This is a genomic window from Streptomyces sp. NPDC002176 (assembly GCF_044903645.1).
GTDB lineage: Bacteria > Actinomycetota > Actinomycetes > Streptomycetales > Streptomycetaceae > Streptomyces.
This window is the reverse complement of the sequence record NZ_JBJDQW010000007.1, coordinates 278762-335342: the sequence shown is the minus strand read 5'-3', so window position 1 is coordinate 335342 and position 56581 is coordinate 278762. Positions and strand designations below refer to the sequence as shown.

The following is a 56581-nucleotide window of genomic DNA, read 5'->3' as shown; positions in this document are numbered from 1 at the left end:
TGCAGCGATTATTCCAGCAATCCCGGAGTGTCCGGGACTCCGGTCCGGGCAGCGCCCGGACTCAGGAGCCGGTGCTGCCGAACTCACGCTCCAGGGAAGCGATCTGGTTGGAACCGAGGCCGCGGACACGGCGGCTCTCGGAGATGCCCAGACGCTCCATGATCTGCTTGGCGCGGACCTTGCCCACGCCCGGCAGGGACTCCAGCAGGGCCGAGACCTTCATCTTGCCGATGACCTCGTTCTCCTGGCCCTGCTTGATGACCTCGTGCAGCGAGGCGCCGGAGTGCTTGAGTCGATTCTTGACCTCGGCCCGCTCCCGGCGAGCCGCGGCGGCCTTTTCGAGCGCGGCTGCGCGCTGTTCAGGGGTAAGGGGCGGAAGAGCCACGCCTACGTCACCTCGGATGTCGAACTGTCGGATACGGACCGGTGAGGAACCTAGTCGCCCCACACCTGGGGAGCGACGAGCAACACGCTCGCCCGCTCTCACTGCTCGGAGACTAGCGGGCAAGTTCGCCGGAGTCAGCGAGAACAGCGGAAAAGTCCTGGTCAGCCTCCGTGAGGTCGGACTTTTCCGGCATACTGCCCATGATTCGGGGATGTATTCGCCTCTCGGACCCCCGGTCGAGGCCGTCCGCCGTGTTCAGGAGCCCGCGACCGCGGCCCGGATCTCGCCCGCGAAGGCCGCGGTGGCCGCCCGCAGCGCCTCGATGTCGGGACCGTGCCGCAGCACACCCCGGCTGACGTTCGGCACCACGTCGCCCACGGCCCGCCCGAACACCGCCGGGAGGTCGGCCGGGGTCGCGCCCTGCGCGCCGACGCCGGGGGCGAGCAGCGGGCCGTTGATGGCGAGGTCGTAGGAGGACAGGTCGCCCACGGTGGCGCCGACGACCGCGCCGAAGGAGCCCAGCGGCTCGGCACCCGCGTTCTCGGCGGCGAGGTGGCCCAGCACGGTCGCGGCGACCGTACGGCCGTCCGCGCGGACCGCGTGCTGCACCTCGGGGCCCTCCGGGTTGGAGGTCAGCGCGAGCACGAACAGCCCGGTGCCGTTCTCCCGGGCCAGCTCGAACGCCGGGGCGAGCGAGCCGAAGCCGAGGTAGGGCGAGACGGTGAGCGCGTCCGAGAACAGCGGGGCGTCCTTGCGCAGGAACGCCTCCGCGTATCCGGCCATGGTGGAGCCGATGTCGCCGCGCTTGGCGTCCATCACGACCAGGGCGCCCGCCGCGCGGGCCTCGGCCACCGTGCGCTCCAGGACGGCGACACCGCGCGAGCCGAACCGCTCGAAGAACGCGCTCTGCGGCTTGATGACGGCGACCCGGTCGGCGATCGCCTCCACGACGGTGCGGCTGAACCGCTCCAGGCCGCCCACGTCGTCGTTCAGGCCCCAGTCGGCGAGCAGCGAGGCGTGCGGGTCGATGCCGACGCACAGCGGGCCGCGCTCGTCCATGGCGCGGCGCAGCCGGGTGCCGAAGGGCTCGCTCATGCGGAGTTCCTCACGTCGGCGCCGACCGCGTCGGCGAGGGTGGCGTAGGAGCTGGCGGCCAGCCGGGCGGCGAGGCCCTGGTGGACGGCGCGGGTCCAGAAGGGGCCCTCGTAGACGAAGGCGCTGTAGCCCTGGACCAGGGTGGCGCCCGCCAGGATGCGCTGCCAGGCGTCCTCGGCGCTCTCCACGCCGCCGACGCCCACCAGGGTGAGGCGGTCGCCCACGCGCGCGTACAGGCGGCGCAGCACCTCCAGCGAGCGTGCCTTCAGCGGGGCGCCGGACAGGCCGCCCGCTTCCTTCACCAGCGAGGGCGCGGAGCGCAGGCCGAGGCCCTCGCGGGCGATGGTGGTGTTGGTGGCGATGATGCCGTCCAGGCCGAGTTCCACGGCGAGGTCGGCGACGGCGTCCACGTCCTCGTCCGCGAGGTCGGGGGCGATCTTCACCAGGAGCGGGACGCGGCGGTCACCGGTGGCGCGGTCGGCGGCCTCGCGCACGGCGCTCAGCAGCGGGCGCAGCGCCTCGGTGGCCTGGAGGTTCCTGAGGCCCGGGGTGTTCGGGGAGGAGACGTTGACCACGAGGTAGTCGGCGTGCGGGGCGAGCCGCTCGGCGGACTTCACGTAGTCGGCGACGGCGTCCGCCTCGGCGACGGCCTTGGTCTTGCCGATGTTGACGCCGACGACCGTGCGGAACGCCGGGCGCCGGGCGGCGAGCCGGGCGGCGACGGCGAGGGAGCCCTCGTTGTTGAAGCCCATGCGGTTGATCAGGGCGCGGTCGGCGACCAGCCGGAACAGCCGCTTCTGGGGGTTGCCGGGCTGGGCCTCGCCGGTGACGGTGCCGATCTCGACGTGGTCGAAGCCGAGCATGGAGAGCCCGTCGATGCCGACGGCGTTCTTGTCGAAGCCCGCGGCGAGTCCGAAGGGGCCGTGCATGCGCAGGCCGAGGGCCTCGGTGCGCAGTTCCTTGTGGCGGGGGGCGAGCACGGCGGCGGCGAAGGTGCGCAGGACGGGGACGCGGGCGAGCAGCCTGATCCAGCGGAAGGCGAGGTGGTGGGCCTGTTCCGGGTCCATCCGTTTGAAGACGAGGTCGAAGAAGAACTTGTACATGGCTGTCCTCATGAAGAGGGGGACACCGTTTCCGGTGTCCCCCTCGGGTGGCTAGTCGCGGGCGGCGTTCAGGTGTTCCGCGTGTTCCTGCAGCGACCGGACGCCCACGTCCCCGCGGCCGAGGGCGTCGATGCCCTGGACGGCGGCGGCGAGCGCCTGGACGGTGGTCAGGCAGGGCACCGAGCGGGCCACGGCCGCCGTACGGATGTCGTAGCCGTCGAGGCGGCCGCCGGTGCCGTAGGGCGTGTTGACGATGAGGTCGACCTCGCCGTCGTGGATGAGCTGGACGATGGTCCGCTCGCCGTCGGGGCCGGTGCCCTCGGACTGCTTGCGCACGACGGTGGCGTTGATGCCGTTGCGCCTCAGGACCTCGGCGGTGCCGGAGGTGGCCAGCAGCTCGAAGCCGTGGGCGACCAACTCGCGGGCCGGGAAGATCATCGAGCGCTTGTCGCGGTTGGCGACCGAGATGAACGCGCGGCCCTTGGTGGGCAGCGGGCCGTACGCGCCCGCCTGCGACTTGGCGTAGGCCGTGCCGAAGACGGAGTCGATGCCCATGACCTCGCCGGTGGAGCGCATCTCCGGGCCGAGCACGGTGTCCACGCCGCGGCCCTGGATGTCCCGGAAGCGGGACCAGGGCATCACGGCCTCCTTGACGGAGATCGGCGCGTCCAGCGGGAGTTCGCCGCCGTCGCCGGTGGCGGGCAGCAGGCCCTCGGCGCGCAGCTCGGCGACGGTCGCGCCGAGCGAGATGCGGGCGGCGGCCTTGGCGAGCGGGACGGCGGTCGCCTTGGAGGTGAAGGGGACCGTGCGCGACGCGCGCGGGTTGGCCTCCAGGACGTAGAGGATGTCGCCCGACATGGCGAACTGGATGTTGATCAGTCCGCGCACGCCGACGCCCTTGGCGATGGCCTCGGTGGAGGCGCGCAGCCGCTTGATGTCGAAGCCGCCGAGGGTGATCGGGGGCAGGGCGCACGCCGAGTCGCCGGAGTGGATACCGGCCTCCTCGATGTGCTCCATGACGCCGCCGAGGTACAGCTCCTCGCCGTCGTAGAGGGCGTCGACGTCGATCTCGATGGCGTCGTCCAGGAAGCGGTCCACGAGGACCGGCCGGGACGGGCTGATCTCGGTGGACTCCTCGATGTACGCGGAGAGGCGCTCCTCCTCGTACACGATCTCCATGCCGCGTCCGCCGAGGACGTAGGAGGGGCGGACCAGGATCGGGTAGCCGATCTCGTCCGCGATGGCCTTGGCCTCGGCGAAGGTGGTGGCGGTGCCGTGCTTGGGCGCGGGCAGCCCGGCCTCGGCGAGGACGCGGCCGAAGGCGCCGCGGTCCTCGGCGGCGTGGATGGCCTCGGGCGGGGTGCCGACGACCGGCACGCCGTTGTCCTTCAGCGCCTGCGCGAGGCCCAGCGGGGTCTGGCCGCCGAGCTGCACGACCACACCGGCGATCGGGCCCGCGAGGGACTCCGCGTGCACGATCTCCAGCACGTCCTCCAGGGTGAGCGGCTCGAAGTAGAGCCGGTCGGAGGTGTCGTAGTCGGTGGAGACGGTCTCCGGGTTGCAGTTGACCATCACGGTCTCGTACCCGGCGTCGGAGAGCGCGAAGGAGGCGTGGACGCAGGAGTAGTCGAACTCGATGCCCTGGCCGATGCGGTTGGGCCCGGAGCCCAGGATGATCACGGCGGGCTTCTCGCGCGGCGCGACCTCGCTCTCCTCGTCGTAGGAGGAGTAGAAGTACGGCGTCTTCGCGGCGAACTCGGCGGCGCAGGTGTCGACCGTCTTGTAGACCGGGCGGATGCCGAGGACGTGCCGGACCTCGCGGACGACGTCCTCGCGCAGGCCCCGGATCTCGGCGATCTGGAGGTCGGAGAAGCCGTGCCGCTTGGCCTCGGTGAGCAGTTCGGCGGTCAGCTCGGGCGCCTCGGCCAGCTCGTCCGCGGTCTCCTTGATCAGGAAGAGCTGGTCCACGAACCAGGGGTCGATCTTCGTGTAATCGAAGATCTCCTCGGGCGTGGCGCCCGCGCGGATCGCCTGCATGACGGTGTTGATCCGGCCGTCGGTGGGGCGTACCGCCTCTTCGAGGAGGGCGGTCTTGTCGCCGGGGTCACCGATGAAGGTGAACTGGCTGCCCTTCTTCTCCAGCGAGCGCAGCGCCTTCTGGAACGCTTCGGTGAAGTTGCGGCCGATGGCCATGGCCTCGCCGACCGACTTCATGGTGGTGGTCAGCGTGGAGTCGGCCTGCGGGAACTTCTCGAAGGCGAACCGGGGGGCCTTGACGACGACGTAGTCGAGCGTGGGCTCGAAGGAGGACGGGGTCTCCTGGGTGATGTCGTTGGGGATCTCGTCCAGGGTGTAGCCGACGGCCAGCTTGGCGGCGATCTTGGCGATCGGGAAGCCGGTGGCCTTGGAGGCGAGCGCGGAGGACCGGGAGACACGCGGGTTCATCTCGATGACGATGACCCGGCCGTCCTCGGGGTTCACCGCGAACTGGATGTTGCAGCCGCCGGTGTCCACGCCGACCTCGCGGATGATCGCGATGCCGACGTCACGCAGGAGCTGGTACTCGCGGTCGGTGAGCGTCATCGAGGGCGCGACGGTGATGGAGTCGCCGGTGTGCACGCCCATCGGGTCGAAGTTCTCGATGGAGCAGACGACCACGACGTTGTCGTTCTTGTCGCGCATCAGCTCCAGCTCGTACTCCTTCCAGCCGAGGATGGACTCCTCCAGGAGCACCTCGGTGGTCGGGGAGAGCGTGAGGCCCTGGCCGGCGATGCGGCGCAGCTCGTCCTCGTCGTGGGCGAAGCCGGAACCGGCGCCGCCCATGGTGAAGGAGGGGCGGACGACGACGGGGTAGCCGCCGAGCGTGTCGACGCCCGCGAGGACGTCGTCCATGGTGTGGCAGATGACCGAGCGGGCGGACTCGCCGTGGCCGGTCTTCTTGCGGACCTCTTCCACGACGCCCTTGAAGAGGTCGCGGTCCTCGCCCTTGTGGATCGCCTCGGGCTTGGCGCCGATCAGCTCGACGCCGTACTTCTCCAGCACACCGCTGTCGTGCAGCGAGATGGCGGTGTTCAGGGCGGTCTGGCCGCCGAGGGTGGGCAGGAGGGCGTCGGGGCGCTCCTTGGCGATGATCTTCTCGACGAACTCGGGGGTGATCGGCTCGACGTAGGTGGCGTCGGCGATCTCCGGGTCGGTCATGATCGTCGCGGGGTTGGAGTTGACGAGGACCACGCGCAGGCCCTCGGCCTTGAGCACGCGGCACGCCTGGGTGCCGGAGTAGTCGAACTCGGCGGCCTGACCGATGACGATCGGACCGGAGCCGATGACCAGGACGGACTGGATATCGGAGCGCTTAGGCACGCTGGCCCTCCCGGACGGTGCTCATCAAAGACGTGAAGCGGTCGAACAGGTAGGCGGCGTCGTGCGGACCGGCCGCCGCCTCGGGGTGGTACTGCACGGAGAAGGCCGGCTGGTCGAGCAGCTGGAGGCCCTCCACCACGTCGTCGTTCAGGCAGACGTGGGAGACCTCGGCGCGGCCGAACTTCGTGTCGCTGACCTGGTCCAGCGGCGCGTCGACGGCGAAGCCGTGGTTGTGCGCGGTGACCTCCACCTTGCCGGTGGTGCGGTCCTGGACCGGCTGGTTGATGCCGCGGTGGCCGTACTTCAGCTTGTAGGTGCCGAAGCCGAGGGCGCGGCCGAGGATCTGGTTGCCGAAGCAGATGCCGAACAGCGGGGTCCTGCGCTCCAGCACGGCGGTCATCAGGGCCACCGGGCCGTCGGCCGTGGCCGGGTCGCCGGGGCCGTTGGAGAAGAACACGCCGTCGGGCTCCACGGCGTAGACGTCCTCGGCCGTGGCGGTCGCCGGGAGCACGTGCACCTCTATGCCGCGCTCGGCCATCCGCTGCGGGGTCATGCCCTTGATGCCGAGGTCGATCGCGGCGACGGTGAACTTCTTCTCGCCGACCGCGGGGACGACGTACGCCTCCTTGGTGGCGACCTCCTCGTAGAGGCTCGCGCCCTTCATGTGCGGCTGGGCCTGGACCCGCTCCACCAGTTCGGCGTCGGGGGCCAGCGTCTCGCCGGAGAAGATCCCGGCGCGCATGGAGCCGCGCTCGCGCAGGTGGCGGGTGAGGGCGCGGGTGTCGATGCCGCTGATGCCGACGACGCCCTGGGCGGTCAGCTCGTCGTCCAGGGAGCGCCGGGAGCGCCAGTTGGACGGCACGCGCGCGGGGTCGCGCACGACGTAGCCGGAGACCCAGATGCGGCCCGACTCGTCGTCCTCGTCGTTCCAGCCGGTGTTGCCGATCTGGGGGGCGGTGGCGACGACGATCTGGCGGTCGTAGGAGGGGTCGGTCAGGGTCTCCTGGTAGCCGGTCATGCCGGTGGAGAACACGGCCTCGCCGAAGGTCTCCCCCACGGCCCCATAGGCGCGGCCGCGGAAGGTGCGGCCGTCCTCCAGGACGAGTACGGCGGGAGTCCTGGCGGCTCCCCTGGTGGAGGTCGTCATCGTGCGCCTTCCGTGTGGTTGGTCATCTGGTTCAGGGTCTCGACCCAGGTGGTGTGTTCGGCGGCGTGGTCGGAGCGGAAGCCGGAGTCGATCAGCTTCTCGCCGTGCGCCCAGGTCACCACGAGCAGTCCGCCCTCGGTGAGGACCTTGCCCGCGATGCCCTTGTCGAGCCGGGCGCCGCGCAGGGCGTCGGCGGGGATGAAGAAGTCGGTGGCGCCGGGGCGCTCGACGGCCAGCCCCGCTTCGGTGAGGGTCAGCTCGGCCCGGCTGCGGGAGCCCAGGCCGTGGGCCACGATCCGGTCCAGCCACTGCCCGGCGGTGGTGGAGCCGTGGTAGCGGCCGCTCATGGTCAGTTTCTCGGGGCCGAGGGTGTCCGGCACCTCGGGGAGTTCGGGCAGGTCGCTCTGGAGGGTGCCGCGCCACTTCCAGCCCTCGCGCATCAGCCAGTAGACGAGGGCGACGAAGAGGGCCAGTCCGACGAGCCAGCCCAGGCGGGCGGCCCAGTCGGTCACCGCGGCCGACTTCTTGTCGTCCGCCAGTGTCGTGGCGAGCGATGCGGCGAGCTGAGTTGCAGGTGTCACGTGAGCTTCCCGTCCATGAGCGTGGCCTTGCCCCGCAGCCAGGTGTGGGTGACACGGCCCGGCAGCTCGCGGCCCTCGTACGGGGTGTTGCGGCTGCGCGAGGCGAAGCGCGCGGGGTCCACCTGTCCACGGTAGGCCGTGTCCACGAGGGTGAGGTTGGCGGGCTCGCCCGCGGCGACGGGGCGGCCGTGGCCGGTGGCATCGCCGATCCGGGCCGGGGTGAAGGACATCCGGTCGGCGACCGCGGCCCAGTCCAGCAGGCCGGTCTCCACCATGGTCTCCTGCACCACGGACAGCGCGGTCTCCAGGCCGACCATGCCCATGGCGGCCGCGGCCCACTCGCAGTCCTTGTCCTCGTGCGGGTGCGGGGCGTGGTCGGTGGCGACGATGTCGATCGTGCCGTCGGCCAGCGCCTCGCGCAGGGCGCGGACATCGCGCTCGGTGCGCAGCGGCGGGTTGACCTTGTAGGCCGGGTTGTAGGTGCGCACCATCTCCTCGGTCAGGAGCAGGTGGTGCGGGCACACCTCGGCGGTGACCTGGATGCCGCGCGACTTGGCCCAGCGGATGATCTCCACCGAGCCTGCCGTGGACAGGTGGCAGATGTGCAGCCGGGAGCCGACGTGCTCGGCGAGCAGCACGTCCCGCGCGATGATCGACTCCTCGGCGACGGCGGGCCAGCCGCCGAGGCCCAGCTCGGCGGAGACGACACCCTCGTTCATCTGGGCGCCCTCGGTGAGCCGGGGCTCCTGGGCGTGCTGGGCGACGACCCCGCCGAACGCCTTCACGTACTCCAGGGCGCGGCGCATGATGACCGCGTCGTCCACGCACTTGCCGTCGTCGGAGAAGACGCTGACCTCGGCGGCCGAGTCGTGCATGGCGCCCAGCTCGGCGAGCTTCTTGCCCTCCAGGCCCACGGTGACGGCGCCGATGGGGCGTACGTCGCAGTAGCCGGACTCCTTGCCGAGCCGCCAGACCTGCTCGACCACGCCCGCGGTGTCGGCGACGGGGAAGGTGTTGGCCATGGCGAAGACGGCGGTGAAGCCGCCGGAGGCGGCGGCGCGGGTGCCGGTGAGCACGGTCTCGGAGTCCTCGCGGCCCGGCTCGCGCAGATGGGTGTGCAGGTCGACCAGGCCCGGCAGCAGCACCTTGCCGTCGGCCTCGATCACCTCCGCGCCCTCGGCGCTCAGCCCGGTGCCGACCGCCGCGATCAGCTCGCCGTCGATCAGCACGTCCTGCGGCTCGCCCCCGAGCACCTTCGCACCACGGATCAGGATCTTGCTCATGGGTCTTACTTCTCCTCGGTACGAAGGTGGGCGGTGGCGGGCTGGGTGGTGGCGGGCTCGTTGCCGCCGAGCAGCAGGTAGAGGACGGCCATGCGGATGGAGACGCCGTTGGCGACCTGCTCCACGACCGTGCAGCGGTCGGAGTCGGCGACCTCGGCGGTGATCTCCATGCCCCGGACCATCGGGCCGGGGTGCATGACGATGGCGTGCTCCGGCAGCCGGGCCATGCGGTCCCCGTCGAGGCCGTAGCGGCGGGAGTACTCGCGCTCGGTGGGGAAGAACGCGGCGTTCATCCGCTCGCGCTGGACGCGGAGCATCATCACCGCGTCGGACTTGGGCAGCGTCGAGTCGAGGTCGTAGGAGACCTCGCAGGGCCAGGTCTCCACGCCCACGGGGAGCAGGGTGGGCGGGGCGACCAGGGTGACGTCGGCGCCGAGGGTGTGCAGCAGGTCCACATTGGAGCGGGCGACCCGGCTGTGCAGGACGTCGCCGACGAGGGTGACGCGCTTGCCCGCGAGGTCCTGGCCGAGCCCGGCGTCGGGGCCGATCAGGCGGCGGCGCATGGTGAAGGCGTCCAGCAGGGCCTGGGTGGGGTGCTGGTGGGTGCCGTCGCCCGCGTTGATGACCGGGGCGTCGATCCAGCCGGAGTTGGCGAGGCGGTAGGGGGCGCCGGAGGCGCTGTGCCGGATGACGACGGCGTCCACGCCCATCGCCTCCAGGGTCTGGGCGGTGTCCTTCAGGGACTCGCCCTTGGAGACGCTGGAGCCCTTGGCCGCGAAGTTGATGACGTCGGCGGAGAGGCGCTTCTCGGCGGCCTCGAAGGAGATCCGGGTGCGGGTCGAGTCCTCGAAGAAGAGGTTGCAGACCGTGCGGCCGCGCAGGGTCGGCAGTTTCTTGATCGGCCGGTCCGCGACCCTGGCCATCTCCTCGGCGGTGTCGAGGATCAGGACGGCGTCGTCGCGGGTGAGGTCGGCGGCCGAGATGAGATGACGCTGCATCTGTCAGGCTCCGTAAGGCAGTTAATACGGGAGGTTTCGGGCGGACCGGGGTGCGTCGGGGCACGCCGAAGCGGCCGGACGCCCGGAAGCGCTACTGGTCGGCAGCCTTGGCACCGAGCAGCACGGTGTCGCGACCGTCCTCCTCGGCGAGCTGGACCTTGACCGTCTCCCGCAGCGACGTGGGGAGGTTCTTGCCGACGTAGTCGGCGCGGATCGGCAGTTCCCGGTGTCCGCGGTCGACGAGGACGGCGAGCTGGACCGCGCGGGGGCGCCCGATGTCGTTCAGGGCGTCGAGGGCGGCCCGGATGGTGCGGCCGGAGAAGAGCACGTCGTCCACGAGCACCACCAGGCGGCCGTCCACGCCGTCACCGGGGATCTCGGTGCGGGCGAGGGCGCGCGGGGGGTGCATGCGCAGGTCGTCGCGGTACATGGTGATGTCGAGCGAGCCGACCGGGATCTTGCGGTCGGTGACCTGCTCCAGCTTGACGGCGAGCCGCTGGGCGAGGAAGACGCCTCGCGTGGGGATGCCGAGGAGCACCACGTCGTCGGCGCCCTTGGCGCGTTCGACGATCTCGTGGGCGATGCGGGTCAGGACGCGGGCGATGTCGGGGCCCTCGAGCACGGGCCGGGCATCGGACGTCAGGGGATTGGCGTGCGAGTCCATACGAAACGGACCTCCTTCTCCGCCTCACGGGACGGACTTTAAAGGACGTCGGATTTGCGCCAACCACCCTAGCAGGTCGCCAGGAGGGCCCGTTCACCCGCTTGGCGCAACCGGCGGCCACTACCACGGAAGAGTCGGTGTGGACCATTCGGCTTGACGCAGGAGAATCACGCTGCGTAACCTCACAGTGAGTTACCAGCCGCGCGGTGGGAACACCTGCCGACCGCGTCTACACAGTGTCCGGGGAGCTATATGTCCAGCGAATACGCCAAACAGCTCGGGGCCAAGCTCCGGGCCATCCGCACCCAGCAGGGCCTTTCCCTCCACGGCGTCGAGGAGAAGTCCCAGGGGCGCTGGAAGGCCGTGGTGGTCGGTTCCTACGAGCGCGGCGACCGTGCCGTGACCGTGCAGCGCCTGGCCGAGCTGGCCGATTTCTACGGCGTTCCGGTGCAGGAGCTGCTGCCGGGCACCACGCCGGGCGGGGCCGCCGAGCCGCCGCCGAAGCTCGTCCTGGACCTGGAGCGGCTCTCCACGGTGCCGGCCGAGAAGGCGGGCCCCCTCCAGCGGTACGCGGCGACGATCCAGTCCCAGCGCGGTGACTACAACGGCAAGGTGCTGTCGATCCGCCAGGACGACCTGCGCACCCTCGCCGTCATCTACGACCAGTCCCCCTCGGTCCTCACCGAGCAGCTGATCAGCTGGGGCGTCCTGGACGCGGACGCGCGCCGCGCGGTGGCCCACGAGGACAACTAGCCGTCGGGCTCAGCAGCAGAAACGTGCCGCCGGGGTGGCAGGGGGAACTCTCCCTGCCACCCCGGCGGCTTCTGTGTGCCTCACAGGACGCCCAAGGGCCCGCAGCAGGCGTGCTGCGGGCCCTTGGGCGTCTTGTCGTACCGGTTACGCCTCGTCCCGGCGCAGGCTGGGCTTGAGCTCCTTGAAGCGGCCCAGGAGGCCATTCACGAAGGCGGGCGACTCGTCCGTCGAGAACTCCTTGGCGAGCTGCACCATCTCGTCGAGGACGACCGCGTCCGGGGTCTCGTCCTCCCAGATCAGCTCGTACGCGCCGAGGCGCAGCAGGTTGCGGTCGACGACCGGCATCCGGTCGAGCGTCCACCCCACCGCGTACTGGGCGATCAGGTCGTCGATACGGCGGGCGCGCTCGGCGTACCCCTCGACGAGCTGCATCGTGTACTCGCTGACGGGCGGCTGCCGGGTGTCGCTCCGGGAGAGCCGGACCCAGTCGGCGAGGACCGTGATGACGTCGGTGCCGCGCTGGTCACCCTCGAAGAGGATCTGGAAGGCGCGCTTGCGGGCCGTATTGCGGGCGGCCACGGTTAGCTGTTCACCCGGCCGAGGTAGTCGCTCGTGCGAGTGTCGACCTTGATCTTCTCGCCGGTCGTGATGAAGAGCGGGACCTGGATCTGGTGGCCGGTCTCCAGCGTGGCGGGCTTGGTGCCACCGGTGGAACGGTCGCCCTGGACGCCCGGCTCGGTCTCCTGGATGACCAGCTCGACGGCGGCCGGCAGCTCCACGAAGAGCACCTCGCCCTCGTGCTGGGCGACGACGGCGGTGAAGCCCTCGATCAGGAAGTTCGCGGCGTCGCCGACGGCCTTCGGGTCGATGTGCAGCTGGTCGTACGTCTCCATGTCCATGAAGACGAAGTACTCGCCGTCCTTGTACGAGAACTGCATGTCGCGCTTGTCGACAGTGGCCGTCTCGACCTTGACACCGGCGTTGAAGGTCTTGTCGACCACCTTGCCGGAGAGGACGTTCTTGAGCTTGGTGCGCACGAAGGCCGGGCCCTTACCGGGCTTGACGTGCTGGAACTCGACGACGGACCACAGCTGGCCCCCGTCGAGCTTGAGCACCATGCCGTTCTTGAGGTCGTTCGTGGAAGCCACGGTTGCGGAATCTCCTGGACTGACGTACGACCCCGGCGCTCGCGCCTGGCTACAGGGCGAGCAGTTCCTTGGTCGTGATGGTGAGTAGCTCGGGTCCGCCGTCCGCCTCGGGGCGGACGACGAGCGTGTCATCGATCCGGACTCCGCCCCGGCCCGGAAGGTGGACCCCCGGCTCGACGGTGACCGGCACGCAAGCGTCAAGTTTACCCATGGCCGCGGGGGCGAGCTGCGGGTCCTCGTCTATTTCGAGTCCGACACCGTGTCCGGTGACCGGCTGGAGGGCGGCACCGTATCCGGCGGAGTCCAGCACCTGGCGCGCGGCGCGGTCCACGTCACGGCAGGCGGCGCCGGGCACGAGGGCCTCGCGACCGGCCCGTTGGGCGGCGAAGACCAGGTCGTACAGCTCGATCTGCCAGTCGGCGGGCGAGGTGCCGATGACGAAGGTCCGGCCGATCTCACAGCGGTAGCCGCGGTAGGCGGCACCGAGGCAGACGGAGAGGAAGTCGCCCTCCTCCACCCGGCGGTCGGTGGGACGGTGGCCGCAGCGGCCGGAGTTGGGGCCGGTGGCGACCGAGGTCGGGAAGGCGGGGCCCTCGGCGCCGTGGTCGACCAGGCGGCGCTCCAGCTCCAGCGCGAGATGCCGCTCGGTCCGGCCGACCAGGATGGACTCCAGCAGCTCGCCGAGGGCCTGGTCGGCGATCTCGGCACCGATGCGCAGACAGGAGATCTCCTCCTCGTCCTTGACCAGCCTCAGCTGCTCCACGGCCGTCCCCAGCCCGGCGAGACGCAGTCCGGGCGCGACCGCGTCGAGGGCGCGGTAGCGGGCCACGGTGAGGTGGTGCTCCTCCACCGCGAGGGCGTCGCTGCCCTGGCTCCCGGCGAGGTCGGCGGCCGCCACGGCCGGATCGCGGCCGGGGCTGGACAGCACATGCAGGACCAGGGACTCGTCCGGGCGCCCGTCCACCGGCCGGTCCTCCGGCGGGACGGGGCACACCAGCTGGTCCTGATGCCTGCCGAGCAGCAGGACGGCGCCCTGGGGCGCGGCTCCCGCCAGGTAGCGCACATTGGCGGGGCGGGAGATGAGCGCTGCCGCGGTACCGGCCGCGTTGCAGCGTTCCCTCAGCCGGGATCGACGGGTCGCGTACACCTCTGACATGAGACGAGCGTAGAAGTTATGCCCGGTTTCTGCCGGTTGGCGGGGGCCGAGTGGGGTGCGGCCGGTGTCCCTACCAGCTCGGCGGGCTGGCGATCGCGCGGGCCAGCACCTCGTCCAGCACCCGTGCGGTGCCGGGGACGTCCAGCTGGGAGTTGTCGATGATGGGCAGCCCGGAGCCGTACCAGCCGGCCATGCGGCCGTGGATACGGGCCACCTCCTCGTCGGTGAGGCGGCGGTTTCCGGACCGCTCGGCGTTGCGCTCCAGGACGATGTCCAGGCCCGGCAACAGGACCACCGGGAGCAGACCGGGGCCGACATGGCGCTTCCAGCCGCCGAGCCCCACGACCGGGCGGTCCGGGAAGACGGCGTCGTCGAGGATGCAGGAGATCCCGTTGGCCAGGAAGTTGCGGGCGGCGAAGCCGCAGGTGCGGCGGGCCAGGCGGTACTGGGCCTCGGAGTGGTCGTTCCACCCGGTCTGCGGGTCGGCGAAGCCGGAGCGGACCCACTCGCGGACGTCGTCCAGGCTGATGTGGGCGGTGGCGGCCCGGCGGTGGTCGGCCCAGTACTTGGCCACGCTGGTCTTGCCCGCGCCCGCCGGGCCGATCAGCAGCACGGCGAGCGTGGTGGCCGACGGGTCGGGGGCGGTCGCCGCGGGGACACCGACGGGACCGCCGGGCGGCAGCGACACATGCCCGGAGACATCGGGCGCGGACGGCGGGACCAGGGGGTGCTGCGGGGCCGGAGCCTGCGCGGGCGGGGTGGGCGGCGCCGGTGGTACGGGGACCGCGCCGGAGAACCCCGGTGGCGGGACGCTCGGACCCTGTGGCGACCCCGCGGCCCAGTTGGCGTGCGGCCCGTGCCCCGGCTGGTGGGGCGGCGGCAGCGGAGATCCCACTGCGTGCTGCATCCGTTGCCACTCCATCTCGTACACACACTCGGCGCCGGAAGGCGGGTACGGAGCCCGCACCCTACCGAACGGTACCGCCCCCGGCCGTCGATTGGTGAAACGGCCGGGGGCGGTGCGAAGTGCCCGCTCCGGGTGGGGAATCGGGCACACCGGGCGGTACGGGACCTACTGGCCGACCTCGCCGTAGGCGGCGAGGAGGACGGCCGGGTCGGGGCCCTCCAGCACAGTGGGCCGGGCGAGGCCGTCCAGGACGATGAAGCGCAGCATGTCGCCGCGGGACTTCTTGTCGACCTTCATCGCCTCCACCAGCTTGGGCCACTGGTCGTAGCGGTAGTGCAGGGGCAGGCCGACGGATTCTAGGATCGCGCGGTGCCGGTCGGCCGTGGCGTCGTCCAACCGGCCCGCCAGGCGGCCGAGTTCGGCGGCGAAGTGCATGCCGACGGCGACGGCCGCGCCGTGCCGCCACTTGTACCGCTCGTTCTTCTCGATGGCGTGGCCGAGGGTGTGGCCGTAGTTGAGGATCTCCCGGCGGCCGGACTCCTTGAGGTCGGAGGAGACAACGTCCGCCTTGACCCGGATCGAGCGCTCGATCAGCTCGGCGGTGTGCGGTCCTGCCGGGGTGCGGGCGGCCTCGGGGTCGGACTCGATTCTGTCGAGGATCACCGGGTCGGCGATGAAACCGGCCTTGATGACCTCCGCGAGCCCGGAGACGTAGTCGTGCACCGGCAGGGAGTCCAGCGCGGCCAGGTCGCACAGGACCCCGGCCGGGGGGTGGAAGGCGCCCACGAGGTTCTTGCCCTCGGCGGTGTTGATGCCGGTCTTGCCGCCGACCGCCGCGTCCACCATGGCCAGCACGGTGGTCGGGACGGCGATCCAGCGCACCCCGCGCAGCCAGGTGGCGGCGACGAACCCGGCGAGGTCGGTGCTGGCGCCGCCGCCGACACCCACGACCACATCGGTGCGGGTGAAGCCGGACTGGCCGAGCGCCTTCCAGCAGTAGGCGGCGACCTCGGCGGTCTTCGCCTCCTCGGCGTTCGGCACCTGGATGGCGACCGCCTCGTACCCCTGCTCGGCCAGGTCGGCGCGGAGCGCGTCACCTGTCTCGGCGAGCGCCTCGGGGTGGATGACGGCGACCCGCTTGGCCTTCGGGCCGATCAGCGCGCCCAGCTCGCCCAGCAACTGGCGGCCCACCAGGACCTCGTACGGGTCGGTGCCCGCCGTCCCGGCGATCTGGATGCGGGTGACTGCCTCGCTCATGCTTCCTTCAACTCCAGTGCGTCCAGGACGGCTCGGGCGACGTCCTCGGGACCGCGGCCGTCGGTCGTCACGACGACGGTGGCGACCTCCTCGTACAGATGGCGGCGGGCCTCCATCAGCGTGCGCCACTGCTGGCGCGGGTTGACCGCGAGCAGCGGCCGGGCGGCGTTCAGCCCGGTGCGGCGCACGGCCTCCTCGACGTCCATCGAGAGGTAGACCACCCGGTGCGCCGTCAGCAGCGCCCGGGTGTCCGCGTCCAGGACGGCGCCGCCGCCCAGCGCGAGCACACCCGCGTGCCCGGCGACCGCCTCGGCCACCGCGCGCTTCTCCAGCGCGCGGAACGCGTCCTCGCCGTCGTCCACGAAGATCTCGGCGATCGCGCGGCCCTCGGCGGCCACGATGTCGTCGTCGGTGTCCCGGAACGCGGCGCCCAGCCGGTCGGCCAGCAGCCGCCCCACGGTGGACTTGCCCACGCCCATCGGCCCCACCAGGACCACCACGGGCACGGCGCTCATCCGATCGCCAGGTTCTCGAGGTAGGAGCGGACGTTGCGGCGGGTCTCGGCGACGCTGTCGCCGCCGAACTTCTCCGCGACCGCGTCCGCGAGGACCAGGGCCACCATCGCCTCGGCCACGATGCCCGCGGCCGGGACGGCGCACACGTCGGAGCGCTGGTGGTGGGCCTGCGCGGCCTCGCCGGTGGCGACGTCGACCGTGGCCAGCGCGCGCGGCACGGTGGCGATCGGCTTCATGGCCGCGCGCACCCGCAGCAGCTCACCGGTGGTCAGGCCGCCCTCGGTGCCGCCGGAGCGGCCGGTGGCGCGCTTGATGCCCTCGGGGGTGGTGAGGATCTCGTCGTGCGCCTTCGAGCCGGGCACGCGGGCCAGCTCGAAGCCGTCGCCGACCTCGACGCCCTTGATGGCCTGGATGCCCATGAGGGCGGCCGCGAGCCGGGCGTCCAGCCTGCGGTCCCAGTGCACGTGCGAGCCGAGGCCGACCGGGACGCCGTACGCCAGCACCTCGACCACGCCGCCGAGGGTGTCGCCGTCCTTGTGGGCCTGGTCGATCTCCGCGACCATCGCCTTCGACGCGTCCGCGTCCAGGCAGCGCACCGGGTCCTCGTCGAGCCGCTCGACGTCCGCCGGGGTGGGGTACACGCCGTACGGCGCCTTCGCGGCGGCCAGCTCCACGACGTGGCTGACGATCTCGATCCCGGTGGTCTCCTTCAGGTACGACCGCGCCACCGCGCCGAGCGCGACCCGTGCCGCCGTCTCCCGCGCGGAGGCCCGCTCCAGGATCGGCCGGGCCTCGTCGAAGCCGTACTTCTGCATACCGGCGAGGTCCGCGTGGCCGGGGCGCGGGCGGGTCAGCGGGGCGTTGCGCGCGAGGCCGGCCAGCACCTCCTCGTCCACCGGGTCGGCCGACATGACCTGCTCCCACTTCGGCCACTCGGTGTTGCCCACCATGACCGCGACCGGGGAGCCCATCGTGAGCCCGTGCCGCACACCGCCGAGGAACGTGACCTCGTCACGCTCGAACTTCATCCGCGCGCCACGCCCATAGCCGAGCCGCCGCCGCGCGAGATGGTCCGCCACCATCTCCGTGGTGATCGGCACGCCGGCGGGAAGTCCCTCCAGCGTCGCGACGAGTGCGGGACCGTGGGACTCCCCCGCGGTCAGCCAACGCAGCCTGCTCAACGGTGCTCCTCAGTATTCGCGCCCACCACTGCCCCGCGCACGCGTCCTGGCGCCCGCGGCGGCGGCCCGGCCGGGTGCGCGATCCCGGCCCGCCACCTCCGATCCTCCCATGCCGTACCCGGTATCCGGGCCTCGGTCCGGATACCGGGACCCGGGCGGTGGGCGGTCAGCGGGCGGCGAGGGCCCGTTCGCCCGCGTGCCGCATGGCCTCCAGCGGGGCGGGGGCGCGGCCGGTCATCCGCTCCACCTGGAGCACGGCCTGGTGGACGAGCAGGTCGAGGCCGCCGACCACGGCACCGCCGAACATGGACCAGCGGGCGGCCAGCTCGGTGGGCCAGGGGTCGTACAGCACGTCGAAGAGGGTGGCCGGGCGCTCGGGTACGGCGGTGGCGAGGGCGTCCGCGGTCCCGGCGGGCGTGGTGGCGATCACCAGGGGCGCCCGCAGGGCCTCGGCCGCGTCCGCCCAGTCGGCGGTACGGACCCGCACGTCAAGCCGTTCGCCCCACTCCCGCATCTCGGCGGCGCGGGCGGCGCTGCGGACGTACACCACGACCTCACCGGCGCAGACGCGGGACAGCGCGGCGAGCGCGGAGGAGGCGGTGGCACCGGCGCCGAGGATCGCGGCGGACTCCACCTCCTCGATGCCGTGCTCGCGCAGGGCGGCCACCATGCCGGGGATGTCGGTGTTGTCGCCGACCTTGCGCCCGTCCTCGGTGAACACGACCGTGTTGACCGCGTCGACGGAGGCGGCCGTCTCACCGACCTCGTCCAGCAGCGGCATGACCGCCCGCTTCAGCGGCATGGTCAGCGACAGCCCCGCCCACTCGGGTCCCAGCCCCTCGAGGAACCCGGGCAGCCCGGCCTCGTCGACCTCGAACCGGTCGTACGACCAGTCGTGCAGGCCGAGTTCGGCGTAGGCGGCCCGGTGCAGCACCGGGGAGAGCGAGTGCGCGATGGGCTTGCCGAGCACGGCGGCCCTAGTTGGCATTGAACTTGTCCTTGAGCGCCTCGAACTCCGCGTAGGTCTTGGCGAACTCGGTTTTGTTCATGCCGTCCGTCGCCACGAAGTACATCCAGCCCTCCTGCGTCGGGGACAGCGCTGCGTTGAGCGCCTCGTCGCCCGGGTTCCCGATCGGGCCGGGCGGCAGACCCTTGTTGGTGTACGTGTTGTACGGGTTCCGGTCGCCGTTGATCTCCTTCTCGGAGATGTGGATGTTGCTGGCGCCCTTGAGGTAGTTGTACGTCGAGTCGAACTGGAGGAGGCGGTTCGTCTCGGTGTTGTCCGGCTTGAGGCGGTTGTAGATGACCTCGGCCATCTTGCGGAAGTCGTCGTGCGTCTTGCCCTCCGCCTGGACCAGGCTCGCGGCGGTCAGGAGCTGCCAGGGCGATTCGAGCCCGACGTCGGACGCCTTCTTGTCCAGGCCCAGGGCTGTGTACTTTTCGTTGGCCCGGCCGACCATCGCCTTCAGGACGTCCTTGGGCTTCTGGTCCTTGCCGACCGGGTAGCTGGACGGGAAGAGGAAGCCCTCCAGCGGGTCCTTGAGGCCGGGGTGGTTGAGCGCCCAGGAGGGCAGGCCGAGGGACTTGTACTCCTTCGCGGCCACCTTCTGGGTGGTGCCGTTCGCCAGCTTCAGCCGCTTGTCGATCAGCGCGTAGACGGCCGCGTTGCGGGAGCCCTCGGCGATGATCAGGTTGTTGCGGCTCTTGGGGCTGAGCATCAGTTCCACCGCGCTGGCGGCGGACATGTGCTTCTGGAGGGCGTAGACGCCGTCCTGGAGAGACTTGCCCTTGGGGTTGGCGAGCTGGGCCGAGACGAAGGCGTCGACGCTCTCGACGACGCCGGCCTCCTTCAGTTTGCGGCCGATGTCGGCGCCGACCGCGCCCTTCGGAATCTCGACCGTCACCGCTTCGCCGTTGCCGCTGCCCGCGTAGTCCGGGGCGGGGGCGAAACGATTTTTGTAGAACTGGTAGCCGAAGTACGCGACACCGCCGAGGCCGCCGCCGAAGACCACGACGACCACCATCAGGGCGCAACCGGTGCGCCCCTTCTTGCTCTTGACGGGCTTGCGGCCCTTGCCGCGCCGCTCGGTGCGCGCCTCGCGGCCGTCGGCCTCGGGGTCGCCGTCGTCGTCACCGGCGGGCAGGGGGTGCTCGTCGGGGGCCGTCTGGGGGTCCCAGCCGCCCTCGTGGTCCGGCTCGGGGTGCTGCCGGTGGCCGGGGGGCTGCGGCGGCGGGTAGGCGTCCTCGGTGACGTAGTGGTCGGGCTGCTCGGCGCCGTAGGCCGCGGGGTGCTGCCCGTAGGGGTCGCCCGGATCGGCCGCGTAGGGCACATGGCCGTGCGTACCCGTGGCGTCCCAGCCGCCCTGGTGCTGCTGGGGGTGCGGGTGCTGCCCGGTCTGCTGGGGATCGAAGTGCTGGCCGTGACCGTCGTACTGCGGGTACTGCTGGCCGCCGTAGCCCTGCTGGTCCTGGGACCAGCCGTCGTACTGCTGGTGCTGCGGATGCTGCGGCTGGCCGCCGTACGGGTGCTCCTGGCCCGGGTGGGCCTGCTGCGCTCCCCATCCGCCGTCCCCGTACAACGGGTCCTCCGGATGCCACGGTTCGGTGCCTGGGCCCCGGCCATACTCAGTCATCGATCCCCTAGAGCCGCGAGGTCGAAGGTCGTCCGGCTCCAGGACCGGCTTCCGTTCCGCCTCTTGCTGTGCGGCGGCTGTTCGAACACCGCCGCATCGCGCGGAACGTTACCGCACCGCGATCAGATGACCACTTCGACGCCCTCACCGGGTGGTGCACCTGACACCCGTTCGGATTCCAGGGCCTGCTGCAGGATGACGACCGCCGCCGCCTGGTCGATGACGGAGCGCCCCTTCTTGGACTTCACGCCCGAGGCGCGCAGTCCCTGGCTGGCCGTCACCGTGGTCATCCGCTCGTCCACCAGCCTGACCGGCACCGGCTTGATGCCCCGTGCCAGCTCCTGGGTGAACGCGCGCACCTTGACCGCCGCCGGGCCCTCGCCCCCCTTGAGGGAGCGAGGGAGGCCGACGACGACCTCGATCGGCTCGTACTCCTCGACCAGCTGCCGCAGTCGGCGGTGCGCGGCCGGGATGTCACGTCCGGGAACCGTCTCCACCGGGGTGGCGAGGATACCGTCGGGGTCGCACGAGGCGACCCCGATCCGGGCGTCCCCGACGTCGATGGCGAGTCGGCGTCCTCTGCGCATGGTGTCCGGCCTACTTCGCGGTGTCGGCGACGAGGCGCTCGACGGCGTCGGCGGCCTCGCCGACGGCGGCCGGGTTCTGGCCGCCGCCCTGGGCGACGTCCGGCTTGCCGCCACCGCCGCCGCCGAGGGTCTTGGCGGCGGTACGGACCAGCTCACCGGCCTTCAGACCGCGCTCGCGGGCCGCCTCGTTGGTGGCGATGACGGTGAGCGGCTTGCCGTTGTTCACCGTGAACAGGGCGACCACGGCGGCCCGGCCGCCCTGGATGCGCCCGCGCACGTCCAGGACCAGCTTGCGCAGGTCGTCCGGGGCGGTGCCGTCCGGGACCTGACCGGTGACCAGGGCCACGCCGCGCACGTCCTTGGCGGACTCGGCGAGACCGGCGGCGGCCTGGAGCACCTTCTCCGCGCGGAACTTCTCGATCTCCTTCTCGGCGTCCTTCAGCTTGCCGAGCATCGCGGAGACCTTCTCCGGCAGCTCCTCCGAGCGTCCCTTGATCAGCTCGCTGAGCTGGTTGACGACCGTGTGCTCCCGGGCGAGGAAGTTGTAGGCGTCCATGCCGACCAGCGCCTCGATCCGGCGTACGCCGGAGCCGATGGAGGACTCGCCGAGCAGCTTCACCAGGCCCAGCTGGGCGGTGTTGTGGACGTGCGTGCCGCCGCACAGCTCCTTGGAGAAGTCGCCGATGGTGACGACGCGGACCCGCTCGCCGTACTTCTCGCCGAACTCGGCGATGGCGCCCTGCTTCTTGGCCTCGTCGATGCCCATGACCTCGGCGTGCACGTCCAGGTCGTGGGAGAGCACCTCGTTGATCTTCTGCTCGACGTCGGTCATCACGGCCGTGGGAACGGCGGACGGGGAGCCGAAGTCGAAGCGGAAGCGGCCGGGCTGGTTCTCCGAACCGGCCTGGGCGGCCGTCGGGCCGAGGGCGTCGCGCAGCGCCTGGTGGGTGAGGTGGGTGGCCGAGTGGGCGCGAGCGATGGCCTTGCGGCGGCGGGCGTCGATGGACGCCTGGGCCTTGGCACCGACCGTGACCTCGCCGACATGGACGACGCCCTTGTGGACGTAGACGCCCGGCACCGGCTTCTGGGTGTCGCGGATCTCGATGACGGCGCCGGTGTCGACCTTGATGCGGCCGGTGTCACCGATCTGGCCGCCGCCCTCGGCGTAGAACGGGGTGCGGTCGAGGACGATCTCGACCTCGTCGCCCTCGGTGGCGGCCGGGGAGGAGACACCGTCGACGAGGATGCCGACGATGGTGGTCTCGCTCTGGGTGTCGCTGTAGCCGACGAAGTCGGTGGCGCCGGAGGCGTCCGCGATCTCCCGGTAGGCGCCGAGGTCGGCGTGGCCGGTCTTCTTGGCGCGGGCGTCGGCCTTGGCGCGCTCCCGCTGCTCCTTCATCAGGCGGCGGAAACCGGCCTCGTCCACGGCGAGGCCCTGCTCGGCGGCCATCTCCAGGGTGAGGTCGATCGGGAAGCCCCAGGTGTCGTGGAGCAGGAACGCCTTGTCGCCGGAGAGGACGCTGCCGCCGGACTGCCGGGTCTCGGTGACGGCGGTGTCGAGGATGTTGGTGCCGGCCTTGAGCGTCTTGAGGAAGGCGTTCTCCTCGGCGACGGCGACCTTCTCGATGCGCTCGCGGTCGGTGATCAGCTCGGGGTACTGCTGGCCCATCATGGCGATCACGACGTCGATCAGGTCCTTGACGACCGGACCGGTGGCGCCCAGCAGGCGCATGTTGCGGATGGCGCGGCGCATGATGCGGCGCAGCACATAGCCGCGGCCCTCGTTGCCGGGGGTGACGCCGTCGCCGATCAGCATGACGGCGGTGCGCATGTGGTCGGTGACCACGCGCAGCGAGACGTCGGACGCCTGGGCGTCGCCGTAGGCCACGCCGGTCAGCTCGGTGGCCTTCTCGATGACGGCCATGGAGGTGTCGATCTCGTACATGTTCCGCACGCCCTGCAGAATCATGGCGAGGCGCTCCAGGCCGAGGCCCGTGTCGATGTTCTGGCTCGGCAGGTCCCCGAGGATCTCGAAGTCGTCCTTGCCGATGCCCTCGCCCCGCTCGTACTGCATGAAGACGAGGTTCCAGATCTCGACGTACCGCTCGTCGTTGACGGCGGGGCCGCCCTCGACGCCGAACTCGGGGCCGCGGTCGTAGTTGATCTCGGAGCAGGGGCCGCAGGGGCCGGGGACGCCCATGGACCAGTAGTTGTCCTTCATGCCCAGGCGCTGGATGCGCTCCTTGGGCACGCCCACGACGTCGTGCCAGATGCGCTCGGCCTCGTCGTCGTCCTTGTAGACGGTGATCCACAGGCGCTCGGGGTCGAGGCCGTAACCGCCCTTGTCCTGGGGGCTGGTGAGCAGCTCCCAGGCGAACTTGATGGCGCCTTCCTTGAAGTAGTCGCCGAAGGAGAAGTTGCCGCACATCTGGAAGAAGGTGCCGTGGCGGGTGGTCTTGCCGACCTCTTCGATGTCGGGGGTGCGCACGCACTTCTGCACGCTGGTGGCGCGCGCGAAGGGGGGCTTGACCTCACCCAGGAAGTAGGGCTTGAAGGGCACCATGCCGGCCGGGACGAGGAGCAGAGTCGGGTCGTCCGCGATGAGCGACGCCGAAGGGACGACGGTGTGCCCGCGCTCCTCGAAGAAGCTCAGCCAGCGGCGGCGAATCTCGGCCGACTCCATCAGTGGTCCTCATTCCGGTTGTACGAGTACGTCGTGTTCTCGATGTACTTCACTGTGCTGCTGTTGTTCTCGATGGCGGTGATCCGCCGGGGCTCCGGCAGGGCGGGGCTCTCGTGGATGCCGAGCGCCTCCTGAAGCTCCTCTTCCCGCTGGACCATGTTGTCGCGGACGTCGAGCGCGAAGCCGACCGCCGCGTCCTTGAGCCGGTGGCCGGTCTCCAGTGCCTTGTTGGCCGCGGAGACGGCGAGGCTCTCGGGAGTCAGCTGCTTCAGCTTGCGGTTGACCTTGGTGGTGGCCCACACACCGGCGGCGACGCCCGTGCTGAACCAGAACGTACGGCGGAACATCGCGGTTCTCAGTCCTTCTTTCGCTTGCCCCGCCGTGCGGTCGGGACCGTCCGGCCCACGATCACCGTGCGGCGCGGCGTCTTCGCGGGCTTGGCCTCGTCGCGGCCGCCGAGCGCGCGGCGGACGCCGTAGCCGAAGGCGGCCACCTTGACCAGGGGGCCGCCGAAGGTGGAGGCGACGGTGGAGGAGAGCGCGGAGGCGTTCGACGTCACCTCCTGCACGTCGGAGGCGATGGCGTCGACCCGCTCGATCTGGGTCTGCGCCGAGCGCACCGCCGTGGACGCGTCGGCCAGCAGCGGGACGGCCTGGTCGGTCACGTCCGCCACGAGCTTGGTGGTCGCCTTGAGCGTCTGGGCCAGCCTCGCCAGCGCTACGGCGAGGAAGGAGACCAGGATCGCCCAGAAGACGGCCACCAGGAGACCGGCAACCTCTCCACCGGACACTGTGCGCACCAGCTCCCTGAAACGTGCTTGAGCATCGAAAAAGTCGTGCACCGAGCCTATCGCGCCGCGGGCGGGACTCCGTACCCGATTACCCGGCTGCCCGGAGGCGGCCGGTTTCCGGGAACGCGCGAGCCCGCCGCCCCGCCCGCCGGAGGGCGGGGGGACGACGGGCCGTGGTGCTGCGCCGGGGCTGGGATCAGCGGGCGTAGTACTCGACGACGAGCTGCTCGTCGCAGATCACCGGGATCTCCTTGCGGTTCGGCTCACGGTCCAGGCGGAACGCCAGGGCCTTGAGGTTCACCTGCAGGTAGCGGGGGGTCTCGCCGTCGGCGGCGAAGCCACCCTCGCGGGAGACCTGGAACAGCGTCTTGTCCTTGGAGCGGTCGCGGACCTGCACGACGTCGTCCGGACGGACACGGAAGGACGGCTTGTCGACCTTCTGGCCGTTGACCTGGATGTGGCCGTGGACGACCATCTGGCGGGCCTGGTAGATCGTGCGGGCGATGCCCGAACGCAGGACCAGCGCGTCGAGGCGGCGCTCGAGCTCGATGATCAGGGCCTCACCGGTCTTGCCCTGGACCTTGGCGGCACGCTCGTAGGCGCGGACGAGCTGACGCTCGGACACGTCGTACTGCGCGCGCAGACGCTGCTTCTCGAGCAGACGGACCTTGTAGTCCGAGTTCTGCTTGCGGCCGCGGCCGTGCTCGCCCGGCGGGTAGGGGCGGGCCTCGAAGTACTTGACGGCCTTCGGGGTCAGCGCGATGCCGAGGGCACGCGACTTCTTGACCTTGGGGCGGGACTGGTTCGCCATGAACCAAACACCTCGTTTTATCTGTGCGAATACGGCTTCACCAGGGTTAGGGGAGGTCGCATCCGCAGCCGGGGAGACCCTGCTTGTCCTTATCGGACGGGCTGGGCAGCCGTTCCCCGAACTGGGCACATACGTGCAGCACGCGAGTGGCCCACCGGCCCGGTCCGGCTGCTGCCGGAGGGTGGTGGGCTGCCCGCGACACCTTCGACGGTGCGCGACGCTCCTGGAGAACCCCGCCCGAGGGCCGGACTCTCCGGCTGGATGTCCCGCTCTGGTGAGCCGTTCCCTCTCGTCGAGGGCCCGGACACGGGACTCAGCACTTCGAGGCAGTCTACAGGGCGCTCAGGACCGCTTTCGACCGAGGTGCTTCCTGGTCCACTCGACCGCGTCCGCGTACCGCGCCTCGGCGCCGTGCCGGGTCGGGGTGTAGTACTCGCGGTCCTTGAGGGCGTCCGGGGCGTACTGCTGGGCGGCGATGCCGTCGGGCTGGTTGTGCGGGTAGATGTAGCCCTTGGCGTGGCCGAGCTTCTTGGCGCCCTGGTAGTGCCCGTCCCGCAGGTGGGACGGGACCGGGCCCGCGTGGCCCTTGCGGACGTCGGCCATGGCCTCGCCGATCGCGGTGGTCGCGGAGTTGGACTTGGGGGCGAGCGCGAGCGCGATGGTGGCGTGGCTGAGGGTGAGGGACGCCTCGGGGAAGCCGATCATGGCGACGGCCTGGGCCGCGGCCACGGCTATGGGCAGGGCGTTGGGGTCGGCGACGCCGATGTCCTCGCTGGCGGAGATCATCAGGCGCCGGGCGATGAACCGGGGGTCCTCACCGGCCTCGATCATCCGGGCCAGGTAGTGCAGGGCGGCGTCCACGTCGGAGCCCCGGATGGACTTGATCAGGGCGCTGGCCACGTCGTAGTGCTGGTCGCCGTCGCGGTCGTACTTCACCGCCGCGCGGTCGACGGTCTCCTCCAGCGTGGTCAGGGCGATCTCGCCGTCGCCCTTGTCGAGGGAGGCGCCCGCCGCGGCCTCCAGCACGGTGAGGGCGCGGCGGGCGTCTCCGCCCGCCACCCGCAGGATGTGCTCCTCGGCGTCCTCGGGAAGGGTGAGCGCGCCGCCGAGGCCCCGCTCGTCGGCGAGGCTGCGGCGCACCAGGTCGCGGACGTCGTCGTCGGTGAGGGGTTCGAGGGTGAGGAGCAGGGAGCGGGAGAGCAGCGGGGAGATGACCGAGAAGTACGGGTTCTCGGTGGTGGCCGCGATCAGGGTGACCCAGCGGTTCTCCACGGCCGGGAGCAGGGAGTCCTGCTGGGCCTTGCTGAAGCGGTGGATCTCGTCGAGGAAGAGGACGGTCTCCTTGCCGAAGCCGCCGGTGGCGCGGCGGGCCCCGTCGATGACCGCGCGGACCTCCTTGACTCCTGCGCTGATGGCGCTCAGCTCCACGAAGCGCTGGTCGGTGGCGCGGGAGACGACATGGGCGAGGGTGGTCTTGCCGGTGCCGGGCGGGCCCCAGAGGATCACCGAGGAGGGTCCGGCGGGGCCGCCGCCGCCCTCGCCGACCAGTCTGCGCAGCGGTGAGCCCGGCTTGAGCAGATGGCGCTGGCCCACCACCTCGTCGAGGGTGCGCGGGCGCATGCGCGCCGCCAGGGGGCTGCCCGCGGGCTCCTTCTCCTGGCGTTCTTCGGCTGCGGCGGTGAACAGGTCGGCTTCCACACCGAAAACCCTAAATCACGCCACTGACAACGGCCCCGGACACCGGTGCGGCCCGGCCGGTCAGCTGGTCCAGAAGCTCCACCAGCGGGTCAGGATCAGCATGCCGATGATCCCGATGTGCAGCACGGGCAGGACCCAGGTGAACTCGCCGAAGAAGGACCGCAGCGGGCGCGGGGCGGGCAGGAAGCCCTGGCGCACGTTGAACGAGGTCACGTACCAGAACATGATGATCGTGGCGACCCAGGCCAGCGAGCACCACAGGCACAGGGCGTTGATCCGGTACAGGGACTGGAACTGGAGCCAGGTGCAGAAGGCGACCCCGAAGAGGGTGCCCGCGTTGAAGGTCAGCCAGTACCAGCGGGGGTAGCGGGCGCGGGCGAGCAGGCTCACACCGACGCAGATCACGATGCCGTAGGCGACCAGGCCCAGCATGGGGTTGGGGAAGCCGAAGGCGGCGGCCTGCTTGCTCTCCATGACGCTGCCGCAGGAGACGACCGGGTTGAGGCTGCAGCCGGGGACGAAGGTCTTGCCCTCGACCTTGGCCTGAAGCAGCTTGAACTTGTCGAGCGTGATGACCCAGGCGGCGAGCAGTCCGGCCGCGCCGGTGATCATCAGCATCAGGGCGAAGGCGCGGCTGCCGCCCTCGACACGGGCCGTGCCGCGAGCACGCTCGGACCCGGCCTCCGTGGAGACGTCGTTGACTGTCGTCTTGCTCATCACGCCGATTCCGTCACTCGCTAGATCGGACCTGCTTCGGGCATCGGTCATTGTGCCGCACCGGCGCCCCCGCGCACCGTTCGCTGTGCATAAGTTCGAAGCGGGAGGGGCCCGCTGCCTCCATTTTCGGCCGGTTCGGCCCGGACGGCAGCACAGGCGATCGAACGGTGACGGGCCGGACGGCTGTCCGTCCGGCCCGTCACCCGCCCTCGACGATTCAGAGCCGGGACTCCAGCTCCGCGACGACCTCGTTGATGCCGACGGCGGTCTGCTCGCCGGACTCCATGTCCTTGACCTGGACGAGGCCCTCGGCGATGTCGCGCTCGCCGAGCACCAGCGTGTAGCGGGCGCCGGAGCGGTTGGCAGCCTTCATCGCGGCCTTCAGACCCTTGCCGCCGAAGGCGAAGTCGGCGGCGATGCCGACCTTGCGCAACTCGGTGACCTTGGCGAACAGCACCCGCCGGGCCTCCTCGCCGAGGGGGACGGCGAAGACGCTGGTGGTGGACGGCAGGTCCAGCTCCACGCCCTCGGCCTCCAGGGCGAGGACGGTGCGGTCGACGCCGAGCGCCCAGCCGACGGAGGGCAGCGCGGGGCCGCCGATCATCTCGGAGAGGCCGTCGTAGCGTCCGCCGCCGCCGACGGCGGACTGGGAGCCGAGTCCGTCGTGGACGAACTCGAAGGTGGTGCGGGTGTAGTAGTCCAGACCGCGCACCAGCCGCGGGTCGTCCTCGAAGACGACACCGGCCGCGGTGATCAGCTCGCGGACCTCCTCGTGGTACGCCTTGCAGGCGTCGCACAGGTAGTCGCGCAGCAGGGGGGCGCCGGTGAGCTGCTTCTGCACCGCCTCGCGCTTGTCGTCCAGGACACGCAGCGGGTTGATCTCGGCGCGGCGCAGGGTGTCCTCGTCGAGGTCGAGTCCGCGCAGGAAGTCCTGGAGCGCGGCCCGGTACACCGGACGGCACTCCTTGTCGCCCAGGCTGTTGAGCAGGATGCGGAACTCGCGCAGGCCCAGCGAGCGGTACGCCTGGTCGGCCAGGATGATCAGCTCGGCGTCGAGCGCGGGGTCCTCGGCACCGATCGCCTCGGCGCCGACCTGGGAGAAGTGGCGGTAACGGCCCTTCTGTGGGCGCTCGTAGCGGTAGTAGGAGCCGGAGTACCAGAGCTTGACCGGGAGGTTGCCCGCCTTGTGCAGGTTGGCCTCCAGGGCGGCGCGGAGCACGGAGGCGGTGCCTTCGGGGCGCAGGGCGAGCCGGTCGCCGCCCTTGGTCTCGAAGGCGTACATCTCCTTGGTGACGATGTCGGTGGACTCGCCGACCCCGCGCGCGAACAGCTCGACGTTCTCGAAGCCGGGGGTCTCGATGTAGCCGTACCCGGAGTCGCGCAGGGGGGCGGCGATGGCCTCGCGCACCGCGAGGTACTGGGCGGACTGCGGCGGGATCAGGTCGTACGTGCCCTTGGGGGCCTTGAAGGTGCTCACGGAAGTTCTCTCGTCACATTCCTCGTCGGGGAGCCGGGTCGGTTCCCTGGCCGGCCGCCACCTGCCGCAGATAGGGGTTGGTGGCGCGCTCCTGGCCGATGGTGGTCTGGGGGCCGTGGCCGGACAGCACCACGGTGGAGTCGTCGAGCGGCAGGCACACGCGGGCCAGCGACGCGAGCATGTCGTCCGCCGATCCGCCCGGCAGGTCGGTGCGTCCCACGGAGCCGGCGAACAGCAGATCCCCGGAGAAGAAGACCGACGGGATGTCGGCGCTCTCGGGCATCCGGAAGGTCACCGACCCCTTGGTATGGCCCGGCGCGTGCGCGACGGAGAAGTCCATCCCGGCGAGCTGGAGCCTCGCCCCGTCGGTCAGCTCCCGGACGTCGTCCGGCTCCCCCACGGTCAGCTCGCCCATGAGCGGCATGCCGATGGACCGGCCGAGCGCCTTCTCGGGATCGCTCAGCATGTACCGGTCGTCGGGATGAATCCAGGCGGGCACGTCGTGCGCGCCGCACACCGGGACGACGGAGGCGACATGGTCGATGTGGCCGTGGGTGAGGACGACGGCGGTGGGCTTGAGGCGATGCTTCTTCAGCGCTTCCTCGACGCCGGGGGCGGCCTGATGGCCGGGGTCGATGATCACGCACTCCTCACCGGCGGCGGGGGCGACGAGATAACAGTTCGTCCCCCAGGCCCCGGCGGGGAACCCGGCAATGAGCACGATCGTCCTTCGTTGTGTCGGTACGGGAGGGCTCGCGCGCGGGCGGCCCGTGGTGGGAAAAGCCCCTAGAGCCTACCGGCGCTGCCGTTTCCTCAGCGAACCCATATACGGTACGGGGCTACACGCGCCTGTCGGATCACAGGACGCACGCGTACCGGTCGGTATACGACACGCATGAGGAGAGAACCCGGTGGTCAGCCAGGAGCAGCGACGGCGTCAGCTCGCACGGGAGAAGTTCTTGCGGCAGCAGCAGCGGCGCACGGACTCGCGACGCAAGGCGCGCATGCGCAACTCGGTGATCGCGTCGGTGCTCGGCGTGATCGTGATCGGCAGCGTGGCGCTGTACACGACGGGCGTGATGAAGGACGACGGCGACAAGAAGGTGGACGCCGCCGGGTCCTCGCCGAGCGCGGCCGCGAGCCCCAGCAAGGTGCCGGACCCGTGCGAGAAGCCGGCCAAGGGCGCGGTGAAGAAGCAGTCCTGGAAGAAGGAGCCGGCGATGTCGATCGACACGTCGGCCGACTACACCATGAAGCTGGCCACCACCTGCGGTGACGTCGGGATCGCGCTGAAGGCGTCGGCGGCCCCGCACACGGTGAACTCCTTCTCCTACCTCGCGGACAAGGGCTTCTTCGACCACACCAAGTGCCACCGGCTCACCACGAACCAGATCTACGTCCTGCAGTGCGGCGACCCGACGGGTACCGGCACCGGCGGGCCGGGCTACACGATCCCGGACGAGAATCTGAAGGACAAGAGCCTCGCGAAGAACACGTACCCGGCGGGCACGGTGGCGATGGCCAACACCGGGCAGCCGCACACCGGGGGCAGCCAGTTCTTCCTGGTCTTCAAGGACAGCCCGCTGCCGCCGTCGTACACCCCCTTCGGCACGATCGACAAGGCCGGGCTGAAGGTGCTCGACAAGATCGCCAAGGCGGGCGAGAACACCGGCCAGGGCGACGGCGCCCCGAACGCGACCGTCGTGATCGACAAGGCGACGGTCACCAAGTCCTGACGCCGCCGCGGCGTTCCGGTCCGCGCTCGCGGGCCGGTCGCCTGCGGAATTGGCTGCCGCCGGATGCGGACAGGCACCTTGCCGGTCGCCTATGTTGGCGATGACGAAACTGTGGACGATGCCAGGGGGCCGGGAGGCTTCCCGCAGGCATCATGTGGAGGAGGCGCTGTGAGCAGCGACCCGTGGGGCCGCGTCGACGAGACGGGGACCGTGTACGTGCGTACGGCCGAGGGCGAGCAGGTCGTCGGATCGTGGGCGGCAGGCTCCCCCGAGGAGGCGCTTGCCTACTTCGAGCGCAAGTACGAGGGCCTGGTGGTCGAGATCGGCCTCCTCGAAAAGCGTGTGCAGACCACCGATCTGTCCACGAAGGACGCCCAGACCGCGATCGGTCACATCCGCGAACAGGTCGACGCGCACCACGCGGTGGGCGACCTGGAGGCGCTGCGGACCCGCCTGGACAAGCTCGTCCAGAAGGTCGAGTCGCGCCGCGAGGAGCGCAAGGCGCAGCGGGCCAAGCAGTCCGACGAGGCCCGCAAGGCCAAGGAGGAGCTGGTCACGGAGGCGGAGCAGCTGGCGGCGTCCGACCAGTGGCGGGTGGCCGGTGAGCGGCTGCGGGCCCTGGTGGACACCTGGAAGGGGCTGCCCCGGCTGGACCGCAAGTCCGACGACGAGCTGTGGCACCGTTTCTCGCACGCCCGGTCGGCGTTCTCCAAGCGCCGCAAGGCGCACTTCGCGCAGCTGGACTCGCAGCGCGAGGACGCCCGGCGCGTCAAGGAGCGGCTGGTCGCGGAGGCGGAGGCGCTGTCCGGTTCGACGGACTGGGGCACCACGGCGGCCCGGTACCGCGAGCTGATGGCGGACTGGAAGGCCGCGGGCCGCGCCCAGCGCGAGAACGAGGACGACCTGTGGAACCGCTTCCGGGGCGCGCAGGACGTGTTCTTCGCCGCGCGCAGCTCGGTGTTCGCCGAGCGGGACGCGGAGCAGGGCGAGAACCTGAAGCTGAAGGAGGCGCTGGCCGACGAGGCCGAGCAGATCCTTCCGGTCCGGGACCTGAAGTCCGCGCGTGCCGCCTTCCGTTCGGTCAACGAGCGGTGGGAGGCCGTCGGTCATGTGCCGCGGGACGCGCGGGGCAAGGTCGAGGGCCGGATGCACGCCGTCGAGCGGGCGATCCAGGAGGCCGAGGAGACCGAGTGGCGCCGGACCAACCCGGAGGCGCGTGCGCGTGCCGCGGGGCTGACCGGTCAGCTGCAGGCCGCCGTGGACAAGCTCCGCGGCCAGGTCGAGCAGGCGCGCGCCCAGGGCAACAACTCCCGCGCCGACAAGCTGGAGCGTGAGCTGGAGGGCCGCCAGGCGCTGCTGGACCAGGCGCTGAAGGGCCTCGAGGAGTTCGGGGGCTGACTTCCCCCACCGCATACGCCGAGGGCCCCGTACACCGCGTACGGGGCCCTCGGCGTATGCGCGCCCTAGGTGCGGTTGCGGGCCGAGGTGACGCGGTAGACGTCGTAGACGCCCTCCACGCCGCGGACGGCCTTCAGGACGTGGCCGAGGTGCTTGGGGTCGCCCATCTCGAAGGTGAAGCGGGAGGTGGCGACCCGGTCGCGGGAGGTCTGCACGGCCGCGGACAGGATGTTGACGTGCTGGTCGGACAGGACGCGGGTGACGTCCGAGAGCAGCCGGGAGCGGTCCAGCGCCTCGACCTGGATGGCGACCAGGAACACCGAGGACTGGGTGGGCGCCCATTCGACGTCGAGGATGCGCTCGGGCTCCCGCGACAGGGACTCCACGTTGACGCAGTCGCTGCGGTGCACCGAGACGCCGCTGCCCCGGGTGACGAAGCCGATGATCGGGTCGCCGGGCACCGGGGTGCAGCAGCGGGCCAGCTTCACCCACACGTCGTCGACGCCCTTGACGACGACACCGGGGTCGGAGCTGGAGCGGCGCTTGCGGCTGCGGCGGGTCGGCGGGACCGGGTCCTCGATCTCCTCGGTGGCCGCCTCCTCGCCGCCGAGCGCCTGGACCAGCTTCTGCACGATGTTCTGCGCGGAGACATGGCCCTCGCCGATCGCCGCGTACAGCGCGGAGATGTCGGAGTAGCGCATCTCGTGGGCGAGGGTGACCAGGGAGTCGCCGGTCAGGATGCGCTGGATGGGCAGGTTCTGCTTGCGCATCGCGCGGACGATCGCGTCCTTGCCCTGCTCGATCGCCTCGTCCCGGCGCTCCTTGGAGAACCAGGCGCGGATCTTGTTGCGGGCGCGGGGCGACTTGACGAAGCCCAGCCAGTCGCGGGACGGCCCGGCGCCGGGCGCCTTGGAGGTGAAGACCTCCACCAGGTCGCCGTTGTCCAGGGTGGACTCCAGCGGGACCAGGCGTCCGTTGACGCGTGCTCCTATGGTCCGGTGGCCGACCTCGGTGTGCACCGCGTAGGCGAAGTCGACCGGGGTGGCCCCGGCCGGGAGCGCTATCACGTCGCCCTTGGGCGTGAAGACGAAGACCTCGTTGCGGGACAGGTCGAAGCGCAGGGACTCCAGGAACTCGCCCGGGTCCTCGGTCTCCTTCTGCCAGTCCAGCAGCTGGCGCAGCCACGCCATGTCGTTGAGGTGGTCGTCCTTGCCCTTGCCGGACGACTTCGGCGCGTCGGTGCGCACCTTGGAAGCCCCGGCGACGGCCTCCTGCTTGTACTTCCAGTGCGCGGCGATGCCGTACTCGGCGCGGCGGTGCATGTCGAAGGTGCGGATCTGCAGCTCGACCGGCTTGCCGTTGGGTCCGATGACCGTCGTGTGCAGCGACTGGTACATGTTGAACTTCGGCATCGCGATGTAGTCCTTGAACCGGCCGGGGACCGGGTTCCATCGCGCGTGGATCGTGCCGAGCGCCGCGTAGCAGTCCCGGACGGTTTCCACCAGGACGCGGATGCCGACCAGGTCGTAGATCTCCGCGAAGTCACGGCCGCGGACGATCATCTTCTGGTAGACGCTGTAGTAGTGCTTGGGGCGGCCGGTGACGGTGGCCTTGATGCGGGCGGCGCGCAGGTCGGCCTGGACCTCGTCGGTGACTATGGCCAGGTACTCGTCGCGCTTGGGGGCGCGCTCGGCCACCAGCCGCACGATCTCGTCGTACATCTTGGGGTAGAGGATGGCGAAGGCCAGGTCCTCCAGCTCCCACTTGATGGTGTTCATGCCCAGGCGGTGGGCGAGCGGCGCGTAGATCTCCAGGGTCTCGCGCGCCTTCTTCTCCTGCTTCTCGCGCTTGAGGTAGCGCATGGTGCGCATGTTGTGCAGGCGGTCGGCGAGCTTGATGACCAGGACGCGGGGGTCCTTGGCCATGGCGACGACCATCTTGCGCACGGTCTCGGCCTGCGCGGCCTCGCCGAACTTGACCTTGTCCAGCTTGGTGACGCCGTCCACGAGCAGCGCGACCACGTCACCGAAGTCCCGGCGCAGGTCGTCCAGGCCGTACTCGGTGTCCTCGACGGTGTCGTGCAGCAGCCCGGCCATCAGGGTCGCCGGGTCCATGCCCAGCTCGGCCAGGATGGTGGTGACGGCGAGCGGGTGCGTGATGTACGGGTCGCCGCTCTTGCGCTTCTGACCGCGGTGCCAGCGCTCGGCGACCTGGTAGGCGCGCTCGATCTGGCGGAGCGTCGCGTTCTCGATCTTGGGGTCGTTGCTGCGCACTATCCGCAGCAGCGGCTCCAGCACCGGGTTGTACGGGTTGGCCCGCTGCACGCCGAGCCGGGCCAGGCGGGCGCGGACACGGTTGGAGGAGCCGGAGCGGGGCGCGGTCTGACCTGCCGCCGGGCGCACGGGGTTCGGCTTGGGGCGCACGGTGTCGGCGCTCTTCTCCACCGGCGCGGACTGGGCGTGCTCGACCGAGCCGCGCGCGTCGTTCTTCGCTTCGGACGCGTGCGACGCGGGCTTCACCGCGGGCGCCGGAGCGGGCTCCGGCTTGGCGGCGGTCAGTGGCTGGGCCTCGTCTGGCAAGAGGACTCCTAGTGCGCGGTCCGGGTCCCCCGGTCAGGCTCCGGAAACCCCATGGTAGCGATCCCGCGCCTCGCCATCGCCTTCAGCCTGACGGGAGAGCGGTCCACCAGTGGAACACGTGGGATGGGTGGGGGATTCCGCCGGGCCCGGCCCCGGTACGCGGAACGGCCGCGAGCGCGGGGCCGGGGAAGACCCGGTGGGTGCGCTCGCGGCCGCTCACGGTCCGCTCGGATCGGTCAGACCTGGAGCAGTGCCTCCAGGGGCGCGCCGTTCAGGGCGGGCTCCAGGCGGGCGCGGCCTTCGAGGAAGCCCAGCTCCATGAGGACGGCGACGCCGCAGACCTGCGCGCCGGCGCGCTCGATCAGCTTGATCGCGGCCTCGGCGGTGCCGCCGGTGGCGAGCACGTCGTCGACGATGAAGACGCGGTCACCGTCGGACAGGTCCTCGGCGTGCACCTCGATCTCGGCCGAGCCGTACTCCAGGTCGTACGCCTGGCGCAGGGTCGCGCCGGGGAGCTTGCCCGCCTTGCGGACGGGGATGAAGCCGAGGCCCGCGCGGACGGCGACCGGCGCGCCCAGGATGAAGCCCCGCGCCTCCAGGCCGACGATCTTGGTCGCCCCGGTGTTCGTGGCCAGCTCGGCCAGCGTGTCGGTGAGGGCCGTGAACGCGGCGGGGTCGGCCAGGAGCGGGGTGATGTCCTTGAACATCACGCCCGGCTCCGGGTAGTCGGCCACGTCGCGGATACGGCTGAGCAGCAGCTCCTGGATGGAGGTCATCGGCGCTTTCCAGAGGGTCGGCCGCGGCCCCGGTTGCGGGTCGCGGACTGGTCGCGCGGGCCCACCACGGCGGGCGACGCGTCGTCGGACGGTTCTCCGGCGGCGGACCGGGACTCCCCCTGCGCCTCTCCGGCCGCGGCCTGGGCACGCTTGGCCAGGACCCGCTTCCTGAGGGCCTTCATCGCGGGCTCGCGCTCCTTGAGGTCGGCGACGAGCGGTGTGGCGATGAAGATCGAGGAGTACGCGCCGGCCGCGAGGCCGACGAACAGCGACAGGGAGATGTCGTTGAGGGTGCCCGCTCCGAGGAAACCGCCGCCGATGAACAGCAGGCCCGCCACCGGGAGCAGTGCGACCACCGTGGTGTTGATGGAGCGCACCAGGGTGCTGTTGATCGAGTGGTTGGCGACGTCGCTGTAGGTGAAGCGGGTCTGCTTGGTGATGCTCTTGGTCTGCTCCTTGAGGCTGTCGAAGACGACGACCGTGTCGTAGAGCGAGTAACCGAGGATGGTCAGCAGACCGATCACCGTGCCGGGCGTGACCTCGAAGCCGACGAGGGCGTAGATGCCGACGGTGATGGTGATGTCGTGGATCAGCGCGACGAGGGCCGCGATGGCCATGCGCCACTCGAAGGCGATCGCCAGGTAGATCACCACGAGCACCATGAAGATCGCCAGGCCCTGCCACGCCTTGTTGGCGATCTGCTCGCCCCAGCTCGGGCCGACCAGGTCGGCGTTGAGGCGCTCGGGGTCGATCTTCAGGTCCTTGGCGAGCGTGTCCTTGATCTGGTCGGACTTGCCCGTGTCGATGCCCGCGATCTGGATGCGCAGGCTGCCGTTGCCGAGCTTCTGCACCACCGCTTCGTGACCGGAGGCGTCGTGGGCGTACTCCTCGACCTGGGCGACCGAGGCGCTCATCTTGGTCGGGGTGGTGAAGACGGCGCCGCCCTGGAAGTCGATGCCCATGTTCAGGCCGCGCACCGCCAGGCCGAGGATGGCCGTGATGGTGATCAGGATGGAGACGCCGTACCAGATCTTGCGCTTGCCGATGAAGTCGTAGCTGACCTCACCGCGGTGCAGCCGCGCGCCGAGGTTACCGAGTTTCGACATCGCTCACGCCCCCTTGGGGTCGACGGGGCCCGCGGAGGGACCGGAGGGACGGCGGGTGCGGCGCAGCGGCGGCTTGGCACCCAGGCTCTGCGGGTCGAGCCCGGACCACTTGTGACCGTCCGCGAAGAACTTGCGGCGGGCGAGCAGGGTCATGAGCGGCTTGGTGAAGAGGAAGACCACCACGACGTCGAGGACGGTGGTCAGACCGAGGGTGAACGCGAAGCCCTGGACCTTGCCGACGGTGACGATGAAGAGCACCGCGGCGGCGAGGAACGACACGAAGTCGGAGACCAGGATGGTGCGCCGGGCACGCGGCCAGGCCCGCTCGACGGCGGGACGCAGCGTACGGCCCTCGCGGATCTCGTCCCGGATGCGTTCGAAGTACACGATGAACGAGTCCGCGGTGATGCCGATGGCGACGATGGCACCGCAGACGGCGGGCAGGTTCAGCGCGAAGCCGATGGCCGGGCCGAGCAGCGACATGATCACGTAGGTGAGGATCGCGGAGACCAGCAGGGAGGCCATGGCCACCAGCGACAGACCGCGGTAGTAGGCCACCAGGTAGATCACGACCAGCACGAGGCCGATGGCGCCCGCGAGGAGGCCCGCCTTGAGCTGCTCGCCACCGAGGGCGGCGGTGACCGTGGTGACGGTCTCCTCCTGGAAGGACAGCGGGAGCGCGCCGTAGGACAGCATGTTGGAGAGGCTCTGGGCCTCTTCCTGCGTGAAGCGGCCGGAGATCTCGGCCTGGCCGCCGGTGATGGCCTGCTGCACGTACGGGCTGGAGACGACCTCGCCGTCGAGGACGATGCCGAACTCGTTCTGCGGCTGCTGGTTCTTGGCCAGCTCGCCGGTGATGTCGGCGAACTTCTTGGCGCCGGAGGAGGTGAAGTTCATCTGCACCTGCCAGCCGGAGGCGCCCTGGGTGTCGAAGACCGCCTGGGCCTTCTTCACCTCGGTGCCGTCCACGGCGGCGGGGCCGAGCACGTACTTGTACCAGACCTTGTCGATCTCACCGCAGGCCACGGTGGGCTCACCGGGCTTGCCGGCCTGGCCGACCTTGGCGCGTTCGGCGGGCTTGGCGCAGTCCAGGGCCGCGTACTGGGCCTGGAGCTTCGCGGTGTTGGCGTCGGCGCTGGGCGCCGGGGAGGGGCTCGCCGGGGCGCCGGAGGACTTGGCGCTCGGGGAGCCGGTGGGCGACGGGGTGGCGTCGGCCTTCAGCGCGTCGCTGACGGCGCGGCCCTGCGAGGTGGCCGAGGCGTTCGGCGAGGGGGCGCCGGAGGGCGAGGTCGCCTTCTGGTCGCCGGAGGGGCTGGCGGCCGGGCTCGGGGAGCCGCTGGCGCCGGAGGAGGTGCTCGGCGACGGCTTGGGGGTCGCGCCGCCGCTGGGCTCGCTGGCCAGGACCGGGCGGAAGTACAGCTTGGCGGTGGTGCCGACCTGCTGCTGGGCCTCCTTGGAGTTGGTGCCCTTGGGGATGTTGACGATGATGTGATCGTCGCCCTGGGTCTGCACCTCGGCCTCGGAGACACCAAGGCCGTTGACACGGCGGTTCATGATGTCGACCGCGGTGTCCATGTTGGCCTTGTTGATCGCCGACCCCTGGTCGGCCTTCGCCTTGAGCGTGATGCTCGTACCGCCGGCAAGGTCGATGCCGAGACGCGGGGTGGTGTGCCCGGCGAGGAACATTCCGCCGGTCATCGCCACGATGGCGATCAGGATGAGGACCAGCGAGCGCCCTGGCTTGCTCTGGGCACTCGCGCCCCGGCCCTTCTTAGGTGCTGCCACCTTCTCGTACTCCCTCTCGGGCCGCCCGGTGCGCCGTGGGCGCCGGTGGCCATGACATGGTGTCGGGTTTCCGTGCGGGAATCAGAGGCGTCCGGGGCGTGCCGCGCGCCCGGTGAGAGGCGCCGGGACGCCCCGGAGACGTGACTACTTCGCGTCGGTGTCGCCGTCGGTCTTCTTCGGCGTCTCGGCCTGCTCGGCCTTGTCCGCGACGGTGTCGTCCTGGGCGGCGGGCTCGACGGTCTCGGCCTTGTCGGCGAGCGTCTTGTCCTCGGCCGGGGCGACGTCCGCGTCGGCGTCCTTCTTGCCGAAGTCGACGGCCTTGTGCTCGGCGTCGGCGTCGGCGAGGGCGGAGGCGTCGTCCGGGACGATGCCGGGCTCCGACTTAAGGTCGTGCTCGACGCCGTGGATGATGCGGTTGTACTCGTCGTCGGAGAGGACGGCGCCGATCGCGTTCTTGGCGAAGATCAGCTCGACGCCCGGCCCGGCGTCGAGGAGGACGGTGTCCTCCGTGACCTCCTTGACCGTCGCGTACATCCCCCCGATCGTGCGGACACCCGAACCGGGCTGCATCTCGTTCCGCATGTTGGCGGCCTGCTGCTGCTTCTTCTTGGCCGAGCGCGTCATCAGGAACATGACCGCGATGAGCACGATGAAGGGGAGAAGGGTATAGACATTCACGGGACGGAATTTCCTTCGCGTGACCGCGCGGTGAGCGGCCTGTTGGAGGGGGCTGGTCGGCGTCGCCCACAAGGGCGGCATCGGCGGAGTCTAAGCGAGTCCGCGTGCAGGGAACAACGCTCAGCATGGCACCTGGGTTCCTCCTGGGGCCAATGCGCCGGTCTCACGCCCCGAACAGGTCCTGTTGTCCGTTTCCCGTGGCCCGTCCCTGCGGCGGGGTGAGGCCGAGATGCGTCCAGGCGGCCGGGGTGGCGACGCGCCCGCGCGGGGTGCGGGCGAGCAGGCCCTCGCGCACCAGGAACGGTTCGGCGACCTCCTCCACCGTCTCCCGCTCCTCCCCCACCGCGACGGCCAGGGTCGACAGGCCGACCGGGCCGCCGCCGAACAGTTTCAGCAGCGCCTCCAGCACGCCCCGGTCGAGCCGGTCGAGGCCGCGCGCGTCCACCTCGTAGACGGCGAGGGCGGCGGCCGCGATGTCCTCGGTGATCAGGCCGTCCGCCTTGACCTGGGCGTAGTCGCGCACCCGGCGCAGCAGCCGGTTGGCGATCCGGGGCGTGCCGCGGGAGCGGCCGGCGATCTCGGCGGCGCCGGACGGGTCGATCTCGACGTCCAGCAGGGCGGCCGAGCGGTGCACGACCCGCTGCAGCTCGTGCGGCTCGTAGAACTCCATGTGCGCGGTGAAGCCGAAGCGGTCGCGCAGCGGGGGCGGCAGCAGGCCCGCGCGGGTGGTGGCGCCGACCAGGGTGAACGGGGGCAGCTCCAGCGGGATGGCGGTGGCGCCGGGGCCCTTGCCGACGATGACGTCGACCCGGAAGTCCTCCATCGCCATGTACAGCATCTCCTCGGCGGGCCGGGACATGCGGTGGATCTCGTCCAGGAAGAGGACCTCGCCCTCCTGGAGGGAGGAGAGGATCGCGGCGAGGTCACCGGCGTGCTGGATGGCGGGGCCGGAGGTGATGCGGATGGGGGCGCCCATCTCGGCCGCGATGATCATCGACAGGGTGGTCTTGCCGAGGCCGGGGGCGCCGGAGAGCAGGACGTGGTCGGCGGTGGCGCCGCGCGCGCGGGCGGCGCGCAGCACGAGGTCGAGCTGTTCGCGGACCTTCTCCTGGCCGATGAACTCGCCGAGGTCCTTGGGGCGCAGGGCGGCTTCGACGGCCTGGTCCTCCCGGTCGGCGGTGGTGTCCACCAGCCGGTCCGCGGCGGCACCGTCCGTCGTGTCGTCCCAGTTCACTTCAGGTGCTCCTAGCGGTGGCGCGCGGGTCAGCGGGCGCGGTTCAGGGTCTGGAGGGCGGCCTTGAGCAGCTGGCCGACCTGGGGGGTGCCGCCCGCCGCCTCGGCCTGGGGTGCCACCGCGGACACGGCCTCGTCGGCCTCGCGGGTGGCGTAGCCCAGGCCGATGAGGGCCGCGTGCAGCTGGTCGCGCCAGCCTTGGCTGACCGGGGCGCCGACGGCGGGGGTGCCGAGGGGGGCGCCGAGCCGGTCCTTCAGCTCCAGCAGCAGCTTCTGCGCGCCCTTCTTGCCGATGCCGGGCACGGCGGTGAGGGCCTTCTCGTCGGCCGTGGCGACGGCACGGCGCAGCGCGTCCGGGCGGTGCGTGGCGAGCATGGCCTGGGCGAGGCGGGGGCCGACGCCGCTGGCGGTCTGGAGCAGTTCGAAGACCTGGCGCTCGTCGTCGTCGGCGAAGCCGTACAGGGTGAGGGAGTCCTCGCGGACGACGAGGGAGGTGTGCAGCCGGGCGTCCTGGCCGACGCGGAGCTTCGCCAGGGTGTCGGGCGTGCACTGGACGGCCATGCCGACCCCGCCGACCTCGACGACCGCCGAGTCGGGGGCGAGGGCGGCGACGGTGCCGCTGACGAAGGCGATCATGCCGTTCGGCCTTTCGTTGCCTGAGGGGCCTGTGGTGTGCGACGGGCCGTGTGCTCGGCGACCGCCTGCTGGAGCCGGTTCTGCGCGGGGGCGCGCCAGATGTGGCAGATGGCGAGGGCGAGGGCGTCGGCGGCGTCGGCGGGCTTGGGGGGCGCGCTGAGCCGGAGCAGCCGGGTGACCATGGCGCCGACCTGGGCCTTGTCGGCGCGGCCGGTGCCGGTGACGGCGGCCTTGACCTCGCTGGGCGTGTGCAGGGCGACCGGGATGCCGCGCCGGGCCGCGCACAGCATGGCGACGGCGCTGGCCTGGGCGGTGCCCATGACGGTGCTGACGTTGTGCTGGCTGAAGACCCGCTCCACGGCGACGAACTCGGGCTGGTGCTCGTCCAGCCACTGTTCGAGGCCCTGCTCCACGGCGAGCAGACGGTGGCTCAGCTCGGCGTCGGGGGGCGTACGGACGACCCCGACGCCGACCATGGTGAGCGGCCGCCCCGCGACCCCGTCGACCACGCCCACCCCGCACCGCGTCAGTCCGGGGTCCACCCCGAGCACTCGCACCTGTCGCCCCCTGGGCTCGATCATTTGTTTGTGCAGGCTATCGGGTGCCACCGACAACGCCCCGCAACCGGGCCCCGGCAACGCGACGGGCCGACGGGAGAACCCGTCGGCCCATACGCACCGCTCAGCCCGCGGCGGCGTTACGCGTCGACCTTCTCCATGACCTCGTCGCTGACGTCGAAGTTGGCGAAGACGTTCTGGACGTCGTCGCTGTCCTCGAGGGCGTCGATCAGCTTGAAGATCTTCTTGGCGCCGTCCTCGTCCAGCTCGACCTGCATGGTCGGGACGAAGTTGGAGTCGGCGGAGTCGTAGTCGATGCCCGCGTCCTGAAGGGCGGTGCGGACCGCGACCAGGTCGGTGGCCTCGCTGAGCACCTCGAAGGACTCACCGAGGTCGTTGACCTCCTCGGCACCGGCGTCCAGGACGGCACCGAGCACGTCGTCCTCGGTCAGCTCGCCCTTGGGGACGATGATGACGCCCTTGCGGTGGAACAGGTACGACACCGAGCCGGGGTCGGCCATGTTGCCGCCGTTGCGGGTCATGGCGACGCGGACGTCGGAGGCGGCACGGTTGCGGTTGTCGGTGAGGCACTCGATGAGCACCGCGACACCGTTGGGACCGTAACCCTCGTACATGATCGTCTCGTAGTCGGCGCCGCCTGCCTCCAGGCCGCCGCCGCGCTTGACCGCGGAGTCGATGTTCTTGTTGGGGACCGACTGCTTCTTCGCCTTCTGGATGGCGTCGTACAGCGTCGGGTTGCCCTCGATGTCGACGCCGCCCATGCGGGCCGCGACCTCGATGTTCTTGATGAGCTTCGCGAAGAGCTTGCCGCGCTTGGCGTCGATCACGGCCTTCTTGTGCTTCGTCGTAGCCCATTTAGAGTGGCCGGACATCTGCCTGTCTCCTTCGCGTAACCCGATCCGATACGGACTCCCCGGGCGCTGGGAGAGCCTGAGGGGTACCGCCGCAGATCCTACAAGGACTACGGCGTCCGGTTCGCGCGGACCATGTCGACGAAGAGCCCGTGCACGCGGTGGTCGCCGGTCAGCTCCGGGTGGAACGACGTCGCGAGCACATGGCCCTGGCGGACCGCGACGATGTGGCCGTCGTGCTCGGCGAGCACCTCGGCCGCGGCTCCGACGGACTCGACCCAGGGGGCGCGGATGAAGACGCCCTCCACGGGAGCGCCCTCGACGCCCTTGACGTCGACCGCCGCCTCGAAGGACTCGTTCTGGCGGCCGAAGGCGTTGCGGCGCACGATCATGTCGATGCCGCCGATGGTCTCCTGGCCCGAGCGCGGGTCGAGGATCTTGTCGGCGAGCAGGATCAGTCCGGCGCAGGTGCCGTAGACGGGCATGCCCGCGCGCACGCGGGCGCGCAGGGGCTCCATCAGGCCGAAGAGGACGGCCAGTTTGGAGATGGTGGTGGATTCGCCGCCGGGGAGGACGAGGGCGTCGACCTCGGCGAGTTCTTCGGGGCGCCTGACCGGCCTGGCCACGGCGTCGGCCGCGGCCAGGGCGATCAGATGCTCCCGTACGTCGCCCTGGAGGGCCAGGACGCCGATGACGGGGGTGCTCATGGTGTGCAGGTCCTACCAGCCGCGGTTGGCGTAGCGCTCGGTCTCGGGGAGGGTGTCGCAGTTGATGCCGACCATGGCCTCGCCGAGGTTGCGGGAGGCGTCCGCGACGATCTTCGGGTCGTCGTAGAAGGTGGTGGCCTTCACGATGGCGGCGGCGCGCTTGGCCGGGTCGCCGGACTTGAAGATGCCGGAGCCGACGAAGACGCCCTCGGCGCCGAGCTGGCGCATCAGGGCGGCGTCGGCCGGGGTGGCGACGCCACCGGCGGAGAACAGCACGACGGGGAGCTTGCCCAGCTCGGCGACCTCCTTGACCAGCTCGTACGGGGCGCGCAGCTCCTTGGCGGCGGCGAACAGCTCGTTGTGGTCGCAGCCGCGGAGCTTGGCGATCTCGCCCTTGATCTGGCGCAGGTGGCGCACGGCCTCGACGACGTTGCCGGTGCCGGCCTCGCCCTTGGAGCGGATCATCGCGGCGCCCTCGGCGATGCGGCGCAGGGCCTCGCCCAGGTTGGTGGCACCGCAGACGAAGGGGGTGGTGAACGCCCACTTGTCGGAGTGGTTGACCTCGTCGGCCGGGGTGAGCACCTCGGACTCGTCGATGTAGTCGACGCCGAGGGACTGGAGGACCTGGGCCTCGACGAAGTGGCCGATGCGGGACTTGGCCATGACCGGGATCGAGACGGCGTCGATGATGCCCTCGATCATGTCCGGGTCGGACATCCGGGCCACGCCGCCGTCCTTGCGGATGTCGGCCGGGACCCGCTCCAGGGCCATGACGGCCACGGCACCGGCGTCCTCGGCGATCTTCGCCTGCTCGGCGTTGACCACGTCCATGATGACGCCGCCCTTGAGCTGCTCGGCCATGCCGCGCTTCACACGGGCGGTGCCGGTCTCGGGACCCTGGTTGTCGATGATGGACACGCGTGACCTCACTGGTGGGTAAAGACGGTTTCTGCACCGCCGAGGAAACGCGACCGGACCAGGCCACATCAAGGGCCAATGGGAAGCCGGTGGATCATTTTGTCCCGGCGTGCCCCCGCGGGAGCCCGCTCAGGCGACCCGTTCGACCAGCGCGGCGGGCGGTTCGTCGTCCATCTCGAAGGCCAGCGGGAACGGCGCGTGCCCGGCGAGGCGGAACCAGCGGACCTTGCGGTGCTCGCGCAGCCTGCGGGCCGCGCCGACGGCGTCGTTGTGGAAGCGGCGGGCCATCGGCACCCGGCGCACCGCCTCGGCCAGCTCGTGCGCCGCGTCCTCGCCGCCGGGCGCGGCCCGTACGCCCTCCACCTGCCGGGCGTCCTCGAACACGGCGCGCAGCGCCTGGCTCAGCTCGCTCTCCGCGACCTCGCGCTGCTCCTCCTCGGCCTGCCGGGCGGCGTGCGCGGCCTCGTACAGCACGATCGAGGCGGCCGGGTCCAGGACGCCGGAGGTGGCGAGTTCCTGCGCGACGGACGCCCGGCGCAGCAACTGGGCGTCCAGGGCGGCGCGGGCGGCGTCCATGCGGACGTGCAGCCGGTCCAGCCGTCCGGCGGTCCAGCTCAGGTAGACGCCGATCGCCAGCAGCGCGACGAGAATCCAGATGAGGGTGGGGATCACGCGCGAAGGTTATCGCTGGAGGGCGGGGCACTCGCCTCCGCGTCCCGCTCGCGGGCCAGGCCGAACCTCGACCACAGGCCCGGCCGCTCGTCGGTGGCGACCGCGGCGGTGCCGGTGGTGACCGTCTCGTACACCGAGAGGATGTCCGCGCCGACCGTGGACCAGTCGAAGCGCCGCACATGGGCGCTGCCGCGCTCGCGCAGCTCCGCCCGCCGATCGGGGTCCGCGAGCAGGGCCACGGCCTTCTCGGCGAGCGCGTCGGCGTCCTCGTTGGCGAAGACCTCGCCCGCCTGCCCCTGGTCCAGGACCTGCACGAAGGCGTCCAGGTCGGAGGCGAGCACGGGGGCGCCCGCCGACATGGCCTCGACCAGGATGATGCCGAAGCTCTCGCCGCCGGTGTTGGGCGCCACGTACAGGTCGACGCTGCGCAGGAAGCGGGCCTTGTCCTCGTCGCTGACCATGCCGAGGAACTCCACGTGGGAGCGCAGCTCCTCGGGCAGCTCCTCGACGGCCGCCTCCTCGTCACCCCGGCCCGCGATCAGCAGCCGGGTCTCCGGGTGGGCGGCGACGATCTTCGGCAGGGCCCGCATCAGCACCGGCAGGCCCTTGCGGGGCTCGTCGATGCGCCCTATGAAGCCGATGGTGCCGCCCTGCCACTCCGCCTTGGGCTCGGCACCGGCGAAGAAGTCCACGTCGACCCCGTTGGGGATCACCACCGCGTCCCCGCCCAGGTGCTCGACCAGGGTGCGGCGGGCGTACTCGCTGACCGCGATCCGGGCGCTGATCTTCTCCAGCGCGGCCTGCAGGATCGAGTAGGCGGCGATCATCGCGCGGGAGCGCGGGTTGGAGGTGTGGAAGGTGGCCACGATGGGCCCCTGCGCCGCCCAGCAGGTGAGCAGGCCGAGCGAGGGCGAGGTCGGCTCGTGGATGTGCACCACGTCGAACGCGCCGTCGTGCAGCCACCGCCGCACCCGCGCCGCCGACAGGAACCCGAAGTTCAGCCGGGCCACCGACCCGTTGTACGGCACCGGCACCGCGCGGCCCGCCGAGACCACGTAGGGCGGCAGCGGGGTGTCGTCGTCGGCCGGGGCGAGCACGGAGACCTCGTGGCCGAGGCGGATGAAGTACTCGGCGAGGTCCCGGATGTGGAACTGGACGCCACCGGGCACGTCCCAGGAGTACGGGCAGACGATCCCGATTCTCACGCGGGTCCCTTCGCCGGATCGAGGTCGGCGAGCCACAGCCGCTGGAGCATGTGCCAGTCCTCCGGGTGCTCGGCGATCCCGGTGGCGAAGGCGTCGGCCAGCGCCTGGGTCATCACGGCCGTCTTCTCGGTCCGCGTACCCGTCCCGGGCACCTCCACCGGGGGATGCACCCGGCCCTGCATCACCGGTGACTCGTCGTACCAGAGGGTGACCGGGAGCAGCTGGGCGCCGGTCTGCTGGGCGAGGAGGGCCGGGCCCGCGGGCATCCGGGCGCGCTCGCCGAAGAAGTCGACCTCGACGCCGCTGGCCGACAGGTCCCGGTCCGCGACCAGGCAGACGAGGCCGCCGTCCCGCAGCCGCCGGGCCAGGGTGCCGAACGCGGAACCCCCGCTGTGCGCCAGCACCTCCATGCCCAGGCCCTCGCGGTAGGCGACGAACCGGTCGTACAGCGTCTCGGGCTTCAGGCGCTCGGCGACGGTGGTGAAGGGGATGCCGAGGCTGGTGGTGACCCAGGCGCCGGCCAGGTCCCAGTTGGCCAGGTGGGGCAGGGCCAGTATCACGCCCTTGCCCTTGGCCAGGCCGTCCGTCAGGTAGTGGGCGCCCTTGGGGTCGAAGCCGGTGCGCACCCGCTCCGCGCTCCAGGCGGGCAGCCGGAACGACTCCATCCAGTAGCGCAGGTAGGAGCGCATGCCCGCGCGGGACAGCTCGGCGAGCCGCTCCGGGGTGGCGTCCGGCACCACGCGCGCGTAGTTGGCCTCCAGTCGCTCGACGCCCTTGCCGCGCCGCTTCCACGCGAGGTCGGCGACGGTCCGGCCCAGCCGGGCGGCGGCCGGTTCGGGGAGCTTCTTGACGGTGCTCCAGCCGAGCCCGTACAGGCCGTCGGTGAGACGTTCGGCGGCGCTCACTGGGCCGCCTCGCTCCCGGCGCCGAGCCGGGCCGCCTCTTCCGCCTCGGCGGACTCCCGGCGCACGGTCACGACCCGCTGCACCAGCGTGACGAGACTGCCGACCGCGACGATCCATAGGGCGACGGGCAGCAGGTACTGGATGCCCGGCACACCGAACTTGTGCAGGCCCGCGAAACCGGCCGCGACCAGCGAGATCACCAGCCGCTCGGCCCGCTCCACCAGCCCGTTGACCGCCACCGGCAGCCCGATCGACTCGCCGCGCGCCTTGGTGTACGACACCACCTGGCCACTGGCCAGACAGAAGATGGAGACCGCGCACAGCACGTTGTCGTTCCCGCCGCCCGCGTACCAGAGGGCGAAGCCGCCGAAGATCGCGCTGTCCGCGACCCGGTCCAGGGTCGAGTCCAGGAACGCGCCCCAGCGGCTGGAGCGGCCCAGCTGCCGGGCCATGTTCCCGTCGACCAGGTCGGAGAAGACGAACAGCGTGATCACGATCGTGCCCCAGAAGAACTCTCCCCGGGGGTAGAAGACCAGCGCACCCGCGACCACACCGGCGGTGCCGATGAGCGTGACAGCGTCGGGGCTCACCCCCCGCCGGATGAGAAACGCGGCGAACGGCGTGAGGACACGCGTGAAGAATGCACGCGCGTACTTGTTCAGCATGGCCTTCCCGACGGTCGGTGTCGCCGTGGCCCGTGGTGGCCGTCGGCTGGCCCATCGTAGCCACGCGCGCCCGCGCACGGGGGCGCGCACCCTCGGCGACGGCACGATCCGTGACCTCCGACGGCCCGCCGGGGTCCGTCGTATGGACGCGGCATGACGGGAGTGGAAAGCTCGAAGGACCGCGGGCGCCGCCGGAGCCGCCGCAACCGTGCGGGCCGCCGCCGCGCTCGCGTCCCCGATGACCTCACCGTGCACGGGAGGCAGGATCATGGGCGACAAGACTCACACCCACCCCGGAGCCGCCGGCAGGGCAATGACGGCCGACCACCCCGCGTCCGTACGGAACGTGGTGCTGGTCGGCCCCTCCGGATCGGGCAAGACCACCCTGGTCGAGGCCCTCGCGCTGACCGCGGGGGCGGTGAACCGGGCGGGCCGCGTCGAGGACGGCGGCACGGTCTCCGACCACGACGACATCGAGCACCGCCAGCACCGCTCCGTACAGCTCTCGCTGGTCCCCGTCGAATGGGACGGCATCAAGATCAACCTCCTCGACACCCCCGGATACGCCGACTTCGTCGGTGAGCTGAGGGCCGGTCTGCGCGCGGCGGACGCGGCCCTCTTCGTCGTCTCCGCCTCCGACGGCGTCGACGGCGCGACCCGGATGGTCTGGGAGGAGTGCCAGGCCGTCGGCATGCCCCGCGCCCTCGTGGTCACCCACCTGGAATCGGCGCGCGCCGACTTCGAGGAGATGACCCGGGCCTGCGCCGAGGCGTTCGGCGCCGACGACCCCGACGCCGTACTCCCCCTCTACCTCCCGCTGCGCGGCCCCGCCGGACCCGACGGCCACGCCCCGGTGACCGGCCTGGTCGGCCTGCTCTCGCAGAAGCTCTTCGACTACTCCCCCGGCGAACGCAAGGAGTCCGAACCCGGCGAGGACCAGCTCCCCGGCCTGGAGGAGGCCCGCGACCGGCTGATCGAGGGGATCATCGCCGAGAGCGAGGACGAGACCCTCATGGACCGCTACCTCGGCGGCGAACAGGTCGACGTCAAAACCCTGATCGAGGACCTCGAACGCGCCGTCGCCCGCGGCACCTTCCACCCCGTCCTCGCCGCGGCGCCCGCCGCCGAGGGCACCCGCCAGGGCCTCGGCACCGTGGAACTCCTGGAACTGATCACCCGAGGGTTCCCCACCCCCTTCGAACACCCCATGCCCGACGTCACCGAGCTGGACGGCACCCCCCGCCCACTGACCCCCTGCGACCCCGAGGGCCCCCTCGTCGCCGAGGTCGTCAAGACCTCCTCCGATCCCTACGTCGGCCGGATCTCCCTGGTCCGCGTCTTCTCCGGCACCCTGCGCCCCGACGACACCGTCCACGTCTCCGGACACGGCCTCGCCGACCGGGGCCACGAGGACCACGACGTCGACGAGAAGACCGGCGCCCTCTCCATGGCCTTCGGCAAACAGCAGCGCCCCGTCGAACAGGCGGTCGCGGGCGACCTGGTCTGCGTCGCCAAACTCGGCCGCGCCGAGACCGGCGACACCCTCTCCGCCAAGGACGACCCCCTCCTCATGGAGCCCTGGCGGATGCCCGACCCGCTGCTCCCCCTCGCCATCCAGGCCCACAGCAAGCCCGACGAGGACAAACTCTCCCTCGGCCTGTCCCGGCTCGTCGCCGAGGACCCGACCATGCGGCTCGAACAGAACCAGGACACCCACCAGGTCGTCCTGTGGTGCCTCGGCGAGGCCCACGCCGACGTCGCCCTGGAACGCCTCCGCAGCCGCTACGGCGTCCAGGTCGACGTCGTCCCGCACAAGGTGCCGCTGCGCGAGACCTTCGCGGGCAAGGCCGCCGGACGCGGGCGGCACGTCAAACAGTCCGGCGGGCACGGCCAGTACGCCATCTGCGAGATCGAGGTCGAGCCGCTGCCCGGCGGCTCCGGCATCGAGTTCGTCGACAAGGTCGTGGGCGGCGCCGTACCCCGCCAGTTCATCCCCTCCGTCGAGAAGGGCGTCCGCGCCCAGGCCGCCAAGGGCATCGCCGCCGGGCACCCCCTGGTCGACGTCCGCGTCACCCTGCTCGACGGCAAATCCCACTCGGTGGACTCCTCCGACGCCGCCTTCCAGACCGCGGGCGCCCTCGCCCTGCGCGAGGCCGCCGCCGAGACCCGCATCCACCTGCTGGAACCCGTCGCCGAGGTCAGCGTCCTGATCCCCGACGACTACGTCGGCGCCGTCATGAGCGACCTCTCCAGCAGACGCGGCCGCGTCCTCGGCACCGAACAGACCGGCGCCGGACGCACCCTGATCCGCGCCGAGGTACCCGAGTTCGAGATCGGGCGCTACGCCATCGACCTGCGCTCCCTCTCCCACGGCACGGCCACCTTCAGCCGGGCCTACGCCCGCCACGAACCGATGCCGCCCCAAGTCGCCGAGAAACTGCGGGAACAGGACGGGGACACCCCGTAACTCCCGGCGTCGGCGGGCGGCTTCGGCCGTCCGCCGACGCACGGGGGACGGCTGCCGATACCCTGGCCAACGGGTCCCGGCCCGGCCGAATCGGCGCCGTGGCCACGGGACATCGCGACGATGTCCGGTTCGACAGGTGTGCGCGGCGGGGAAGCCGGGAAGGCCGCAGGAGCGACACGGCGGCGATGGGGGCGGGAATGTCGGTTGGGACGGAGTGGGACGGGCCTCAGGTGCCCGTCTCCGGCGACGAAGGCCAGGCGGCGACCCTCGCGCTGGCCTCGGCGGCCTACCGGGACAACATGATCGCGGAGATCAAGAAGGCCGACAACGAGTGGCACGAGTCCACCGTCAAGCCCGGCCGCATCCCGCTGTTCCGCCCCAACCTGGGCGAAGCCTTCTCCCGCGCCGTCGCCGACCGCATGCTCGCACCGGGCCGCAAGCCCCTGATCCAGTCCTTCGGCGCCGACCCCCAGGTCGTCGTCGAACACTGCCTGGCCGCCAACAACATCCGCCGCGAACGCGACAACAAACTGACCCTGGTCATGGTCGTCTGCGGCCTGATCTTCCTGCCCGGCCTGATCGCCTGGCTCCTCGTCTTCCTGCTCCGCTCCTTCCTCGCCAAGCGCGAGGGCCGGGCCGGGGCCCTGGGCACCGCGCTGCTCGCCGGAGTCGGCGTCCTCGCCGTGCTGTTCCTGCTCAAGCTGCCTTTCGGCGGCATCCTGGGCTGGTACATCCGCGCCGCCGTCGTCGTCCCCGTCCTCGGCTGGTTCTGGGCCCGCCGCGTCTGCGAGCGCACCGCCGCCGACCTGCGCGAACGCTGGGCGGGCCTGCTCTCCGGCAGCAGCGTCGGCGCCAAGGTCCCCGAAGCCGTGCCCCGCAGCCCCGGCGAGACCGCCGCCGAACAGCTCCGCCAGTCCCTGGCCCGCCTCGGCGCCGAACAGCGCTCCAACTCCGTCTTCTACGCGGGCCCCAAGGGAATCCTCGGCATGGGCACCCGCTGGGGCTCCTGGCAGCTCGCCGAGGACCTCGTCTCCGCCGACCCCCCGCGCGAGATCCACCCCTTCCGCAGCTGGGACGTCATACGCGCCATCCACGACCAGCTCAGCCTGCTGGAGCGCGGCCCCCTCAACACCGGCGGCTTCCCCCGCCCCTCGGTGCGGCACTGGATCGTCACCCCGATCGGCGAGAAGGCCGACGCGGTGTCCCGGCCCGACGGCACCGACGTCGAGGCGTTCCAGGTCAAGCAGCACGCCATACAGGAGATCTGCAACAAACAGCAGTTCGGCAGCGGCGACCGGCACTACCTGGGCGTCCAGTGGACCCTGTGGGACGGCCAGCTCGTCCTCACCATGATGATCACGGTGACCGTCCTCCACGAGACCCTGCGCATCGAGGTCACCGGCCACGCCCTCGGCCCGGTCAACCCGCTCTTCCACGCCAAGCCGGCCGCCCCCACCAAGGAGGTCGCCAAGACCCTCAAGCCGTGGGAGAACCGCACCGTCAAGCTCCCCCTGGTCCCCACCGACGAGGTCGTACGGCTCGCCGTCCGCGCCCCGCTGACCTGGTTCCCGCCCACCCTGAACTGGCTCGGCGGCTCCATCGGCCTCCCCGAACCCTTCGGCCTGCGGCACGCCTGGGCCGACCAGCCCTGGCGCCACCGCTTCATGGCCGACGACGCCCTGCGCGCCGCCACCCCGGTCCTCCGAGTGGTGCACGCCGCCGCCATCAAGGTCCTGAAGGAGAACGGCGTGGACACCGAGAAGTTCGGCAACCGCTCGGCGTTCCTCAGCGGCCTGGTCCAGGACCCGGCACCCAGGAAGGCCGACCTGTACGACGCGTGAGGGCCGTCAGCTCTCCGGCCAGGCTTCCGCGAGCATCTTGCGGGTGTCGCCCAGCAGTTGCGGCAGCACCTTGGTCTGGCCGACCACCGGCATGAAGTTCGTGTCGCCACCCCAGCGCGGCACGATGTGCTGATGCAGATGGGCCGCGATGCCCGCACCGGCCACCGAGCCCTGGTTCATCCCGATGTTGAAGCCGTGCGCACCGGACGCCGTACGCAGCGCCGTCATCGCCTGCTTGGTCAGCTCCGCCAGCTCGGCGGTCTCCGGCACCGTCAGATCCGTGTAGTCGGCCACATGCCGATAGGGCACCGTCATCAGATGCCCACCGTTGTACGGGTAGAGATTGAGCACCGCGTACACATGCTCACCCCGGCGCACGATCAGCCCGTCCTCGTCCGACTTGGCCGGGATGGAGCAGAACGGGCAGCCGTCGTCCGCCCCGGGACCGCTCGGCTTGTTCTCACCCTGGATGTAGGCCATCCGGTGGGGCGTCCACAGGCGCTGGAACGCGTCCTGCGTCCCCACTCCGATCTGCTGCTCCGGCTCACTCGTCATGCAAGGCAGCATATGGCTTCGCCCGTTCGCGGCGTGTCGCCGGGGCGACGGGAAGGGTGCCTGCGGCCAAGCTGGGCCGGTGGACCACGACAGAACCCAGACGCGCTGGGAGCGCCGCATGGAGATGCCGCTCACCCTGGCGTCCCTGACGTTCCTCGGTTCGTACGCGGCGCTGGTGCTCGCGCCGCGCCCCGGCACGGTGTGGGACGACCTGTGGATCGCCCTGCTGCTGGCCTGCTGGGCGCTGTTCGCCCTGGACTACGCGATGCGCTGGAGAATGAGCGGCGAGGGCCCGCGCTTCGTCCGCACCCACTGGCTCGACACGCTCGTCCTGCTGCTGCCCCTGCTGCGCCCGCTGCGGGTCGTACGGGTCTACGAGTCCATGGAGCACCGGCGCGGCCTGCCCCGGCTCCCGCTGTACGCACGGGTGATCGCCTACTCGGGGATCACCGCCGTGCTCATGGGCTTCACCGGCGCCCTCGCGGTCTACCAGCAGGAGCGGGACGCGCCCGCGTCGAACATGCGGACCTTCGGCGACGCCGTGTGGTGGGCCTGCTCCACGCTGTCCACCGTCGGCTACGGCGATGTCGTCCCGGTCACCGCGGGCGGCCGGATCATCGCCGCGGCGATGATGGCGGGCGGCCTGGCCCTGCTGGGCGCGGTGACGGGCTCGTTCTCGTCGTGGCTGCTGCAGGTGTTCTCACGGGAGGAGGACGACGAACCCCCGAGGCGGCCGTGACGCCTCGGGGGTTCGGGGGGATCTGCCCGGGTCAGACCTGGACCCGCTCCGCCACGACCTTCTCGATCTTGGCGATCGCGTCCTCGAACGGGATGCCGTTCTCCTGCGAGCCGTCGCGGTACCGGAAGGACACGGTGTCCGCGTTCATGTCCTCGTCACCGACGATGATCATGAACGGCACCTTCTGGCGCTGGGCGTTCCTGATCTTCTTCTGCATCCGGTCGGAGGACGAGTCTACCTCGACCCGCAGACCCTTCCGCTTGGCCTCGGCGGCGAACTTCTCCAGGTACTCGACGTGCGCGTCCCCGATCGGGATGCCCACCGCCTGCACCGGAGCCAGCCACGCCGGGAAGGCACCCGCGTAGTGCTCCAGCAGCACGGCGAAGAACCGCTCGATGCTTCCGAACAGGGCACGGTGGATCATCACCGGGCGCTGCTTGGAGCCGTCGGGGCCGGTGTACTCCAGGTCGAACCGCTCGGGCAGGTTGAAGTCGAGCTGGATGGTCGACATCTGCCAGGTCCGGCCGATCGCGTCCTTGGCCTGGACGGAGATCTTCGGACCGTAGAACGCGGCGCCACCGGGGTCGGGCACGAGCGGCAGACCCTGCTTCTCGGCGACCTGGCGCAGCGTCTCGGTGGCCTCTTCCCAGGCGTCGTCCGAGCCGACGAACTTGGTCTCGTCCTTGGTGGACAGCTCCAGGTAGAAGTCGGTCAGGCCGTAGTCGCGCAGCAGGCCGAGGACGAAAGTGAGCGTCTTGTCGAGCTCCTCCGCCATCTGCTCACGGGTGCAGTAGATGTGCGCGTCGTCCTGGGTGAAGCCGCGGGCCCGGGTGAGGCCGTGCACGACGCCCGACTTCTCGTACCGGTACACGGTCCCGAACTCGAACAACCTCAACGGCAGCTCACGGTACGAGCGGCCGCGCGCGTCGAAGATCAGGTTGTGCATCGGGCAGTTCATGGGCTTGAGGTAGTAGTCCACGCCCTCGTCGAGCTGCATGGGCGGGTACATGCCGTCGGCGTACCAGTCCAGGTGACCCGAGGTCTCGAAGAGCTTCCCCTTGGTCGCGTGCGGGGTGTAGACGAACTCGTAGCCCTCCTCCTCGTGGCGGCGCCGCGAGTAGTCCTCCATGACCCGGCGGATGATGCCGCCCTTGGGGTGGAAGACGGCGAGGCCGGAGCCGATCTGCTCCGGGATGGAGAACAGGTCCAGCTCGTTGCCGAGCTTGCGGTGGTCGCGCTTCTCGGCCTCGGCGAGGAACTCCAGGTGCGCCTTCAGCTCGTCCTTGGACGGCCAGGCGGTGCCGTAGATGCGCTGGAGCTGCTTGTTCTTCTCGCTGCCGCGCCAGTACGCCGAGGCGTTGCGCATCAGCTTGAACGCCGGGATGTTGCGGGTGGAGGGCAGGTGGGGACCGCGGCAGAGGTCCTTCCAGCACAGCTCGCCGGTCTTGGCGTCCAGGTTGTCGTAGATGGTCAGCTCGCCGGCGCCCACCTCGACGTCCGCGCCGTCATCGGAGGAGGCCGAGCCCTTGAGGCCGATCAGCTCCAGCTTGTACGGCTCGTCGGCCAGCTCGGCGCGGGCGTCCTCGTCGGAGACCACGCGGCGGGAGAACTTCTGGCCCCGCTTCTGGATCTCCTGCATCTTCTTCTCGATGGCCTTGAGGTCATCGGGGTGGAAGGGCTTCTCCACGTCGAAGTCGTAGTAGAAGCCGTCCTTGACCGGCGGGCCGATGCCCAGCTTGGCCTCGGGGAACAGCTCCTGCACGGCCTGGGCCATGACGTGCGCGGTGGAGTGGCGCAGGATGTCGAGGCCGTCCTCGGAGGAGATCTCGACGCCCTCGACCTCGTCGCCGTCGGACAGCGCGTAGGTGAGGTCCCGCAGCTCGCCCGCCACGCGCGCGGCGATGATGGAGCGTTCGCCCGCGAAGAGGTCGGCGGCGGTAGTGCCCGTCGTCACCACGCGCTCTTCCCGCTCGGAATCGCGTTGGATGATCACACGGACGTCTGACACCGGTCTCTCCTGACTGAAGGCTCAAGTGCGGCGCCGTACGAGGAGCGCGCGCACAAGGGATCGTACCGACCCGCCCCCGCCGACCGCGAAACGGTTACTTTCCGTCGCCGTCCGCGTACGCCTCTCCGCATGCCTCCTCGAAGAAGTCGAGGTTCTCCTGGAGGGACTTCATCAGCCGGTCGCGCTCGGTCTCGTCGACCCGTACGGGGACGACGCCGGTGGCGCCGGTGAGCCTGCGGAAGCCGCCCCGGCGCTCCAGGCGGCCGCGCACCCGTACGGGGAGGCCGACGAGGTGGGCGTGGCCCGCTATCCGGTAGTCCTCCTCGCCGAGGGTGAGCCGCAGATGCGGGACCTCGGCCCCGGCGAGGACCCGCAGCCGTACGGTGCCCGCGCCGCGCGGGCCGGAGCGGCGCAGCCGGACGACGACGCCGGTGACGACGACCTGTTCCGAGGGTTCGGCGCGCAGGTAGCGGGCGCCCGCGGCGCGCAGGGCGGGGAGGTCGCCGGGTGAGAACTCGACGGGTCCGGCCGAGGCGGCGCAGCCTTCGGGGACTCCCGCGGCGGGTGCCCAGGCGATGGCGACGCGGGCGCCCTCGGTGCCGCGGACGAGCGTGGTGAGCGCTTCGGTGAGTTCGCGGCTGACGCCCGCCCGCACCGCGCCGTCGAAGGCGTCCATGCTGCCGGTGGCCCGCTGGTAGTCGATGGCCTCGCGGGTGGCGTGCAGGGCGTGGTGGAGGCGGACGGTGAGGGGGCGGCCGGTGGGGGTGGGGGCGAAGGCGGTGAGGGTGCGCCCTTCGGTGGCGGGGCCGAGGAGGACGTCGGTGAGGAGGGCGGTGGCGGGGCCGCGGTGCCGGGCGCCGTGGTAGCCGGTGCGGGCGCGGGTGGCGAGGGCGGCGGCGAGGAGGGTCTGGCGGGCGGCGGTGCGCAGGCGTTCGTCGACGGTCCAGGGGGTGGCGCCGTCGACGGGTCCGGCGGGGGTGTCGCGGTGCCAGCGGATCTCGTCGCTGGGGACGGCGAGGGCGATGAGGATCTCGCGGGCGGAGGGGGCGGCGGCGCGGTGGAGGGCCTGGAGGGCCTCGCCGAGGAGGTCGTCGGCGTCGGGGAAGGCGCGGCTCTCGGGGACGAGGAGGCTGGTGGGGCCGTCGGCGGGGGCGGGCGGGGTCCAGCGGCCGTAGCGGCCGGGGACTCCGCCGCGGCGCTGCCAGCCGTGGCGGCGCAGCAGGGTGGTGAGGTCGGCGGGGTCGACCCGGGCGGGGTCGGGGGGCCGGTGCCAGGCGGAGTCGTCGGGGTGGGGGCGGAGCATGCGCAGGGGTTCGTCGGGGCTTGTCATGGCCTGCCTCCGGTGCCGACGCGCGTCATGATCTCGCAGAGGGCGCGGTCGTCGAAGATGCGCGCGGTGGGGATGCGGACGGTGGTGCGGGTGCGTCCGGTGACGGGGTGTCCGGCGAGGTTGACCCAGTAGCAGCAGTGTCTGAGGTCGAGCCGGTCGTGTCCGGCGCGCAGCCAGTCGTCCTGGGAGCGCGGGACGATCATGACGACGAGGATCTTGTGCACCGAGACGGGGGTGCGGGCGAGTTTGCGCAGGTGGTCGTTGTCGAGGGTGAAGGAGAAGTG

At 71.1% G+C, this 56581-nt stretch carries 52 protein-coding genes and 1 pseudogene (2 of these 53 cut by a window edge); 6 read left to right on the top strand and 47 right to left on the bottom strand.

The features are described 5' to 3' along the window. From gmk to pyrR, 10 genes are all read right to left on the bottom strand, one after another. Position 1 carries a 1-nt sliver of a guanylate kinase gene (gene gmk, locus ACI2LY_RS29595; RefSeq protein WP_389004622.1) on the bottom strand. It extends 593 nt beyond the left edge of the window, so only 1 of the gene's 594 nt is visible here; only part of the start codon is in view: it crosses the left edge, with 1 base visible at position 1; its stop codon lies beyond the left edge, outside the window. Positions 2–61: 60 nt separating this feature from the next. Continuing rightward, complete coding sequence (locus tag ACI2LY_RS29590; RefSeq protein WP_030810589.1) at positions 62–385, bottom strand: integration host factor; 324 nt, start codon at positions 383–385, stop codon at positions 62–64. A 255-nt stretch (positions 386–640) separates the two neighbouring features. Beyond that, entirely contained in the window at positions 641–1480 is an 840-nt protein-coding gene (pyrF, locus tag ACI2LY_RS29585) for an orotidine-5'-phosphate decarboxylase (RefSeq protein ID WP_404709788.1), read from the bottom strand. Then, complete coding sequence (locus ACI2LY_RS29580; protein ID WP_404709866.1) at positions 1477–2583, bottom strand: quinone-dependent dihydroorotate dehydrogenase; 1107 nt, start codon at positions 2581–2583, stop codon at positions 1477–1479. The genes pyrF and ACI2LY_RS29580 overlap by 4 nt, the downstream gene beginning before the upstream one ends. Positions 2584–2634: 51 nt before the next feature. Continuing rightward, entirely contained in the window at positions 2635–5943 is a 3309-nt protein-coding gene (gene carB / locus ACI2LY_RS29575; RefSeq protein WP_404709787.1) for a carbamoyl-phosphate synthase large subunit, read from the bottom strand. After that, the gene (gene carA / locus ACI2LY_RS29570) at positions 5936–7090 is read right to left on the bottom strand and encodes a glutamine-hydrolyzing carbamoyl-phosphate synthase small subunit (RefSeq protein WP_404709786.1); all 1155 of its coding nucleotides are present in this window, start codon (positions 7088–7090) and stop codon (positions 5936–5938) included. The genes carB and carA overlap by 8 nt, the downstream gene beginning before the upstream one ends. Further along, positions 7087–7671 carry a hypothetical protein gene (locus tag ACI2LY_RS29565; protein WP_404709785.1) on the bottom strand — a complete coding sequence of 195 codons (585 nt, stop codon included), beginning with the start codon at positions 7669–7671 and terminating at the stop codon, positions 7087–7089. The genes carA and ACI2LY_RS29565 overlap by 4 nt, the downstream gene beginning before the upstream one ends. Then, entirely contained in the window at positions 7668–8954 is a 1287-nt protein-coding gene (locus ACI2LY_RS29560; RefSeq protein WP_404709784.1) for a dihydroorotase, read from the bottom strand. The genes ACI2LY_RS29565 and ACI2LY_RS29560 overlap by 4 nt, the downstream gene beginning before the upstream one ends. 5 nt (positions 8955–8959) lie before the next feature. Next, positions 8960–9952 (bottom strand): aspartate carbamoyltransferase catalytic subunit, encoded by a 993-nt coding sequence (locus ACI2LY_RS29555; protein WP_389004628.1) that lies wholly within the window; start codon positions 9950–9952, stop codon positions 8960–8962. A 91-nt stretch (positions 9953–10043) separates the two neighbouring features. Further along, entirely contained in the window at positions 10044–10616 is a 573-nt protein-coding gene (pyrR, locus tag ACI2LY_RS29550) for a bifunctional pyr operon transcriptional regulator/uracil phosphoribosyltransferase PyrR (protein WP_389004629.1), read from the bottom strand. Between the two features lie 252 nt (positions 10617–10868). On the opposite strand from pyrR, the gene bldD reads away from it, so the two are divergent. After that, complete coding sequence (gene bldD / locus ACI2LY_RS29545) at positions 10869–11369, top strand: transcriptional regulator BldD (RefSeq protein WP_393915427.1); 501 nt, start codon at positions 10869–10871, stop codon at positions 11367–11369. A 144-nt stretch (positions 11370–11513) separates the two neighbouring features. Here bldD and nusB read toward each other — a convergent pair whose 3' ends face one another. The 18 genes from nusB to ACI2LY_RS29455 form a co-directional block, all read right to left on the bottom strand. Further along, entirely contained in the window at positions 11514–11948 is a 435-nt protein-coding gene (gene nusB, locus ACI2LY_RS29540) for a transcription antitermination factor NusB (RefSeq protein ID WP_389004631.1), read from the bottom strand. A gap of 2 nt (positions 11949–11950) precedes the next feature. Beyond that, the gene (efp, locus tag ACI2LY_RS29535) at positions 11951–12517 is read right to left on the bottom strand and encodes an elongation factor P (RefSeq protein WP_389004632.1); all 567 of its coding nucleotides are present in this window, start codon (positions 12515–12517) and stop codon (positions 11951–11953) included. A gap of 49 nt (positions 12518–12566) precedes the next feature. Further along, positions 12567–13673, bottom strand: coding sequence for an aminopeptidase P family protein (locus ACI2LY_RS29530; RefSeq protein WP_404709783.1), 1107 nt, complete (start codon positions 13671–13673; stop codon positions 12567–12569). A 70-nt stretch (positions 13674–13743) separates the two neighbouring features. Next, positions 13744–14580, bottom strand: coding sequence for a Pro-rich N-terminal domain-containing protein (locus ACI2LY_RS29525; protein WP_404709782.1), 837 nt, complete (start codon positions 14578–14580; stop codon positions 13744–13746). Between the two features lie 165 nt (positions 14581–14745). After that, positions 14746–15837, bottom strand: a complete 1092-nt coding sequence (gene aroB / locus ACI2LY_RS29520; protein ID WP_404709781.1) for a 3-dehydroquinate synthase — start codon at positions 15835–15837, stop codon at positions 14746–14748. Further along, positions 15834–16352, bottom strand: coding sequence for a shikimate kinase (locus tag ACI2LY_RS29515; protein WP_404709780.1), 519 nt, complete (start codon positions 16350–16352; stop codon positions 15834–15836). Before ACI2LY_RS29515 ends, aroB begins: the two co-directional genes overlap by 4 nt. Then, positions 16349–17533: a chorismate synthase gene (gene aroC / locus ACI2LY_RS29510; protein ID WP_401633359.1), complete on the bottom strand. Its 1185-nt coding sequence runs from the start codon at positions 17531–17533 to the stop codon at positions 16349–16351. The genes ACI2LY_RS29515 and aroC overlap by 4 nt, the downstream gene beginning before the upstream one ends. Before the next feature lie 166 nt (positions 17534–17699). Then, positions 17700–18521, bottom strand: coding sequence for a shikimate dehydrogenase (locus ACI2LY_RS29505; protein WP_404709779.1), 822 nt, complete (start codon positions 18519–18521; stop codon positions 17700–17702). Further along, complete coding sequence (mltG, locus tag ACI2LY_RS29500) at positions 18511–20166, bottom strand: endolytic transglycosylase MltG (RefSeq protein WP_404709778.1); 1656 nt, start codon at positions 20164–20166, stop codon at positions 18511–18513. The genes ACI2LY_RS29505 and mltG overlap by 11 nt, the downstream gene beginning before the upstream one ends. Before the next feature lie 122 nt (positions 20167–20288). Next, positions 20289–20753, bottom strand: coding sequence for a Holliday junction resolvase RuvX (ruvX, locus tag ACI2LY_RS29495; RefSeq protein ID WP_404709777.1), 465 nt, complete (start codon positions 20751–20753; stop codon positions 20289–20291). A gap of 10 nt (positions 20754–20763) precedes the next feature. After that, on the bottom strand, positions 20764–23436 hold the full coding sequence (gene alaS, locus ACI2LY_RS29490; protein ID WP_404709776.1) for an alanine--tRNA ligase: 2673 nt from the start codon (positions 23434–23436) through the stop codon (positions 20764–20766). Further along, positions 23436–23783 (bottom strand): hypothetical protein, encoded by a 348-nt coding sequence (locus tag ACI2LY_RS29485; RefSeq protein WP_404709775.1) that lies wholly within the window; start codon positions 23781–23783, stop codon positions 23436–23438. The genes alaS and ACI2LY_RS29485 overlap by 1 nt, the downstream gene beginning before the upstream one ends. Positions 23784–23791: 8 nt before the next feature. After that, entirely contained in the window at positions 23792–24235 is a 444-nt protein-coding gene (locus ACI2LY_RS29480; protein WP_404709774.1) for a DUF948 domain-containing protein, read from the bottom strand. 187 nt (positions 24236–24422) lie between these two features. Beyond that, positions 24423–25037 (bottom strand): 30S ribosomal protein S4, encoded by a 615-nt coding sequence (rpsD, locus tag ACI2LY_RS29475; protein WP_161150195.1) that lies wholly within the window; start codon positions 25035–25037, stop codon positions 24423–24425. A gap of 342 nt (positions 25038–25379) precedes the next feature. Beyond that, the gene (locus ACI2LY_RS29470; protein ID WP_404709773.1) at positions 25380–26735 is read right to left on the bottom strand and encodes a replication-associated recombination protein A; all 1356 of its coding nucleotides are present in this window, start codon (positions 26733–26735) and stop codon (positions 25380–25382) included. A 60-nt stretch (positions 26736–26795) separates the two neighbouring features. Further along, entirely contained in the window at positions 26796–27452 is a 657-nt protein-coding gene (locus tag ACI2LY_RS29465; RefSeq protein ID WP_404709772.1) for a vitamin K epoxide reductase family protein, read from the bottom strand. Between the two features lie 217 nt (positions 27453–27669). After that, complete coding sequence (gene hisS / locus ACI2LY_RS29460) at positions 27670–28929, bottom strand: histidine--tRNA ligase (protein WP_389004645.1); 1260 nt, start codon at positions 28927–28929, stop codon at positions 27670–27672. A 13-nt stretch (positions 28930–28942) separates the two neighbouring features. Beyond that, the gene (locus ACI2LY_RS29455; RefSeq protein WP_404709771.1) at positions 28943–29650 is read right to left on the bottom strand and encodes an MBL fold metallo-hydrolase; all 708 of its coding nucleotides are present in this window, start codon (positions 29648–29650) and stop codon (positions 28943–28945) included. Positions 29651–29840: 190 nt separating this feature from the next. On the opposite strand from ACI2LY_RS29455, the gene ACI2LY_RS29450 reads away from it, so the two are divergent. Both ACI2LY_RS29450 and ACI2LY_RS29445 read left to right on the top strand, forming a co-directional pair. Next, complete coding sequence (locus ACI2LY_RS29450) at positions 29841–30665, top strand: peptidylprolyl isomerase (RefSeq protein ID WP_404709770.1); 825 nt, start codon at positions 29841–29843, stop codon at positions 30663–30665. Positions 30666–30833: 168 nt separating this feature from the next. After that, the gene (locus ACI2LY_RS29445; protein ID WP_404709769.1) at positions 30834–32063 is read left to right on the top strand and encodes a DUF349 domain-containing protein; all 1230 of its coding nucleotides are present in this window, start codon (positions 30834–30836) and stop codon (positions 32061–32063) included. Positions 32064–32128: 65 nt separating this feature from the next. On the opposite strand, the gene ACI2LY_RS29440 is transcribed toward ACI2LY_RS29445, so the two are convergent. The 15 genes and pseudogenes from ACI2LY_RS29440 to pgsA all read right to left on the bottom strand — a co-directional run bounded on the left by ACI2LY_RS29440 (position 32129) and on the right by pgsA (position 47412). After that, the gene (locus ACI2LY_RS29440) at positions 32129–34642 is read right to left on the bottom strand and encodes a RelA/SpoT family protein (RefSeq protein WP_404709768.1); all 2514 of its coding nucleotides are present in this window, start codon (positions 34640–34642) and stop codon (positions 32129–32131) included. A gap of 236 nt (positions 34643–34878) precedes the next feature. Next, the gene (locus ACI2LY_RS29435) at positions 34879–35418 is read right to left on the bottom strand and encodes an adenine phosphoribosyltransferase (RefSeq protein WP_389004650.1); all 540 of its coding nucleotides are present in this window, start codon (positions 35416–35418) and stop codon (positions 34879–34881) included. After that, the gene (gene secF, locus ACI2LY_RS29430; protein ID WP_404709767.1) at positions 35415–36524 is read right to left on the bottom strand and encodes a protein translocase subunit SecF; all 1110 of its coding nucleotides are present in this window, start codon (positions 36522–36524) and stop codon (positions 35415–35417) included. The genes ACI2LY_RS29435 and secF overlap by 4 nt, the downstream gene beginning before the upstream one ends. 3 nt (positions 36525–36527) lie before the next feature. Next, a complete protein-coding gene (secD, locus tag ACI2LY_RS29425; protein WP_404709766.1) occupies positions 36528–38309 on the bottom strand; it encodes a protein translocase subunit SecD in 1782 nt (593 codons plus the stop codon). A gap of 144 nt (positions 38310–38453) precedes the next feature. Next, positions 38454–38987, bottom strand: a complete 534-nt coding sequence (gene yajC / locus ACI2LY_RS29420; protein WP_404709765.1) for a preprotein translocase subunit YajC — start codon at positions 38985–38987, stop codon at positions 38454–38456. Positions 38988–39150: 163 nt separating this feature from the next. Next, positions 39151–40221 (bottom strand): Holliday junction branch migration DNA helicase RuvB, encoded by a 1071-nt coding sequence (gene ruvB, locus ACI2LY_RS29415; protein ID WP_404709764.1) that lies wholly within the window; start codon positions 40219–40221, stop codon positions 39151–39153. 29 nt (positions 40222–40250) lie between these two features. Beyond that, a complete protein-coding gene (gene ruvA / locus ACI2LY_RS29410) occupies positions 40251–40856 on the bottom strand; it encodes a Holliday junction branch migration protein RuvA (protein WP_404709763.1) in 606 nt (201 codons plus the stop codon). After that, positions 40853–41413: a crossover junction endodeoxyribonuclease RuvC gene (gene ruvC / locus ACI2LY_RS29405; protein WP_393915531.1), complete on the bottom strand. Its 561-nt coding sequence runs from the start codon at positions 41411–41413 to the stop codon at positions 40853–40855. The genes ruvA and ruvC overlap by 4 nt, the downstream gene beginning before the upstream one ends. A 140-nt stretch (positions 41414–41553) precedes the next feature. After that, entirely contained in the window at positions 41554–42306 is a 753-nt protein-coding gene (locus ACI2LY_RS29400; protein WP_389004656.1) for a YebC/PmpR family DNA-binding transcriptional regulator, read from the bottom strand. A gap of 89 nt (positions 42307–42395) precedes the next feature. Then, positions 42396–42992 carry a pyridoxal 5'-phosphate synthase glutaminase subunit PdxT gene (gene pdxT, locus ACI2LY_RS29395; protein ID WP_404709762.1) on the bottom strand — a complete coding sequence of 199 codons (597 nt, stop codon included), beginning with the start codon at positions 42990–42992 and terminating at the stop codon, positions 42396–42398. Between the two features lie 12 nt (positions 42993–43004). Then, complete coding sequence (gene pdxS / locus ACI2LY_RS29390) at positions 43005–43910, bottom strand: pyridoxal 5'-phosphate synthase lyase subunit PdxS (RefSeq protein WP_030810697.1); 906 nt, start codon at positions 43908–43910, stop codon at positions 43005–43007. Positions 43911–44039: 129 nt separating this feature from the next. Further along, positions 44040–44582: a membrane protein gene (locus ACI2LY_RS29385; RefSeq protein WP_030810699.1), complete on the bottom strand. Its 543-nt coding sequence runs from the start codon at positions 44580–44582 to the stop codon at positions 44040–44042. Then, on the bottom strand, positions 44579–45787 hold the full coding sequence (locus tag ACI2LY_RS29380) for a glycosyltransferase family 4 protein (protein WP_404709761.1): 1209 nt from the start codon (positions 45785–45787) through the stop codon (positions 44579–44581). The genes ACI2LY_RS29385 and ACI2LY_RS29380 overlap by 4 nt, the downstream gene beginning before the upstream one ends. Continuing rightward, on the bottom strand, positions 45784–46692 hold the full coding sequence (locus tag ACI2LY_RS29375; RefSeq protein WP_404709760.1) for a phosphatidylinositol mannoside acyltransferase: 909 nt from the start codon (positions 46690–46692) through the stop codon (positions 45784–45786). The genes ACI2LY_RS29380 and ACI2LY_RS29375 overlap by 4 nt, the downstream gene beginning before the upstream one ends. After that, positions 46689–47412 (bottom strand): annotated as a pseudogene (gene pgsA, locus ACI2LY_RS29370) (phosphatidylinositol phosphate synthase). Before pgsA ends, ACI2LY_RS29375 begins: the two are co-directional and overlap by 4 nt. 213 nt (positions 47413–47625) lie before the next feature. On the opposite strand from pgsA, the gene ACI2LY_RS29365 reads away from it, so the two are divergent. Together ACI2LY_RS29365 and ACI2LY_RS29360 are read left to right on the top strand one after the other, a co-directional pair. After that, entirely contained in the window at positions 47626–49824 is a 2199-nt protein-coding gene (locus ACI2LY_RS29365) for an elongation factor G-like protein EF-G2 (protein WP_404709759.1), read from the top strand. A gap of 197 nt (positions 49825–50021) precedes the next feature. After that, positions 50022–51665: a hypothetical protein gene (locus tag ACI2LY_RS29360; protein WP_404709758.1), complete on the top strand. Its 1644-nt coding sequence runs from the start codon at positions 50022–50024 to the stop codon at positions 51663–51665. A gap of 6 nt (positions 51666–51671) precedes the next feature. Here ACI2LY_RS29360 and ACI2LY_RS29355 read toward each other — a convergent pair whose 3' ends face one another. Continuing rightward, positions 51672–52232 carry an HIT family protein gene (locus ACI2LY_RS29355; RefSeq protein WP_404709757.1) on the bottom strand — a complete coding sequence of 187 codons (561 nt, stop codon included), beginning with the start codon at positions 52230–52232 and terminating at the stop codon, positions 51672–51674. 67 nt (positions 52233–52299) lie between these two features. On the opposite strand from ACI2LY_RS29355, the gene ACI2LY_RS29350 reads away from it, so the two are divergent. Beyond that, positions 52300–52959 carry a potassium channel family protein gene (locus ACI2LY_RS29350; protein WP_404709756.1) on the top strand — a complete coding sequence of 220 codons (660 nt, stop codon included), beginning with the start codon at positions 52300–52302 and terminating at the stop codon, positions 52957–52959. 31 nt (positions 52960–52990) lie between these two features. On the opposite strand, the gene thrS is transcribed toward ACI2LY_RS29350, so the two are convergent. From thrS to ACI2LY_RS29335, 3 genes are all read right to left on the bottom strand, one after another. Next, positions 52991–54967 (bottom strand): threonine--tRNA ligase, encoded by a 1977-nt coding sequence (gene thrS / locus ACI2LY_RS29345; RefSeq protein ID WP_404709755.1) that lies wholly within the window; start codon positions 54965–54967, stop codon positions 52991–52993. A 94-nt stretch (positions 54968–55061) separates the two neighbouring features. Next, a complete protein-coding gene (locus tag ACI2LY_RS29340; RefSeq protein ID WP_404709754.1) occupies positions 55062–56297 on the bottom strand; it encodes a hypothetical protein in 1236 nt (411 codons plus the stop codon). Further along, on the bottom strand, positions 56294–56581 hold the 3' portion of the coding sequence (locus ACI2LY_RS29335) for a DUF4365 domain-containing protein (protein ID WP_404709753.1). 279 nt of this gene lie beyond the right edge of the window; 288 of the gene's 567 nt are visible here — the last part of the coding sequence; the start codon falls outside the window, past its right edge — the gene reads right to left on this strand; the stop codon is at positions 56294–56296. Before ACI2LY_RS29335 ends, ACI2LY_RS29340 begins: the two co-directional genes overlap by 4 nt.

What these genes read in the sequence shown, in the direction of transcription:
- pyrF (WP_404709788.1), bottom strand. Translation starts at nt 1,480, where the DNA reads ATGAGCGAGCCCTTCGGCACCCGGCTGCGCCGCGCCATGGACGAGCGC.
- ACI2LY_RS29580 (WP_404709866.1), bottom strand. Translation starts at nt 2,583, where the DNA reads ATGTACAAGTTCTTCTTCGACCTCGTCTTCAAACGGATGGACCCGGAA.
- carA (WP_404709786.1), bottom strand. Translation starts at nt 7,090, where the DNA reads ATGACGACCTCCACCAGGGGAGCCGCCAGGACTCCCGCCGTACTCGTC.
- ACI2LY_RS29560 (WP_404709784.1), bottom strand. Translation starts at nt 8,954, where the DNA reads ATGAGCAAGATCCTGATCCGTGGTGCGAAGGTGCTCGGGGGCGAGCCG.
- ACI2LY_RS29555 (WP_389004628.1), bottom strand. Translation starts at nt 9,952, where the DNA reads ATGCAGCGTCATCTCATCTCGGCCGCCGACCTCACCCGCGACGACGCC.
- pyrR (WP_389004629.1), bottom strand. Translation starts at nt 10,616, where the DNA reads ATGGACTCGCACGCCAATCCCCTGACGTCCGATGCCCGGCCCGTGCTC.
- bldD (WP_393915427.1), top strand. Translation starts at nt 10,869, where the DNA reads ATGTCCAGCGAATACGCCAAACAGCTCGGGGCCAAGCTCCGGGCCATC.
- ACI2LY_RS29530 (WP_404709783.1), bottom strand. Translation starts at nt 13,673, where the DNA reads ATGTCAGAGGTGTACGCGACCCGTCGATCCCGGCTGAGGGAACGCTGC.
- ACI2LY_RS29525 (WP_404709782.1), bottom strand. Translation starts at nt 14,580, where the DNA reads ATGCAGCACGCAGTGGGATCTCCGCTGCCGCCGCCCCACCAGCCGGGG.
- aroB (WP_404709781.1), bottom strand. Translation starts at nt 15,837, where the DNA reads ATGAGCGAGGCAGTCACCCGCATCCAGATCGCCGGGACGGCGGGCACC.
- ACI2LY_RS29515 (WP_404709780.1), bottom strand. Translation starts at nt 16,352, where the DNA reads ATGAGCGCCGTGCCCGTGGTGGTCCTGGTGGGGCCGATGGGCGTGGGC.
- ACI2LY_RS29505 (WP_404709779.1), bottom strand. Translation starts at nt 18,521, where the DNA reads ATGCCAACTAGGGCCGCCGTGCTCGGCAAGCCCATCGCGCACTCGCTC.
- mltG (WP_404709778.1), bottom strand. Translation starts at nt 20,166, where the DNA reads ATGACTGAGTATGGCCGGGGCCCAGGCACCGAACCGTGGCATCCGGAG.
- ruvX (WP_404709777.1), bottom strand. Translation starts at nt 20,753, where the DNA reads ATGCGCAGAGGACGCCGACTCGCCATCGACGTCGGGGACGCCCGGATC.
- alaS (WP_404709776.1), bottom strand. Translation starts at nt 23,436, where the DNA reads ATGGAGTCGGCCGAGATTCGCCGCCGCTGGCTGAGCTTCTTCGAGGAG.
- ACI2LY_RS29485 (WP_404709775.1), bottom strand. Translation starts at nt 23,783, where the DNA reads ATGTTCCGCCGTACGTTCTGGTTCAGCACGGGCGTCGCCGCCGGTGTG.
- rpsD (WP_161150195.1), bottom strand. Translation starts at nt 25,037, where the DNA reads ATGGCGAACCAGTCCCGCCCCAAGGTCAAGAAGTCGCGTGCCCTCGGC.
- ACI2LY_RS29465 (WP_404709772.1), bottom strand. Translation starts at nt 27,452, where the DNA reads ATGAGCAAGACGACAGTCAACGACGTCTCCACGGAGGCCGGGTCCGAG.
- ACI2LY_RS29435 (WP_389004650.1), bottom strand. Translation starts at nt 35,418, where the DNA reads ATGACCTCCATCCAGGAGCTGCTGCTCAGCCGTATCCGCGACGTGGCC.
- secF (WP_404709767.1), bottom strand. Translation starts at nt 36,524, where the DNA reads ATGTCGAAACTCGGTAACCTCGGCGCGCGGCTGCACCGCGGTGAGGTC.
- ruvA (WP_404709763.1), bottom strand. Translation starts at nt 40,856, where the DNA reads ATGATCGCCTTCGTCAGCGGCACCGTCGCCGCCCTCGCCCCCGACTCG.
- ACI2LY_RS29400 (WP_389004656.1), bottom strand. Translation starts at nt 42,306, where the DNA reads ATGTCCGGCCACTCTAAATGGGCTACGACGAAGCACAAGAAGGCCGTG.
- pdxT (WP_404709762.1), bottom strand. Translation starts at nt 42,992, where the DNA reads ATGAGCACCCCCGTCATCGGCGTCCTGGCCCTCCAGGGCGACGTACGG.
- ACI2LY_RS29365 (WP_404709759.1), top strand. Translation starts at nt 47,626, where the DNA reads ATGGGCGACAAGACTCACACCCACCCCGGAGCCGCCGGCAGGGCAATG.
- ACI2LY_RS29360 (WP_404709758.1), top strand. Translation starts at nt 50,022, where the DNA reads ATGTCGGTTGGGACGGAGTGGGACGGGCCTCAGGTGCCCGTCTCCGGC.
- ACI2LY_RS29355 (WP_404709757.1), bottom strand. Translation starts at nt 52,232, where the DNA reads ATGCTGCCTTGCATGACGAGTGAGCCGGAGCAGCAGATCGGAGTGGGG.
- ACI2LY_RS29340 (WP_404709754.1), bottom strand. Translation starts at nt 56,297, where the DNA reads ATGACAAGCCCCGACGAACCCCTGCGCATGCTCCGCCCCCACCCCGAC.